The following is a 56,768-nucleotide window of genomic DNA, read 5'->3' on the forward strand; positions in this document are numbered from 1 at the left end:
CGGCAGCTGCTGATCTTTAGCGGCCCTGCCCATGGTCACGAGAGACTGGGTCACCCAACTCGCGACGATCGGATTCTCGACCAGTGTGTCGGTGGAGATGACATGCACCGGCTTGCTGCGCTTGTCGGCAGGTAGCCCTTGGAGGGCAAGCCACACGAGCTGCAGAACGGCCGTCGAGTCCTTGCCTCCGCTGTACCCCACGACCCAAGGCACGGAGTCTGCTTGGTAGAGCTCCCGAATCTCCTCGGTCAGCTCGCTGACGACGACTGCGAGACCACCGCGGTCCTTGAAGGGGATGGCCCGGCGGGTGGGGGCACCCAATGGGATGCTCATCGGTCTCCTCGCAGGTAGGTCGCTTCCACGTGTGCTTCCTCAGGCCCAAGCTCAAGCCCGAGTTTTCCCCTCAGATAGTTCACTGTCAGTACGACATTCGAATGATTCTTCGAAACCCGGCCGCCGACAATCGCCCGGCCCTCCCAGTCGGGACTGATGCGAGACCAATCGACCTGCTTCAGAGGTTCCAGCCGCGGTTGCCACACCTCGGCCGCAACAGACTCGCGGAGCAGGGTGTTCCCCAGCCGACCGAGAGCATGGAGTGCGATCCCGTGGCTGTGGAGATACTGGCGTCGGACGTCTGCAGCGGACATCTTGCGTTGGCGGACGAGCCGCCACTCAGGTATCAGCTGGTCGATGGTCGACCAGAAGGCGTCCGCCAACTCGGCCGCGGCGTCCTCTCTATCGAGCTCAACCCCTTGGAGCAGGGAACGAGTGGCGTAGTAGAGGGCGCTGAGGGTAAACAGCTTGCTGGACCGGGCCGACAGCGTGCTGCTCTCCATCTCGACGAAACCGCGGAAGGCCACCGACTTCAGCGCGAGGAGTCGGGCTACCTTTGCGTGTTGATCGCGGTGGTCGTACAGCACACCGATAGACCGGGCCGGCCGTACGGCGTGGCGGTTGAGGTCGGCGAACATCTGCTGGCAGCGAGCGAGCCCCGAGTCCTGGAAGAAGACAACAGCGATCGTCTCGTCGCCGAGCTCCGGGTTCTCGTTGAGGGCCGCCTCGATCGCTGCACGGCGGTGCTGCCCGTCGTTGATGAGGAACCGAGCCGCCATGGGAATGTGGAGCTGCCCGATCCGCATGCCGGGACCCTCGTCGGAGATCCCGACGAACTTCATCTCGCCGTCGACGGACGCTGTCAGCGCACTGAACACATAGTCATCGGGATTGTCGACGATGTACGAGGCGAGCGCAGGGATGCGGCCCTTGTTGAGGACACGCTGCGCGCGCACCTCAGGTGCTAGCTCGTCCTCGTCAAACAGGAAGATCTTGGGGATGAGCCGTAGAGGGCACATCGACACGTAGAACTCGCGACGAGCCTGTACGCCTCTGATCGCGGGGAAGACGTACTCGAACCCTGCGGTTGTTCCCAAAGTAGACAGCGGTGATGACTGTGAGCCCACCGGCCACAAGGTACCGTATGTACGTCAGTTATTTCACGTGCACACGTGATGATGTGGACAGAGGGGTGCCGCAAGCAGATGGCCGCGTACCTGGACTCAGCAGCGACAACCCGGGTTGACCCCCGGGTCGCAGAGGTCGTCCTCCACTGCATGACCGAGGACTTTGGCAACGCCGGCAGCAGGACCCATGACTGGGGTACCCGTGCCAAACGCGCCGTCCAGCAGGCACGCGAGCAGCTTGCTGCTCAGGTCGGTTCCAGCCCGTCCGAGCTGATCTTCACCTCTGGCGCGACCGAGAGTAACAACATCGCGCTCCTCGGGCTTGCCGCTTACGGGGAGAAGCAGGGGCGTCGGCACATCATTACCTCTGCCATCGAGCACAAAGCTGTGATCGAGCCCTTGGAACACCTTGCGTCTCGGGGCTTCGACGTCGACTTCCTTTCACCTGGTCCTTCCGGGCGGCTCAGCGTGGCAGCCGTCCAAGAGCGGCTCCGCGATGACACGCTGCTTGTGTCTCTCATGCACGTGAACAACGAAACCGGAGTGATCCAACCCGTCGCCGAGCTTGCTGATCATCTGCGCGGCACGTCCACCTACTTCCACGTCGATGCGGCTCAGGGCTTCGGCAAGTTGACGGAGGACCTGAGAGCGCCGATCGATCTCATCAGCATTAGCGGCCACAAGATCGGAGCGCCTAAGGGCGTCGGCACGCTGGTGATCCGCCGGCGTGGGCGCGACACGGTGCCTCTGGTGCCACTCATGTATGGCGGGGGGCAGGAGCGCAAGCTCCGGCCCGGCACTCTGCCTGTACCGTTGATTGCCGGCCTAGCCAAGGCGACAGAGATCTTCGAGCGCGAACGGGATCAGTGGTGGGCCGAGGCAGCCGCATTCCGTTCACGCCTCGTTGACGCGCTGGGAAAGACCAAGCTTCACTTTAACGGGGATCAGGAGCATGCTGTTCCTCATATCCTTAACGTCTCCTTCGACGGCGTGGATGCCGAGGCTTTGATCGTCCAGCTCAAAGAGATCGCCGCTGTCTCGACGGGGTCAGCCTGCACGAGCGCGTCCTACACACCCAGCCATGTGCTCCGAGGGATGGGACTGCCGGACAGCATCGCCGCCAACGGATTGCGCTTGTCGTGGTTCCCCGATCAGATCGCAGAGCTCAACGTCGATGAACTGGCTGCCGAGATAGCGGAGTTCCAGGCCGGGACGGCCTTTCTTGGCTAACTAGCACCACGGCGCCGCACCAGGCGATGGCCGCGAAGCTCCCGCCCGCAACGAGCCAGTTCCGCCTCCCAGCCGTCCTCAGTCCCGATCAGCTGCGGATTTCGGTAGAGGCCCGCTCGCGTCTCGGACTGGGTCAACCGACGGTATTTCGGTACGTCCGGGTCATCGGCGGCGAGGAACTCGTGCTTACGGTGGAGTAGCGGCCGGTTGGCCGAGACTTCGTACGACTTGAACGATGCCTTCAACGTCGTCAGGTCCACCATGTAGGACGAGTGCAGCTTCGGGTGCGGGTCGGTGTCGAACTCCGGATACTCCAGCCAGCTCACCGCCCGACCTTGATGACGCAGTTTGGCGACTGTCCAGGAAGCCGGGCGGCCAGCGGCGATTGAAGCACAGTGTTCGTAGAGCCGTAGCACCGTGGGCGTCTGGTTGATCGCGCGCCTGTGCACGTAAAGCGCCGTGGGCGTCAGTTTCCCGACCTTCGACGCCTGCATGGCCCCTCTGACGTAGGTGTCGTCCCGTAGCTTGAGTAGCAGGCGGTCGGCCCGCATGCAGGCTTCCTTGTAGGAGGAGAAGAAAGCCCTGACGTCCAGTTGTAGGGACATGGGGAGGCTGCTGTAGGGGCCACGTCCGTTGAACAGCTCGACCGTAAGGAACAGTAGTGCGGATAGGGTCGATGCCCTGATACCAGCCTCGATCTTTTCGGGGTCGGCCGACTTTTTCACGATGCGCTGCAGTTCGTTCGGTTGGAGATGTACGAGGAGCTTGGGCATCTCCGTTGGCATCTCTTCCAGCCTTGGTAGGCGACCGCGTCGCTCGGTGTAGTCCACTACGGAGGCGATTGCTGAGCCGGTGTCGTCGGAGGCCAGCCAGTCTGCGTGTGGAACGATCTTCCGGGCCAGATAACGAAGGCGCGCGTCGTCGTTCTTGAACGCGTAGACGATGCCTGGGGCGGCGGAGACGCATCGGACACCGGTCGCCTCCTCGACGTAGGAGCGAAGCTCCGCTGGGCTGAACAGGTGTTGGAATGTCCGTCTGTTCGTCAGGACACCGTCCTCGTACTGCAGTCCTCTCACCTTCGACCGGTCCCAGGTGAGCCGCGTGGTCACCGCAAGCAGATGCTCCGCAAGCCCCCACGCGTGCTTTAGCGCTTCGCGTCGTTCTTCGGGGTCTTCAATGACGTTGAGGACGTAGGTCAGCAGTACGACATCCGCTGGTTGAGGAGCGCCGTCAGCGGCGTAGAAGGGGTCCCACCCATGAGCATGGAACTGCATTTCGCGAAGGCCGCGGACATCGTCACCGCGTCCGCTGCCGTAGTCCAGGACGCTGGTGGCCATGTTCACCTCGCCATCGACAACAGCCTGCCGGGCTGCCACCGACAGTGTGGTGCGGCCGATCGCGGTGAGGCGGCGATCGCTCTCCCAGTGCAACCCGGACATGGAAGCTCCCGTTCGTTCCGTCGGCACCCCACTCATACCGCGATTCATCGGGTGTCGCTCAGCGATTGCCGAGCGAGGCCTACTGCGGAGCAGTCGATCAGGATTCGAAGTCGGGCGTTCCGAAGCCGGTGAGGCGCGGGCCGAGGATATCGTGAACCATGCTTTCGGCGGGTGTCATTCCCCGGCGACAGAGGTTCAGAACGACGTCCATCGGGCGAACATGCGTGCCGCTGTTGAGCTCACCTTGAATGATGGAGAGCCCGCCGTTGGCGTACTCCTCGAACACCTTGATCCGCTCGGGGAGACGGTCGTCGGCCATGATCCCCGCATCGTTCGGGTGTGCAAGGACCCCCATCGAGTCGATCACGGCCGACACAGTCGCGGAACTGTTGAAAAGTCCGTAACGGATCGGCTCGCCTGCCTTCTCGAACGGCTCGTGCCGACCTCGCGACCAGCCGAGCGCCGCCGCGAAGACGAGAACCTGCCAATAGTTGGGGAACGGACCGCCTTCTTTAGAGACCAGCCGGCCAATGAGATCCTCATGCTCCAGGGGGCGCCGGACGCGGACATCGGCGTTGAGGACCATCAGTTCCGAACCTCCGTGAACTCAGCGCCGGTCCGGTCGGAACCGACGACCTGATAGGGGTAGGTGTTTCCGTTCAGCGTAAGTTTCTCGGTCACACTGCTCACATCGGTCTTGGTGGTGTGCGCGGTGATCACGTACTGCCTGCCGAGACGGGGCCGCAACTCCTGCTCGACGATCTCCCCGGCCTGCGCTTTGCTGGTGAGGATCACCACCTGGGAGGCGAGTCTAGGCAGGAAGTCGGCAATAGCCTTGCGGTAGTCGTCGTCCAGGTTGCCGAAGACCGCATCCATCACCACCGGGAAATCGCCACCGATCCCTTGGATGAAGGTACGACCATTCTCCTGTCCCTCTCGTGCCTCACCGATGAGAGAACCGACGAAGGCGAGGGCCAGCAGCATGTTCTCGCCGGTGGACTTGGGCGCCGGGATTCGTTCGCTGCCGCTCGAATCCCACAGCTCCAACTCAAAGTCCGGGGTGAGCTCTGGTTCGTAGCTCTTAAACGACACCTGGCGATAAAGCTCCTGAATACGTGCGTCTAGTCGACGCCGGACTCCCTGAGAAAGGATCTCCAGAATCTTGGCAAGCGCCGTGCTCGCTTCCTCCACAGCCATGATCCGGCTCCTGATCCGGCGGCTGCGAGCATCCTTGACCTCGAGCTTTTCGATCTGATTCTTCAGACCCTCTTTGACGCTTCCTAGCCGCTGGATCTCGGCAATAGCGGCACCGATCGCCGCCACCTTCTCATCCCGGTCGAGCTTAGCCGCATCCAACTTTTCCTCGGTCCGGAGGACCTCCTCGGACGGTAGGCGCTTGAGTTTGTTTCCGATCTCGTCGATACCGTGCTCGAGGCGGCGCTGCTCCTCTTGTGCCTCGGCAATCCGCTCGTCAAGGCTCCTCAGCGCTTCGTGCATTCGCGTTCTCTGCTCGTCGATGCTTTCTACGGTCCCCCGGAGCTGGTTCCAGGCGGCTTCCACTTCCGCGAGTCCGGCACGAGCACGCCAGTGTTCCAGCGCGGTGCGGTGAGGGCTTCCGCCGGTCAGGGGTGTTCCGCAAATACACTGACCGCGCTCAAGCAGGTCGTCAATGAAAGCCCGCTTGAGCGGTGCCGGGAGCTCGCCACGCTCGCGTAGCTCCTCACAGGCGGCCAAAATCTTGCCCGGCAGAGCGGGGAGGAAGCCAAGGAAGCCGCTCGTTCCCACTAGCTTGGCGCGCTCCTCCTCTTGCTCCTGCCGCACTGTACGGATGCGCCTCAATTGGTCTTCCATCCGGTACCGCTCCTTTTGAAGCTCCTTTGCCTCGGTGAGCTGCGTCATCTTGAGGTTCAGCGACTGAATTTCGGAATCGAAGTGCTTCTTCTCCTTCTCGGCGCCGTTTCGGCGCCGCTGCTGCTCCTGGACCATACGTTCGGTGTCCTCCATCTTCCCAAGGAGGTCGTCCAGCATCTGCTGGGACGCGTCCTCGGCTTTAATACCGCGACGCAGCTTCTCTGCGACCTTGGGCAGATGGTCGACCGCACGCTCCATGGCCTCCAGCCCGAGAAGCGTCTTGACGGCTTCACGCACATCTTCGCCGCTATCGTGCCTCACCAAGGCTTCGATGCGCTCACCGTTCACGAAGAAGAAGCGACTCAAGCGCGCGGGCAGCATCTGGTTGAGGATCCCGCTCGGGTTGAGTACTTGTTCGAGATTTCCGCCTCTCTCGCGCCGCCACAGTTGCAGCTCGGGCCTCGGCCGCGGCTGGATCACGCCGCGCTTAGATGCGTAGACGGATCGCTTCAGGATGTAGACGTCGCCGCGGTGCTCGAACTCGACTGTTACCGAGGCGGTCAAAGGCGTACCCTCGTCTGCGCTATTCCAGACGGTCGTATTGATGAGTTGGTCCGGCTTCTCGACGTCTGCACTGAGCTCGCCGTAAAGAGCCCAGGTGAACGCATTCAAGAGGGTCGTCTTGCCGCCGCCGTTGGTGGCCCACAGGACGGTGACGTTGGTCTCCGGATCCCGCGCGAAGCTGATCTTCTGCGTTCCCTGGTAGGGGCGAAAGTTCTCCAGTTCGACCGAGAGGAACTTCATTACGCGATTCCCTCAACCTTCTTCGCCATTTCATCGCGAACCGTGTTTCTGGCCAAAGCCTCGGACTTGTGGAGATTCTCCCATTCCAGAGCGAGAACCATCCTGATGACGTCGTACGCATTCGGGTTAATCTTGGTGAGTATCTGCTGGACTCGCTCGATTTCCTGCTGGTCCATCTTGTTGGTCACTGAAGTTTCTCCCTAAACATCCATGAGCTCGTAGTACTCGCGCAGGTCACGTAGCTCGCTCAGGGCCTCTCCGTAGTTCTCGGAGTGTTTGGCGAACTCGACGAAGCGCTGCATTTCCCGTCGGAACAGGTTCCTCTCCGTCTCGAAGAGCTCTTGGTCCTGCGGTGGCACCGCGACGAAATCGATGACCTCGGCCGCTGTCTTTCCTGAAGCTCTACGCAGAATCCTTCCGCGACGCTGAATGAACTGCCGGGGGTTGCTGCTGCTGGCTAGCATGTAGGCGATCCGGGCGTCCGGAAGGTCGACACCCTCGTCCAGGCAGCGCATCGAGACCAGCGCTTCTAGGTCGCCGGCTCCAAACGATTCGAGGAGATTGCGCCGCTCCTGTTTGGACTCCTGTGAGGTATAGGCATGCACACGCATACCGAGCTGGTTGCCGAGGAGAGCGAGCGCCTGGTCGACCTGGCGCTCGCCGCCCATAGGATCGTCCTCCTTTGGGCGACCTCCCTCGGCGCAGTAGACCAGCTGGAACGGCAGCTCGCGCCGCTTGCTGACCTCATCCCGTAGCGCGGCGATCTTCCCTTCAGCGTGACCGAGCACCTTCGCTCGCTTATTGAGCAGTTGGCCGAGCTGTGCCTCTGCGTCGTCGCGGGCCCTTCCCCTGGCACCTTTAACCTGGCCATAAAGTGCGCCGATCTTGCCGGTGAGGATCGTGTAGTGTGCCGCCTCTTCGTCGGTGAGGGGAACCAGCACCGGGCGGTACTGGTACCGGGTGAGCGCGCCCAGCTCGATCGCGTCCTTGAGCCCGAGGCCGATCAGGGTCTCCCCGAAGTAGCTGCGGAGTGCCTCGGTGCCCTCGTCGTCGAACCAGCGCTCTGGCGTGGCCGAGAGTGCCAGCCGCCACGGCGCGTTATCCGGCAGGCCGGAGCGGTAGTGATCGGCCCCCAGGTGGTGAGCCTCGTCCGCAATGAGCAATAGCTCGTTTCCTACAGACGACAGAACATCCTGGAAGGCGGCCGAGCCGAAGGTCTTGTTGGTGACGACCAGGGTTATTGCTTGTCCCGGTCGCAGGCCCGCGATCGCATTATTCGCTTGAGCTCGCCATGTAGTTACCGAATCCCGGCACTTGACCGGAACGACCCCAAACCGGTTGAGTTCCTGCGACCACTGCTCGACCAGGTCGAGTAGGGGAACCACGATCACGGTTACGAGGGAGCTGCTACGAGCCCGCAACTGGCGGCCGATCTGGTCGAGTGCCGCTAGAGCGGTGATTGTCTTACCCGTGCCGGTCGCCATCTCGAAGATGCCGCATGCCCCCGCTTGGAGCCACTTCGTAATGGCATCCTTCTGGTACTCGCGCAGCTCGATTTCCTCGGGAGTGCTGGCCCAGCCGTACTTGCTGGCCTCTTCACGACGACGTTCGCGATCCTGCCGTGCGGAGGCGTCCGAGTCGGCCTTGGCCATCCGCGCTGCCAGCTCGCGCAGATGCTCCTCCGCCTCGTTTGGAAACTCCAGCACTTCGAGGCGCTGGGTTTTTCCCTCCCACAGTGCGGCGAAGTTTTCCTCGATCCGTCGTACCCGGCGCGCGTCTCCCGGCGTCCAAGAGGTGAACACTTCAATGGATTCGAAGTTGTCCTCCATCGCGGCGCGCGTCTCGTTCAGGGAGCCGGTGAAGGCGACCGTGTTTCCCTCGTAGTCGGTAACGACGCCGATTTTCTCGTGATAGATGCCGAGCCCGTTAGTATTCGCTACGACCGCGATCTTGATCTCGAGAACGCCATCGGCGATCAACTTGCCCAGCGTTCCGAGCTTCTTAGCCGCCCGCGCATCGAGCGTTTCGGGAGCGACCGCTCGGGCAACGGCCCGTGCGACGATCGCGCGGTACTCATAACCTCGGCGGATGTCCTCGACATCGTCGGGTGAGAGCAGCGGGCCGGCTACCAGGCGGATCTTGCCGCCGTTCGTGCGCAACCCGTCGACACCACGCGCCACCAACTCCAGGGAGGTGCTGGTGAAGTAGCCGACGGCTCGGTCATACTGTACGGCCTTCGCGAGCACCGGTATGTAGAAGTCGTTGGCGACGTTACTAATGTCAGTTCTGTAGGAGTCTTCTATCGGGACGCTGGGCAGGCTCATCTCTTGCACCTGTTGATCAACTGAAGGAACCCCATCGCATTGGGCGTGAACGCAGTAGCCCCCTTGCCTGATCTAGAGCCGTCTCTACCTGGATCGTGAGTCCTGCGTCGCAGCTCTTGCCGACGCAATGCTGCGGAGAAAGCGAATCGGGTGGCACCGCGCTCGTCGAGCCGGTGCGCCACGTCGTTCCGCCTCCTGGATCGGGGGAGAAGCAGCCTAGGCCCTTAGCTGAGAACCACGAGCCCAACCGACTCCAGGCGGATGGGGTCGGCAGAGCCACCGGGGTACTTGGCGCACACCCGCCAGGTGTCCTCGACACAGGGACGCGGTCGGTGCGGCCCGGCGAGGAGCTCAGAGACGGCGTGTCTCCATACAAGGGGAAGTTAAGCGATGCGACTGTGAGCCGGGAGAACGGCGGATGGGACGAAGCAGCCAGTCTCCTTCCGCTTCTGCATGCCCCGGGGTCAGCCATTGCGGGACTCGCCGCGTAGAACCTGGAGGAAGTCCTGGAGCTTTGAGTCGGACGTGTCAGCGTCGATGGCGGGGTCGAAGGCCGGAACGTCGTTCCCTTCCTCAGCATCCCAGAGGCCTGGTGAGTTCTGCGGTTCTTGGGCGTGTTCGGTGTGGTACAGATCGACGACCCAGGCCGGAACCCGGCCGCGATCGCCGATCGAGATGCCCTTCTGTTGCGCCCACGCGCGGATGACAGACGCCGGCACGTCATCCGAGCGGTACTTGGAGCCTGGGGCATCACTGACCTGGCTCGCGAAGCTGTTCGACCGGTCGGCCGTTCTTGTGCCCCTCTGGTTTGACGCCGAGGCCTGATCATCTATCAGTGAGAGCAGGACTGCGGCGATCATGTCCCGGTAGGCGGTCCAGATGTAGCGCGGCATCGCATCCATCCCGCGCCGGCTCATGAGCTCATTGGCCCATTGCTTGGCGTAGACATCCCGTACGAGTACGGACATGTCGGAGAGCCTCTCAAGCCGCTCCCACGGCGGAATCTCGACTTCGTCGGTCATGGCCCCTCCATGGTTCAGGTGTAGTTCCTCGAGGACGAAGGGCTTGGGTGGCACCCGTCGGAGCAGACACTGGCGCGAGAAGTCTGCCCCGACGAGCGGTCCGTTCGTGGCTGCGCGAAGGTGAGGTCCTAGACCCTCGACGGGCCCAGGCCGGTTGTCAGCGCCGTCTGTTCTTGGGGCGGCTGCGCTTGGGCGCAGTCGGCCGGGCCGGCGGCCGGCGTTGTGACACGCCGCCTCTGCAACGTGACGCCGCGTTTACCTGCCTTACAGAACTACGACGAGGAGTCGACTGCTCGCCGTTTCCGAGTGGGAACGATGCGTGAGCGGAAGCGACGAGCCAGGCGATGACTACAGAGATCAGCGATCCTGCAAGCAGCCTTGGCAGTCCATGCAGCGACATCTGGAAGTGGCCGGTGATCGTGCAGAGCACCGGGGGGGATCCGTCGGTCGACGTCTCGTGACCTACTACCATGGAGTACGTCGGCAAGCTAACCACCAGGTTGTTGTTGGGATCGCGAGTCGGCGAGAGGGCGGCACCGTCTGGTTTGGCAACTGGGGCGGTGCCGCTCTTTCTGTTTACTCGGTTCTTTTTGTTTACCTTGCCTTGTTTCGGTGGGGGATGCGGTGCCAAAGGGCTCCTCCTGAGCGTGAGTCGCTTCTGGGCTGAGGTCCGCGCAAACGCGCGTCGCCCGCAAAGCCGGGTCTCTTAATCATGCGGGCGCTGGACGCAGAGTACACCTCCTAATTAGCGACATGCTCGGACAATTGCGTCTCCCGCGACAGGAGTTCCAAAGCGCCCTCGTCCGAACAAGTCGACGATACTAGCCCGATCCAAGCAAGTCGTACGAGCCAAACGCAACAGCCCCGCTAGGGGTGTCACTCTCCGTAAGGATGGTGCAGGTGGATGCTGTTCGGTGAGGAAGTCGCACACTCTCGCCAAGACGACGACTCGCCTACTTGGCAAACGGGCGCTATGCACTCGATGGAGCCTCGGCTTGCTCTATCGGAGGACATCTGCGTGCTGAGTCCTGCGTACGTCGTTAAGACAATCTCCGATTTCGGAGAGTAATAGATCTCCGAATCTGATAACTGGCGGTAACATTAACCAAGGAAATGCGGCTTTATAGCCGCTTTGCTTCAGGCGTCGAGGGGTGTCGCGAGGGCGGTGCTTCGGGCGCCGTCGAATGTTGCGTGGCTCTACAGTGAGGCGGGACCGCAGTCATCGTGGATTGTCAACTTGATCGGCGCTGGTAATCCTTGTGAGCGTGTCAAGATCTGACCGTGTGAGACTAATCACAGCCCCCTGGTAACTGTGAGTAGTCGGTGTGGGCCTTGGCGAGCGCGGCGCTCACCGGTCGAGAGACCGCGATCGCTGACCCACCGGGGCTCCGGGTCGACCGCTGGACTCCGCGTGCGGGTCTTCCCTGCTGTCGTTGCGGACGGGTGCGGTTAGGGCAAGGTAACTCGACTGGTACCTGACCCGGTCTACCTAGTCACATTGGCGGACCTCCGGATCTTGACCACGCCCATGAACGCCCACCACGACACGGCGCTGATCGTCCCCTCGCTGTAGATGGCCGTCTACCGCCGCCTGCGGCGGTGTGGGCAGACAGCGTGATCTTTGAGTCGGGCAATGGCAGCGATTACACCGCCGCCAAACGGCGCGGCGCGCCTACATCTCGGGGCGTGCAGCCGACTGGCGGCAGGCCCGGACTCTTGCGCGCTGAAGAACGTTACCGACGAGGCGGAGGGCGGCACCCTGAGGGTCGAGTTCATCCACCCGCAGCGCTTGCCATCCACGTATCGAGACCCCTATCAAGATCGAGATGGGCGCGCCGACTCGTGCGCAGCCAGTCTGGTTGAAGAGCACTCGCGGAGCGCGGGCCAATCCGTGCGGTACCCCCTCTGCCGGCTTGCGACGGGAAGCCCTCTGTCCCTAAAGCCCTCCGGTTAGTCCTGACGGATCGTTAACGTTCCGTCGATGGAGGGCTCGGCAAGGCTCATCTTGGTCACGGTTCTGGGCGGCTCCGCCTCACGATGTTGGCCACTTCACCGCAGTTTGCGTTCGGCTGCGGCGGGGCGGCTTACGCCATTCGATGCTCTTGGTGCTCACGTGGCCTTCCTGACTTGCGGAGGACCTGATCAGTGAGTTGGTTGAGGAACGTCCGCGTCCTGACCTCCGAGAGCGCCGTGTTCCTCACGTACTCGTACCTTCACACAAACGCGCTACTTGGTCAGCCTCGATGTGAACGTGATCCGCCGAGACCGTCTCGGTCAGCGCCATCATCGGATCAGCCGGGCCTGGGAAGGTGTAGAGGAAGAACAACCCTCCGGGAACGAGGCTGGAGACCATGCCGGTGACCAGCGGGAAGACGCGGACGGTAACCTGCGGCTGAGTCTCAGCGATCTTGATGACGTGGTGCAGTTAACCAGCGGCAGCGACGAGCCCGACGTCACCGGCCAGGGCAATGACCAGCCCACTCGGCCTGAGCGTCCGCCGCCCAAGCAGCCAGGAGACTTGGGATATTCCCTTAGCGCCGACTCGCGCCGAGCGTCGACGGAGGCCAACCAGAAGCCCGCTGAGCCCGCCACCGAGGCGACAGTCGAGAGCAGCAGGTTTAAGGACGGACTGAAACCGGTGCAGGAGGCTCCCCAACAGGGCGAGCAAAGCGGCGAGAGCCGCGACAACACTCCCCAGAAGGATCGCAAGGAGTCCGACAGCACGATGGCGGCTACCGCCACGGATGGCGGGCAGGACAGCGAGCACAAGCCATCGGACGCGTACGCGTACGCGTCCCCGCTGGAGCAGAAGCCGTCCCACGGTGGCTTTGCGAGCCTGGCCGAGGAGTTCGATGCCCGTGCCGAAAGCCGGGAAACCGCTCAGCAGTACGACAACGCTGCCAGCAATCGGGCCTCTGAGCCCGGTATCAAGCGTGATCTTGCCTCGTCCAAGCTGGACGAGGAGTCGATCAAGGATCAGGTCGACCCGTTCGTGCCTAACCTCGACAACGCCGAGGGGCCCAAGGAGCCGTTCCGGCGGACCGTCAGAGATACGGATACCGAGTGGACCGATGGCGTGGCCAGCTTCGATGTGCGGCGCCACGGGCCCGGAATAATCGACGAACGGGCGAAGAAGTTCGATTCAAACGAGACGAAGGTCGCAGAGCTCCTCGCCAGCGAAGGGAAGAAGATAGAGGCAAGGGCGGAAGGTGAGATGCGCACTTCCGACGCCTATGTCGATGGAGCTCCCACTGAGTTCAAGGCGATCGAGGGTGCAAGAATTCCAGGATCGGCGGAGCATGAGTTGCCGACCGACAGGACCGTCAAGGCCGCGCTCAACTCCGCAAAGGGTCAGCTCAAGAACGATCAGGCTGGCGCACGGGCCGCCATACTCGATGGACGCGAGCATGGTCTGACTCGCGATGCGGCGGAGCAAGGCATGAGGGCGTATCTCGGGCAGCCACACGCGAAAGGAAAGATCGATTACATCCAGCATCCTCGGGAATGACTTGTCCTGAGGGTGGGGTCCTTACTATTCTGATCGCGAGTAGGAAAGAGGATCAATGTCTATGCATGCGCATGTCTTCGTTGGTGGCGTGTCGTCGATTGACGATGCCGCGTCGGTCGTGGGGCATCAACTGGGTGGCGAATTCTCAGTCGGCCCTGAAGGCGATCTCCTTCTCATGCTTGATTCGGCGGCCGTCAACCTCGGCCCACATGAGTTCGATGATGGGGACTTGGCCTACGATGATGGTCGAGCCATTCCGCTGGCTACGGACTTCCCCGGCTGGTTCGAAGTGCGCGACCTTGATAAGGATTATGTTCGACAGAACTCGATAGCAGTCCAGATCTTTGAGGCCGCGAAATCTGCTGGCTGGCGAGCTGTCGCCACCGATGATCTCCAAACGATTCTGGCTGTCCAGGAATAGCACTTCATCGGTCGAAGTCATGACGTCGGGTGGGAAGCTGAAGCGGCGGAGGCCGACCTCGTCGAGGATCACCTCGTACTCCGGGGCGGAGGACGGTGCGCTGGCGTTGGAGTCCTGCCTCGATGAGGATTTCGGGCATACCGCTCTGCTGTCGCAGCAGTCGGAGTGGACGTCAAGTTCATATCTCCAGTGTCGGATTGGGATTTGATCTAGTCCGCACCGTCGGATCTGTTGCAACTGTTACTGATGGCAGGGATGCCACGCGGCCGTCTTCCTTGTAGACGACAGGGATGCCACCAATAGCTTCGTACGACTCATCGCCATCCACCAAGAATTCCCGTGCGCCGATCGTAAATACGTAGACGTCATCAGTCTCGGTTATTGTCCGGTCGTCGAGGCAAAAAGTGCCGTGTGTCCAGCGCGCCTCGTGGAACTCGCGGATGATCGATCGCGCTTCTTCGTATGTGACTGCCATTTGCGGTATCCGATCTCTGTGTGCGGTGATCAAGGTTCGAGGTACGGTTTGGTGGTGCGGGGATCTGGTGTCTTTATGTCGTCAACACGAAGATATTTCGTGTTGCTCCCTAGATTGAAGTAGTGGGAAGCGTCCCTTGCTGAAGGCGTTGGTTGTCCGTCCACGAAGCGAACCTTGCCGCCGACGTTCTCCGCGCTGAACACATGCGCACCCATGCCGCCATGCCATCTAATGTAGACGATCCCTCTCGATCCTGGCTCACGAAAGGCGTTCTCGATGTCTGTCTTCGTGCCATCTGTGAACTTACGGCCCCACGACCGCTCGATGGCGTCCAGCGATCGACCTCCAGGGCCGCCTTCATCGGTCCTAAGATGCTTCTCGAGGGGGCCGGCTTGGACATCCAGCCCACGTCGCCGCAGTTCGTTCGCTTGAACCACGCCAGTACAGTTCTCGGAGTATGCGGACTTTGTTTTGTCGAATTTAGGGTTGACTTCGTCTAGGGTTTGATCGATCTTCTTGTTTATGTCCTTCTCGATAGCGTTTGTCATCTTCTCGCCTACGGTGCGCTGCCTAAATTCTTTTCTGCTCTTGTCTTTATGCCCGCTTATGGCTGTGGGATTGGCATATTCGGAGGCGGCCTGCCCTGATTCCGTGTTGCCCTCGTCTGTCCGTTCACTCTGACGATTGGCTTCAGCTGCATGGGTGCGAGACTCGGCGCGTGACGGAAATCCAGGCGTACCAGGTCGGTCGGGCGGAGGAGGCGGCGGCCGTCGATCGGCTGCAGATTTTTCAACCGTCTCGACGTCAGTGTCATGGCTACTGCGATCAGCCGCCACTGCTGACTCCTTAGCTTCATGGCGAACGGTGATGCTCGGCACGGCGACTGCGGCTCGAGCCGCGGCCCACGCGCCCGCTACGGAAGACGGCGGTAACGTTCAGTAGCTATCCCAGGTTGGAAGCTGCGGCTGTGCTCATCGGCCAAGGTCGATCTGTGTGGCATGATCGGCAAACGGAGGACCTGGTGAGCCGGCATCCGCGGCGTCAAGCCTGATGACGGTCGTCGCCTCGACGCAAGATTCGTTCGGCTCGCTGTGCCGGGACTTGCGCCAACTGATGGCTGAATCGGTCATCTGTTGGGGCCTATGGAGCCGAAGGTGTCAGAGTGCTCGTCAGCGCTCCGCGGCGGTCGGCACTTTGGTCACCGATCTTTGCGACCTCAACGCATGATGAGTTCGGCTCACTGTGGGATGACTTGCGCCAACCTGCGCGGTTCGTAGTCATGTAACGAATCTCATCTCCGTATCTAGTTCGCTCGCGAGGCCGCTCAGGAAGCTGAGGCTGCTTACCTCCGATAGCGACGTCCTCCGCACATTGTCATATCTACGGGCGTATCTCGCCACCTCGCCTGGCTCTGTATAGAAGAGCTCGGTTGAGATGGTCTGAACGGCGGCCATGGGCGGATCGTTTGGATCCGGGAAGGTGAAAAGAGCGAATGACCCGCCGGGGGTGAGCGATTCGGTCACACCCGTGACGAGGGGATACACGAGTACAGTGACGCGAGCGTGGGTTTCGGCGATCTTGATGACGTGGTGGAGCTGGGCGTACATGACGTCGGGTGGGACGCTGAAGCGGCGGAGGCCGACCTCGTCGAGGATGACCTCGTACTCCGGGCCGCCGGGGCGGAGGACGGTGCGCTGGCGTTGGAGTCTGGCCTCGACGAGGCGTTCGGGGATGTAGGTGATCGGGCCTTCGGCCTTGGCGTGTTCGATCAGCGCCCAGGTGTAGTCCGGGGTCTGGAGGATGCCGGGCATGGCACCAGGCTGATACTCGCGGATCGTCTTCGCGCCGGACTCGATGTCGGCGTACAGCCGCTGGCGGTCGCCCATCGCGTCGCCGTAGGCGTCCCACCAGCCGCGTTCGGCGGCGTCGCGGGCGATGCGGACGATGTCGTGCCACCTCTCGCCCGTCACGCCCAGGACATCGAGGATCTTCATGACGTCGGCGAGGTCCGGGCGGACGTGAGCGTTCTCCAGCTTCGAGATCTTCATCCTGGACTGGTGGATTAAACAGGCGAGCCGGTCGGCGGTCATGTCGCGCTCCTCGCGGAGCGTGCGTAGCTCCGCGGCGAGCCGCCGGCGGCGGACGAAGGGGCTGGTCATCGTCGACCTCCCGAGGCCGTCGATCACATGGGGGACTGGCTTCCGATTACAGCACGTGCTGTTCGAACACGCTCCGGAATCATCGGACATCGCCGCTGGTCGAGGCATCGATCCGTTCTCGACGCGAACGTTCGGATCCGGGACGCTCCACTCCGGATCGCGTCCGGGTGAGGTGTTCGCGAGTCAGGCGTGCGAATCGCGGTTTCCGGCGGGTGCGGCGCGCGACTGCCTGTGACCACCGATGCGTCCGATGTGAGCTGAGGAGCATTCCGGCGGCCCTCTGGAACGGTTCGCCGCCGACGACTTCTCGTGAGGTGTCCATGCTTCTCGCACTCTCCCGGCCGGACGCGACCGTGCCGGCCATGTACTGGCGCCGGTCCTTTCCCGGCCGCCCGGATCAGGCTCACGCGGCCCGCGAATTCGTCACCGCCCTGCTGCCCGACCGGCCGCGTCTCGATGAGGTGCTGCTCGCGGTGGGCGAGCTGGTCGCGAACGCGCTGCGGCACAGCGCGTCGGGCCGGGGCGGGTCGTTCACCGTGGACGTCCGCCACGCCGCGGACTGTACGGCCGTCTCGGTCACCGACGAAGGCGGCCCGGTCGACCCTGTCGTCACCGACGCCGACGACCTCGCCGAATCCGGGCGCGGCCTGCGTACGGTATCCCTCCTCGCCGACAGCTGGGGCTGGCACGGCGACGACACCGGCCGTACGGTCACCGTCATCTTCGCGGGGGAGGCGCCCGGCACAACCCCGGGCAGTGAGCCCGCGTCGGCGGACGAGGACGACGAGCCGACACTCCCGCTGAATGCCGCCGTCGACGAGCCGGCTCGGGCGCACGCCGACGGTCTGGCGGCCGGGCAGCCGTGACCAGCGAGTACGAGCGGGAGCTCGCCGAACTCCGCAAGGCACTCGAGCTGCCGGTCGTCGGTCACCCGCGCCGCGACGCCGAGCTTGCCGAGCTGCGGCGGCTGGTCGGAAAGTACGTCGACGACGCACGGCGGATGGTCGGCGAGGTCGACGACGAGAACTCGTGACGACGCGCGGCTTCCTGGGGCGCTGAATAGAGGGGATCCGATCTCGGATGAGGTCTGTCCGTCAGTGGTGCTAGCGGACAGTGAAACGTGAAACGTGCAGGTAGACGGACAGAGAAGGGCTGGCAGGTGGACGCTGGTTGTGCCGGTGTGGCGGACAAACCAGGTGCCGTCTCACGGACAGCCTCTGTTGTCTGGCGGACATCCGGGTGCTGGTACACGGACAACGAAACGTGCCGTGATCGGTGGAAGCGGGAAAGACCAGGTCACCAGGCGAGAAGGGGTGCAGCCGGACCTGCCTGGCGCTGCTGCACCAGACGATCCCCTGGCACCTGCGCATACATCTGATCATGGACAACGGCTCCAGGTGGTGTCCGAACGCCAGGCCGGCGCGTCCGCGAGCCGCCCTGCGGGCTAAGGCGGGGCTCGGATAGGTGACTGCTAGGTCTCAGGCCTAGGCACGTGACCAAAAGGTCTCGTATCCTAGGGGTGTGACCGAAGACGACGACCCGGTGTTCAAAGCGCTCGCCGACCCGACCCGACGGGCGCTGCTGGACCGGCTGCTGATCCGCGACGGCCAGAGCCTGACCGACCTGGAATCCCAGACGCAGATGAGCAGGTTCGGCGTCGCCAAGCATCTGAAAGTCCTCGAAGAGGCAGGGATCGTGGTCACTCACCGACAAGGCCGGGAGAAGCTGCACTTCCTCAACCCGATCCCGATCCAGCTCCTCTACGACCGCTGGATCGACAAGTACACCCGGCAGCGCGCCACCGCCCTCGCCGATCTGAAGACCGCTCTGGAAAGGACCACCATGACCGCCACCAACCCCGATGCCGCCGGGACCACCCAGGTCTTCCGCATCCACATCAAGGCGACACCGCAGGCGATCTGGGAAGCGATCACCACTCCCGAATGGACCGCCCGCTACGGCTATCACATTCCCGCCACCTACGAACTGCACCCCGGCGGCCGCTACATCGCCCACGCCAACGAGGGTATGAAAGCGATGGGAACCCCCGACGTCGTCAGCGACGGTGAAGTGACCGAGGCGCAACCACCCCACCGGCTCGTGCAGACCTTCAAAATGCACTTCGAGGACTCCCAGACCGCCGAGCCCTACACCACCCTCACCTGGCAGATCGAAGCCATCGACGAACACGTGTCCCGGCTCACGGTGATCCACGACGTGGCCGGAGCGCCCATCCACGCCGCGCTCCTCTCCGGTGACCAACTGGAGGGCGCCGGCGGCGGCTGGCCGTTCATCCTGTCAGACCTGAAGACCCTGCTGGAAACCAGCACCGCCCTGTCGGCCGGGCAGCCATGACCGGCGCCTCCACCCCCGGCTGGTCTGGGTGACCTGCGTGCTCTCCTGCCTGGCCGCCTCAGCCGCCGTCGAGGTCTACGGCCTGGCCTGCCGATTCGCCGGAGTGCCGATGAAGGCCGCCGCCGTCGGCGACTGCCTACCGGCCCACCTGCATGTCCGCCAGCAAGTGGTGCCACCGCGTATGTCATTCGCCATGCATCGAGGTTGCTGCAGAGCCTGCCGACGCGAAGCCTCCCAGCAGTCAGGAGCAGCCGTGGCGACTCCGGTAGAGCAGTGCGGAGGCCGCGCCGCGTCCTGCCCATAGCAGGCGCTCTTTCTTGCCGAGCGGGTGCTTCGCGTCGGTCGTTCGAACAGGCGGGCTGGGCGTTGCCAGTAGTCGTGCTCGCTCGTACTCCTCGTCGAGGATCTCGTGGAAGCGTCGCTCGCGGCTGTTCGCCGACGTGGAGAGGCGGGCTTCTCGTGCGCTCTTCCAGTGGTCGCGTCCGACGCGGCCCCGGAACATCTCGTTCGCGATGGCGCGGAGGCGCACTTCGGGAAGCGCTCCCTGCCCTCAGTTGGTGGAAGCCGTGGACTCCTGCGGTTCGGTCGCCGGGCGTGGCGGGGATCCTGGGTGGGTGACGGGGTGGCCGTAAAGGATTGAAGTCCACGCATTGGTGAGGGCGTCGACGAGGATTTCCTCGTTGTCGAAGGGGGGGACTGCGCCTGCGGCGAGGTAATAGAGCCGTTCCCCGAGCCAGGTCAGCGAGGCGGCGACGGCGCGTATGTCCACGTTGCCGAGTCGTTGGCAGGCGTGCGGGTCGGATCGGATGCGTGCCGCGGCGGCGTCGGTGAACAGGTCCATCTGTTCGAGCCATAGGGCTCGTAGGCCCTCGTCCGCGCCCCAGTTCTCCACGATCGCCATGAGAACGCCTGCGTTGGCCTGCCACAGACGGGCACCGTCCCGCACGCCTGCCCGGAGCGCGGCGACCGGGTCCTGCTGTCCGTCGATCCAGGGTTGTGCCGCCTGTTGCCCCTGCGTCACGGCCTCGCGTACAAGCTCGCCGAGCACGGCCTGTTTGCTGGGGAAGTAGAAGTAGAAGCTGGCCCGGGAGACCTCGGCGGCGGTCAGAATGTCGGCCACGCTGAGGGTGTCGAACCGGCGCTGCCGCAGCAGCTCGCGCGTTGCGGACAAGATCCGCTCCCGTAGCTCGGCGGAACCCGGCGCCGGTCCGGATCGACGGGCAGAGCGGGCGGTGCGCTTGGGAGGCATGCAACTCAGCATATGACGGCATGTACAGACACACCGTATGGACGAGTCGTCCATACGGTGTGTATGGTTCGGATCATGACGCACATAGCGGTCCATTTGGTCGTCACCGACCCGGACCAGGCCGCAACCTGGTACGCCGAAGCCCTGGGTGCGCAGGAGACGAACCGCATCACGCTTCCCGACGGCCGTACGCTGACCGTGGAGCTCCTGCTCGGCGACACGGTCCTGGCGGTAGCCGGTGAAATGCCCGCGCGGGGCATGCGTTCACCCGCCGGCCTCGGTGGCACCTCCGCCGCCCTGCACCTGCAGGTCCCGGACGTCGACGCGGCCTGGGCACGGGCGCTGCAGGCAGGAGCCACGGCCTTCGAGCCGGTCCGCGATGCCTTCTGGGGTGACCGCACCGGTCAGCTGCTGGATCCGTTCGGGCACCGCTGGGCGCTGGACGAGCATGTGCGGGACGTGCCGCACGATGAGATCGTCTCCCGGGCCGCGGAACTGTTCAGCGGATCGGCGACGGCATGAGGTACCGCACCTTGGGTACGAGCGGGCTGCGAGTCTCCGACCTGATCCTGGGCGCGATGACTTTCGGCGAGCAGGGCGGGGTCGGTGCGCCGCTGCCGGAGTGCCGGCGGATGCTGGACATGTACGCCGAGGCCGGCGGCAACATGATCGACACCGCGATCAACTACCGTGACGGAGCCAGCGAGCAGATCCTCGGCGAGCTGCTGAAAGGCCGGCGAGAGTCGTTCGTGCTCGGCACGAAGTACACCGTGTCCCGCGACCGCGCCGACCCCAACGCCGCCGGGAACCACCGGAAGAACCTGCGGGCGTCGTTGGAGACCAGCCTGCGTCGGCTGCGCACGGACTACGTGGACCTGTACTGGGTGCACATGTGGGACCGTGACACGCCGATCGAGGAGACCATGCGCGCGCTGGATGACGCGGTCCAGGCAGGCAAGGTGCTGTACGTGGGGATCTCCGACGCCCCCGCATGGATCGTGGCCCGCGCCAACACGCTGGCGCAGTGGCATGGCTGGAGTCCGTTCATCGGCCTTCAGGTCCCCTACAGCCTGCTGCAGCGCGACATCGAGCGCGAGCTGCTGCCGATGGCCGAGTCCCTCGGGCTGGGCGTCACCGCGTGGAGCCCGCTGGCCGGCGGGGTGTTGTCCGGCAAATACACCCGCCCAGACGGGCCCACAGCCGGTACCCGGCTAACCGCCGAGTCTGTCTCGGCTCGGGACCACGCCGTCGCCCGAGTCGTGCAGGAGGTCGCTGACGACCTCGGTGCCACGCCCTCACAGGTAGCGATCGCCTGGACGATGAGCCGCTCCCGCACCGTCCACCCCATCATCGGGGCACGCCGTGTCGACCAGCTCCGTGACAACCTCGCCGCCATCGACCTCACCCTGCCACCAGAAAGCGTCGCTCGCCTGGAACAGGCCACCGACTTCACGCTCGGATTCCCGGGTGACTTCATCACCCAGACCTCCCCATGGGTCTTCGGCTCGGCGCTCATCGCCCCACGTTCCGCCACGACCACGCAATGACCACACGAGCAGCGGGCGTAGCCGACACGGGTCCCGTTCAAGCCCTCCAGTGTTCCGGATAAGGCCCTGTCACCGGAACAGTTCGCGGAACAGCCTTACGGAACACCCCGACTTGGGTGCGTTGCCTTCACTCGGGCAGGAAGTTAGACTGACCGACTGGTCGGTCAGTCAGTGGAGGGATTCGCGATGCCTTTTGTCCAGACCAGAGCGGGGCAGGTGTTCTATGCCGAGCAGGGAAGTGGCCGGCCGGTCGTGCTGCTGCACGCCACCCTGCACGACCACACCGACTTCGACGCCGTGGCCGGACCGCTGGCGGCCGCCGGCTATCGCGTACTGGCCGTGGACTGGCCGGGCCACGGCCGTTCCGAGATGCCGGCCGGGCCGCGGCCAGTGACCGCGCCGCTGCTGGCCGGCGTTCTCGCCGATTTCGCCGCCGAGCTCGATCTCGCGCCAGCCGTGTTCATCGGCAATTCGGTCGGCGGGTACGCCGCGGCCAGGATCGCGATGGAACACCCGGACCGGGTCGCCGGGCTCATCCTGGTCAATGCCGGCGGGTTCGTTAAGGTCCCCCGCCTCGCGGCCCGCGTCCTGGGCGTCCCGGCCGTCAACCGTGCGGTGTTCCCCCGGCTCGTTCCCCGGTATATGAAACCGGACAGCGACCGGCTCCGAGCCATCACCCGCCGGGTCCAGGACCGGGCGCGCAGCAGGACAGGCGCCGCTGTCTCCGCCGCGCTGTGGCGGAGCTTCGCCGATCCGGCTTACGACCTGCGGGCCGACGGGCCCCGGCTCGGCGTGCCCGTGCTGCTGGCATGGGGGGCGCGGGACATCATCCTCCCCCTGTCCGCCGCACGCCAGACGCAGGCGGCGATACCCGGCGCGGACCTGCGGACGCTGAAGACCGGGCACGTGGCCTTCGCCTCCGATCCGGATGGATTCCTGGGCCTGGTACTGCCCTTCCTCGAATCGGTGGCGACTGCCGGGAGCGCGCAGTGAGTAGCGGCGTCCGGGAGCAGCGCGCGGCGGCCACCCGCAAGCAGCTCATCGCCGCGGGCCTGTCCCTGGCGGAGCGGACGGGCCTGGCCGGCATGAGCGTCAACCTCATCGTCACCGAGGCAGGCGTGGCCAAGGGCACCTTCTTCCACCACTTCCGCGACCGGTCGGAATTCCTGCTGGCGCTGCACACCGAGTTCCACGACCGCACGTTCGCGGAGATAGAGGAGACGATTGCGGGGATGACACCGGGCCGAGGCAGGCTGCTCGCGGCCGCGAACGCCTACCTGGATGAATGCCTGAGCCATCGCGGCGTCCGGGCACTGCTGCTGGAGGCCCGTGTTGACCCCGCGATCATCGAGGCGATCGCGTCCCGGAACAAGCTGGTCATCCAGCTGAGCAGCCCCGACTTCGCCGCCATGGGCTGGGCGCACCCGGGGCCGAGCGCGGCCATGTGGAACAGCGCCGTCGTGGAGGCCGCCATCCTTGAGCTGGACGGAGGCGGCTACCAGCCGGAAATCCGGGCGGCGCTGGCGCAGTTCCTCCGGGAATAGCGGATCCCCCGGGTAAGGCCTCGACCACGACAGCGTGGCGGTACGTCGAAGAGGTCCTCGCGCTGCTGTCCGCTCGGTCGCCGAAGCTCACCCCAGGCGTTGCGGGCCGCGAAGCGGGACGCACTGGCCTATCTCGTGCCCCGCTCAGTGAGACGTTCACCGGACGGCCTCTCTGAGACGGCGTCTTCGCAGGTCACGGCGGCCACGCCGTCGGCACTCCGGGTGTGGCCTCCGGCACGCCATCGCGATCCACCAGACGTGGACGGAGTTCGCCGCGCGGTGCCATTTCGCGGACCCTGAGCCGAAACTGGCTGCCATGCCTTCGCCCCGGACGATCTTCGTTGAACCGGTTCATTGGCGACCGGCACAAAGCAGAGGAGTTGACAGTGCGAGGAGACCGCAAGGGAAACCGCGATCAGGCCGGGGTTCCTGCCACCGGCGAGGTCCAACACCGTTCTCTCAAGAGGGCCGCCCAGAGTCGGCTCGAAGAGGCCCACCCGGACTGGGAGTTCAGGAGGGACGGCGTGTTGCGCCCGGCTTCGGGTTCTCAGCCGCAGGGTGAGCAGGGCTAGGACCCCTTCGGCCAACAGCCCGCGCTAGCGGGCAGGGAATCGGTGTCCCGGTGGGGGCGTGTGGCTGACAGCCGCGCAGCCCTCACCGGGACATTTTGGGTTTCCCGGATCTCAGCGGACACCCGGAGTGTCGACGGTGTGGCCGCCGTGACCTGCGAAGCGCTTGTTGCAGCCGCTACGCCGCAGTGGCCGGCTTCCTGATTCCGACGAGAACAAGAGCGGCAACGTCTGGCCCGACGTATTCGTGCATGCGCGCGACCAGGTGAGGGCTGGTCAAGGGCGCCCGCCGAACGTCAGGCAGCCGTATCCGGCTCTGCGAGCGGTTGTTGACGTCGACGGTGTCCCCGGAACGATCGCTTATAGGGGTGGCAGCACGGAGGCCACCCGATGAAACAAACGAGAGGAACCTGATATGTCCGGTAACCCGAAGCGCTTCGACCAGCCGCACAGGGGCGACGACGAGAACGCGTCGGTCCTTTGGAAGGCTGCACAGGAGTCGCCGACTCGGCAGGTCGATGTCCAGCGCGGCTCCAACGGCAGCGGCCAGACGTTCACGACGGTGAACGGAGGACAGAGCGCCGCCGAGATCGAGGCGCAGGTGAGGGACGCGCGCGGACAGTAGCCAGCTGACGCTCAGCTAGCCTCGGCTACCTGGCGCTCTGACGAGCTGATACCGAGAGGCCCCGGGGAGCACTATCCGTCCCCGGGGCCTCTTCCTGTCTTCGAGCTCGTCATCGAGGGCGACCCAGCCCGCCGAGATCGACGTCTTGGTCGCCAAGATCCAAGTCCGGCTGAAGGCCGGGGTCGCTGTCAGTAGGGAACCGGCCGGTTCTCGCGCACCCAGAGCTGTTCGGCTTCGCTGCCTGTGGGGGGAGGCCATAGCCCGTCGATCATCCATAGATCCCGGGGGGTCTCGTCGATGTGGAACTCGCAGTGCAGGCCGCGGTCCTCGATGTGGGGAGCCAGTAGGCGGCTCAGGATCTCGGCGGTTTGCCTTCCTGCGGGCGCCGACGGCGTTTCGCCGCGCGCCGTGCCGAAGAGGCGAGGCCGGCCCTCCGCTGCAGGTTAAGAATCGACGGCGGAGGGTCGACGGCGATGGCGGTCAACGGCGCTGTGGTCAACAAGCCGTCCGACGCGACCGGCGAACGCCCTGTCGGCGACACCGTGCAGGTTCTCCCGCGGTGATCCGGCAGAGCGCGCCGCGCTGACGGAAGAACAGCGGCGGTCACCTCGACCGAGGTCGAGGCGACCGCCGCGTTTTTCACGAGGCCGGCGTGGTCACGGCTTCAGTCGTACGACCTGGGGGTCGTGGTCGCTCGTCTGGTTCGTGTACTCGGCGTTGACGTGGACCACCTGGTATTGCACGCCGTGCGTGCTCGGGGTCACCAGGATGTGGTCCCTCGGTCGCCTGGGCCGCGCGCTGCACCGCCGACGACTGCGCCGGGTACTGGTAGCGGCCGTCCGCGTTCTGGTCGCCGAGCTTGGAGTCGAAGTGGTTCGCGACGACGAACACCGGCTTGTTCCGGAACCGGAACTCGCCCGCGAGCGGCTTGCGGCTGGAGTCCCAGGCCGTGAGCTCGTGGCGAACGCGTTGCGGCACACCCGCTCCGGGCGGGGCGGCTCGTTCACCGTCGACGTCTACCACGACCCCTGCGTTCTTCACCTGGTCGGTGAACCGGCGGAGCACCGGGCTGCACCGAGCGTTGGTGGCGGTGCCGTACTGGAAATCGCCGCCTGCCGCGCGCCAGTGATCGATCAGGCGCGCGACGGCTTGCAACAGTGCTGATCACCGCGGTCCGGCTCTCCCACCCCGTCGCAGCGGAGCCGGGCGAGGGAGGTGCCACCCGACTCCTTGGCGAGCAGTCGTTTGAGTTGTTTGGATTCCGGTGGCCTTCGGCCTGGTCAGCGGCCGGCGGCATCCCCGCGAAACGCCCCGGCCACCACGGGGAATAGCTGCCGCTCGATCTGCTCGGCGGACATGGCGGCCAGCTCGGTGCCGATGGGTGCCAGCGCGAGCCAGTTCAGCATGCCGGCTGCGCATCGCGTACGGAAGATCAGTTCCTCCTCGTCGACTCCGGGCAGGTTCGGTGCCAGCGCCCGGACCGCCCCCCGGCGACTCCGGTCGAACTTGCCGTCCAGCCGGTCCCATCCCTGGGGCGGATCGATGCCGACACGCGCCACAGTCCGCATAATGGCCAGGTCCTGTCCGCCGGCCGCCAGTGCGCGCACCATCGGCCGGGCGAACGCTGCCGCCACGTCATGGAGTGTCGCGGTGGAGGGGAGGGAATCGAGTTCCCGGATCTTCTCGTCCAGATACCGTTCCAACGCGTGCTCGATCGCCGAGGCGCACAGCGCCTTCAGTGACCCGAAGTGGTAACTCACCGCGGCGACGTTGGCTCCGGCGAGATCTGTGATCTCGCGGAGTGTCACGCCCTCCTGGCCTCGTTGCGCGAGCAACTCCAGGGCGGCCGTCTGCAGGCCGTCCCGCGTGCGCTGACCAGTCTCCCGGCGCAGGTCCGTCTTCTCCGCACGCATCATGCCATGTATTCAATCATCTGATTGAGTATATTGTCAATGGTCGCCTCGCGGATCGAGGCCGAACTCGAGCGGATCCGGTCCCGCGAGGAGCGGACGCCGCCGCCTGGGCCGCCGCCCCGGATCACTGTCGCAGACCCGACCTGACCAGCCGCAGCGCGGCCGCGCGACCACAGAATTCAAACAGTTGCTTGACGGCCCGCGCCGCCGTCCATAAGGTAAAGCGAGCGTTTGAATTACTAACGGCGCACGACGACGGATCTCGGATCCTGAGAACCAACCTGGAGGAACACGACATGAAGCTGCTCAGCTGGAAGTCGATCACCGCCGCGACCGCGGTTGCTGTCGTGGGTGGTCTTTCCATCGCCGCTGTGCCGTCACAGGCCGCAAGCCCCGTCCACAGGAGCGCGGCGGTCCACAGCAGTACGGCGGTCCCGGACCTGACTCCTCGCCAGCTGGCGGAGCTGCCGCTCACGAACCGCCACCTCACCAAGCACGAGAAGCGCAATCTCGCGGTCGTCCTGCGCGATTACTACGTGGCGGAGGGTAGCCACATCGACGTCCCGACGTTCGTCAACAGCTTCACCAAGGACGGCGTCTTCAACGACATGGTCGGCGGCCAGGCCTATCGGGGGAAGGCGCTTGGCACCGTTCTGCCCTACATGAAGGGCCTCTTCTCCAATGTTCACCGTGACCTCAAGCGCATCACCGTGAACGGCGACGTGGTCAGCATCGAGCTGTCGATCCAGGGCACGTTCGATGGGGAACTCCAGTCGCCGGCGGGCGTCATCAAGGGGAACGGCCACAAGGTCGACGCGCCGACTGCCGACTTCTGGTACCTGCACAACGGCAAGGTCGAGAAGTTCGACTGCTTCGTCGGGTACTCGAAGATGTACTCCGACATGGGCGTGAACTTCGACTGGGCCTCCGCGGTCAACAAGCACTGAGCCTTTCCCCGGCGGGTGATGCCCGGCACTACCGGCCGCGCATCACCCGCCAAGGCGTGGCTGCCGGCACGCCGGCGTACACCGGGCCGTGCCGGGCGCGGTGGGCGCTAGAGAACGTTGACTTGATTGCGCAACCAACCACTGAGGAGCGCACGGGCATGACGACCCGCCTCGGAATCGGTCTCCCGCAGAATCGGCAGTACAACCTCGGCAAGGACGTGCCCGATGTGGCACGCGCCGCCGAGGACATCGGATACGACAGCCTCTGGGTGTACGAACGGGCCCTGTTCCCGGAACCCCAGACCCAGCCCCCGTACGGCGTCCCGGGCCTGCCCTGGCCCGACGCCTACCGGGGCGTGGCCGAGCCGCTGGTCACACTGACGCTCGCGGCGGCGGCCACCGAGCGGGTCGAGCTGGGCACCGCCGTACTGGTGGCGCCGCTGCACATCCCCTTCCAGCTGGCCAAGTCCCTGGCGACTCTGGACGCGGCGAGCGGCGGCCGGGTGGTCGCGGGCCTCGGCACCGGCTGGTCCCTCGACGAGTACGCGGCCCAAGGGGTCCGCCCGTTCGAGGAGCGCGGCAAAGTCATGGACGAGGTGTTCGAGGTGTGCCGGGCGGTGTGGGGCCCGGACCCGGTGGTCTACGAGGATGGCCGGATCACGAGGATCGCCTCGGCCGTGGTCGGGCCGAAGCCGGTCCGGCCGATCCCGATCCTGGTGCCGGCCAACACCCCGCGGGCGATGCGCCGGCTCGTCGACCACGCCGACGGCTGGCTGCCGTACGCCGACGGTTCCGATCAGGTGGCCGCTCGCTGGCGCCAGTTGCAGGATCTCGCCGCCGAGCGGGGCCGCACCCGGCCGCTGCGGACGGTGGTGCGCGTGAACCCGGACTACACCGCCAAACGGTACGAGGGGCCGGACCGCCGGCCCTTCCAGGGTGACGTCGAGCAGATCGTCACCGATCTGATGGCGTACGCCGAGATCGGTCTCGACGAGTTCCTGGTCGACCTCTCGTGGGCCGCGCGGGATGCGCGGGAACTGAAGGACGTGGCCGCCGAGGTGTACTCGGCGGCCCGTGCGGCCGGTTTCTGATTTACGAGGCCGGCGTGGTCACGGCTTCAGTCGTACGACCTGGGGGTCGTGGTCGCTCGTCTGGTTCGTGTACTCGGCGTTGACGTGGACCACCTGGTACTGCACGCCGTGGGTACGCGGGGTCACCAGGATGTGGTCGAGTACCTCCGAGATGCCGTCGTAGACGTAGGTGTACCGCTGGTTCTTCGGAAGTGTGCCGATCAGATCGGTCAGGATCGGCCTGTCGTGTCCGCTGGTGGATCCCGTCTTCAGCGCTGCGAGCGCGGGGCTGAACTGGTAGTCGTTCAGGTCACCGAGCACGACCACGTCGGCCTTCTTGTCCACCTTCAGGATCCGCTGGACGAAGGCGTGGACCTCCGTCGCCTGCGCCGCGCGCTGCACCGCCGACGACTGCGCCGGGTGCTGGTAGCGGCCGTCCGCGTTCTGGTCGCCGAGCTTGGAGGCGAAGTGATTCGCGACGACGAACACCGGCTTGTTCCGGAACCGGAACTCGCCTGCGAGCGGCTTGCGGCTGGAGTCCCAGGCCGTATTGGCCGGGTCGATCCGGCCCGGCGACAGGGTGAGGGCCGGCTTGCCCTTGAGCTTCTCGACGGACGTCGGGGTGGTCGAGCGGTCGACCGACGAGGCGCCCCGGTCGACGAAGGACACGCGCGCCGGGTTGAACAGGAACACCACCCGGATGTTGCCGCCCGGCTGACCGCCGTCCTTGTCGTTGACCGGGTCGATCTCGCGCCAGTCGTACTTCGGGCCGCCCGCCGCGACGATCGCCGCGGTCAGCTTGGTCAGCGTCTGGTCGGCCGCGACCACGCCGTCGTCGGTGGCGCCGGTGTTGTCCTGTACTTCCTCGAGCGCGACGATGTCGGGCTTGGCGAGGTTGGTCACGACTCCCTGGGCGAGCCGCGTGTACTTCGTGGCGGAGTCGCCGGGCGCGAGGTTCTCGACGTTGTACGTCGCGACCGCGAGCTGCCTGCGGCTCTGCGGCGTGGCGACGACGGGCGGCAGGTTCTTGTGCTGCACCGCGCCGACCTGCGTCGCGGCGATCGTGTAGCCGCCGAACTGGGAGTAGTCGACCGGGCCCGCCGTCGCGCCCTGGAGGACGTCGCCGACCGAGACGCCGGGGTTGCTGCCGTCCGCTGGCACGACCTCGATACGGCCGGAGGGCACGGCGTTCTCGGCGAGGAGTTCCGTGCCACCGCGGTACGTCGTCGTCTGCGCCGGCTTGGTGGTGACGAACTGCTCACCGTAGCTGTTGGACGGGCCGACTACCCGGGCGTCGTCGACCTCCACCCGCATGCCCTCGCGCGACTCCCAGAAGTCGAGGGCCGAGCGGGCCGGGTCGATCGGCGTCGCCTCGATGTTGGCCCCGCCGAGGTCCGGGGCGTACGTGCCGGGGACCGTGTCCGGCGTGATGACCTCGGCCGCCGGCAACGCGTTGCCGTGGGAGAGCACGGACGCGGTGGAGCCGCTGATCTCGGTCACCGACAGGTTGGAGGTCTTCTGGACCGTGTCGCCGCTGGACAGCGGGTAGTAGTCCTTGACGGTGCCCGACACGAGCACGGAGTCGCCCACCGCCACGCCCGGCGAGGAACTGTAGACGAAGACGCCCTCGCTGGTGGCCGGGCTCGCGTCCGGCGCCGGGTCCTGGATCCAGTAGCCCTTGCTGCTGCCCGCCGACCGGATCGCGGTGACGATGCCGGGCACGTTGGTGACGTGCTCGCTGTCGTGCGGCGAGAGCCAGTCGGCACCCTGGATGTCGTGGATGCGGAGCGGACCGGGCTCACCGCCCCCGCCACCGCCGCCTCCGCTCCCCGCGTTCGCGGCGCCGGGCGTCGGGTCGCCGGCGCCGAAGTCGGCGGAGTTGTCGTCGCTGTCCGGCTTGCCGCTTCGTTGTACGGAGGCGGTGTTGGACGCACCCGCCGCCGGTGCCGTTTCGTTGAACGCCGCGGTGCCGAAGCCGACGAGGTCGACCGAGGAGCTCTGGCACGCCGCCGAGTCCGCGCACGTCAGCGCCGCGGTGCCGTGGACCAGGGCGATCGTGCCGGCGGTGGCGGACATCGGGATGTTCCCGGTGGCCTGCGTCGCCGGCAGCGCCTGCGTACCGCCCGCGCCCTTCGCCTCACCGACGAGGTAAAAGCCGCCCGGCGCGATCGAGCCGCTCAGTGGGGTGACCTGCCAGGTGCCGGTCGCGCCACCGGAGTGGTACTGGACCGACCAGCCGTCCAGGCTGACGGCCGCGTCGCTCCGGTTGGCGAGCTCGACGAAGTCGTTGGTGTAGGTGGCGCCGGAGTTCCCCCCGCCGCCGTACACCTCATTGACCACTACGGATGTCGCCGGTGTGGCGGACGCCGGTGAGTCGCCGCCGGCGACCAGGGTGGCGAGCGCCAGGCCGCAGACGGCGACCCCCGCGGTCGCCCTCGTAAGCCCGGACAAGACGTGGGCGCGCAATAGATCCTCCGATGACCGTTTTGTGTCGGCCACCATAATGGGGGTGAGACGGCCGCGATGAAATGGCGGGCGAGGGTATTTTTCGCGAACTAATCGTCGACTCTTGTCGGTGCGCACGAGCGTAGAGTCTCCGGCCGGAGAATCAGTCCGGAAATCGCCGAACACAAAGCGATCAGACGGTCACGGAAACGTTCGGTGGTGACTGATTCCACCAAATCGACGTCACGGGAATCGGTAGGTTCTGCCAGCTCGGCCACGGACCCGACGGTGTTCCTCCAGCAGCGGCGCCAGGGCGGCGACGGTGTCGGCCCGGCCGAGGCGCGGTAGATGGTCGCCGACGATGAGCGGGCTCGGGACCGGTCCCGCAACGGAGACTCGAGTCGCCGTATCGACGTGGCGGTCGCATGTGATCATCATCACGGCGCGCCGCCGCGTGACACGGCGTTCGCCGTGGCGAGGGCCGGGTGGCCGTCCTGTGCGTGGGCCCGCAGACGCACGGCGATACCGGCCTTCCGGGGAGCGATGGCCGCCCGTCATCGTTGGTCGGCCCGGCTCGCGGCAGCAAGGCGAGGGGTCAGGAACCAGCCCTGGAGATGGCTCCGGTAAACCGGGAGGTCGCTGGTCGAATGGGGCTTTTGACTGCTAAATTCCGTTTGGAACGTGCCAATCAACGTTTGGGAAGATGCATGAACAAGTACGGAAAGAGCGCCGTGACGGCGGTCGTCGCCGGCATGGTCGCTCTCGGTGGAGTGGTTGCCACAGCCTCCGCCGCAAGCGCTGCGGGATCCTCTGCCTGCACCGTCAACATCCGCAACGCCACGTACAAGACGACCACCGCGGTCCGCCTGCGCAAGGGACCCAGCACCTCCTACACCTCCCTGGGTCTCCTCTCCACCGGGACCAGGTTCTACGGCACGTGCAATTACGACCCGTCGTACGGCATCGGTGTCAGCGACAAGGTCTGGACCTACGGGAAGGTGACCAGTGGGGCCAACTCCGGTAAGTGGGGGTGGGTCTTCTCCTCTTACCTGAGAAAGGTCTGATCCGCTCATCGTCTCTCAAGGGACCCCGGCAGTCGGCGATTCGTCTGACTGCCGGGGTCGCCTTTGTTCGAAGAGTCGCCCGAGCGGCTCTGCCTGTTCGCCGAACGGGTCATGGCCGCTCCGGAGAGTTTGGCCTCCGGCCGGGTCCTGCCGGGCGGGCTCGACCCGATCGCGCTCCACCCGCCCAAGGCGTTGTTCAGCGCCGCCAGGAACATCGAGGACGGCGGCTCACTGACCATCATGGCCACCGCGTTGGTCGAGACGGGCTCCCGCATGGACGAGACCATCGCCGAGGAACTCGGCCGGCTCGCCGGCATGCGGCTCCGGCTGGACCGCGACCTGGCCCACCACCGGATCTTCCCCGCGGCGGACGTGAACGCCTCCGGTACCCAGCAGGAGCAGATCCTGCTGGGTACCGAGGAGTACGCCATCGTCTCGCGCCTTCGCGAGATCCTCAGGAGGATGGACCGGCGGCAGGCCATCGAGGTACTGCTCGGCAAGTTGGCGGAGACCAAGACCAACAGCGAGTTCCTGCTGCAGGTGTCCAAGACGACCTCCGGTGGATGACCGGCTCGAAGAGGCAGGTCCCTCGGCGTCTCAGGCGAAGAGCGGAATCCGGAAGCGAAGCCTCAGGCGGTCGGGACGCCGCAGATGCGTATGAGCTCTCCTGCTGCCCATCGGATGGACGGGTGCTCGTCATCCTGCAGGTGAAGCAGGGAGGGGACTGCGGCTATGACGGCCTCGCGTTCCTCGCCGGGGCCGTCGGCGATGTCGGCGATGAGGAGCAGCAGGGTGTTGCGCGCCCGGTTGGTGGGGATGAGCATCCGCTCGACCAGGAACGGCACTGCGGGGGCGGCCGCTTTGACGGAATCGTGTTTGGAGACCAGGAGCTCGTAGAGCCTCTTGACCGCAGCCTGAGCCGCGTCCTCGTCGTCGCCGGCCACCTTGGCGATCAGGCCCGGGACCTCGTATGCGGGGCCGCGATTCGACCATAGGGACGCCCAGTCGATCTCGTCGAGCCGCAGCCGTAGCCTGCGGGTCGGCCACAGTCGGTCCAGGTCGAGCCGGAGTGTCGCGGTGCCCTGGCCGGTGGTCACGAACAGCACACCGTCGGAGGCCAGGGTGACGGCCTCGATGCCGGTCCCGATCGGCAGGTCCGCGACGTCCATGGTGCGCAGGTCCCAGACTCGCGTCAGCCCGTCCGCCCAGGCGGCGGCCAGGGCCGGGCCGGTCTCCAGGCGCGCGGACGTGAGCGCGGCGACCGGTGACCTTCGCCGGGCGAATGGCCCCCGCAACGGTTCGCCGGCGGTCGCCCAATACCGGAGCACCCCATGGGCGTCGCCGCTCACGACCGCGCGGCCGCCGTCTTCTGGCTGATAGCAGGTGACGGCCGTCACCGGCGCGCGATGCAGCGCCCGGGTCTCCGGGCCGTCTGTCGCCCAGACGTGGACACGGCCGGTGGAGTCTCCCGCGACGGCCGTCGTCCCGTCCTGGCCGGCGGCGGCCACGGTACGTCCTGGCAGTTCGGCGAGGCCGGGGATGTCGGAAATGGCCGGAACCGGCGGTGTGGCCGCCGTCGAGATGGCCGTCCAGCGGAGCCGGTATTCGGTACTGCCCTCCCTGAAGGACGCGGGGCCGAGGTCCTCGACGGGGGACGGCACCTCGCTCGGTGCCCCGAGCTCCTTGTCCGTCCAGGTGAGGCCCAGGGTCTCCGCGACCTGGACGACGGCCTCGCGGGTCCGGCCCTGGATCACGATCGCGAAGTCGGCGCCCGGGCCCCGGCCGTGGCGGATGAGGGCGTCCGGAGCCCCGTACGACAGGGCGTCGGTGCCCATCTCCTGCCAGGGCGGCAGGCCCAGCTCCCGGTACGACGCCTGGAGCCGCTCGACGATCGCGGGGTCGCCGTCCACGACGGTTCGGCGGACCCGCAGGGTCCAGCCGAAGTGCGCGGGGAGCCGTTCCATGGCGAGTTGCAGGAAGAACTCCGAGATGGACCGGCTCTGTACCACCCAGCCGTCATGGGTGTTGACCATGACCTTCGGGTCGGGAAGGTGCGCCTCGGAAGCGAGGTAACCCCACTGGTTGACGTACTGGTACTCGGCCATGATGACGCGGATCTCGTCACCCGGCGGATCCGCGACCGTGTCGGTCGCGGACGGCGGCCACTGGGAGTGCGTCCAGTACAGGCGCGGCCGGAAGGCGAAGGAGTTGACGGGGGAGTCCCACCATTCCACGAGCGCCGCCGGGATGGGATGGGACTCGTCGAGCTCGTACCCCGGCGCCTCGCCTTCTCGCGTCACGAGGGGCTCGCCGCCGGGATCCTCGTATCCCCACTCGCGCTGCACCTCGTCCAGCAACTCCCAGCGCGGGCGTTCCTGGGCGAGCCGTTCGGCGAACCGTCCGTAGTCGATGATCTCCGCCATGCGAGCATCCTAAGAACGTTCCATAGTAAAGATCGTAAAATCGCGAACCTTCCCGGCGAGACGTTGCCCACTTGATGCGAGCCGTTCGCCTGGAGGGCAGCGGCTCCTCACCTGCGACGCGAGACCCGTTCGGGCGCCGAAGGCTAACCGCGCCAGGGCGGTGCCGCGTGGAAATCCGGGTGTACCTCGATCGTCGGGGCCATGGTCTGGAGGAGCCGGCGGGCGCGGGACAGCGGATGCTGGGGGAAGTGCTGGTCCCACCACGGATCCTCAGACCAGTTGCGCGGGAGGCCGCCCTGGACCTCGGGCGCGTACGGGTGCTGGGCCCAGTACCGCATCATCTCGTCAGGGGTGCGGCCCTTTCCGTGCTCGGCCATGAAGCGGTCGAACGCCGTCGAGTCCCGCATCCCGGTCACGCCCTGTTCGACGCACAGGAACTTGAAGACCAGGCTGCGGTCGGCCCGTGGCAGGGTGAAGGACGCGATGTAGGCCACGCCGGGCCGGTCGGGCAGAGGCAGCTTGACGATCTCCTGGAACGCGGGGAGGCCGTGCAGGGTGACCGGGTCGAGTTCGATCAGGCCTCCGCCGGAGGCGGCCGTGCGTGCCACCGTGTCGCGCCGGAGCGCGTCCAGGTCCTCCAGTGGCGCTGCGAGGTTGGGAGGGATGTCGAAGCCGTGCAGCTCGGCGATGTCGCCGTCGGAGTTCCGGTAGGCGCCGGGCTTCAGTTGCTCCCAGCCGGTCTGGTTAAAGCGAATGGACATGAGGCGGGAGCTTAGCCACAAAGGGACATCCGACCCTGGTCCGGACCGCCCGCCCCACGTCGGGCGGCCACCGCCGGCGCGCGACCCGACCGACCGCAATCGCCGGCTCGCGACCTGACCGATCGGTCCCACGACACACCGTGGGACGCCCACCGCCTTCTACTCTGGTCGGCGTGCTGATCAGGAATGCCACCGTGGCTGACTGGCATGCCATCTGGCCGTTCTTCACCAGATCGTCGCGGCGGGTGAGACCGTTCCCCTACCCACTCGACCTCAACGAGGAGAAGGGCCGCGACATGTGGCTTGTGCCGGCACCGGGCCGTACGGTCCTCGCTGTCGACGACACGGGCATCGTGCTCCGGACGGCGAACGTGTACGCCAACCGCTCGGGCAATGGCGCGGCGTCGTACACGATCAACGGCATCAACCGGGTGCCGGGCAAGATCCGTGACTGGCCCGCATGTCCGGTGGTGTGAGTAGGAGGGTCGGTCGACCCGACCCCCCTACTCGCTCGCCGATGCCGTCGCCAGGAGCGGCCGTCTCCTGATGACAACAGGCGGTCTCATACGGTCTTACTTGGCCAGCTTCCAGTTGGTGCAGCTGTTGGGAACGTAACCGATCCGCACCCACTTGCCGTGGCTCTTCTTGTAGAGCGCGTTCCAGTAGTGGTCGGTGCCGTACGTCTTGCAGGTGCCCGAGAACCTGTACCCGCCGCCCTTGATGGCGTGGGGCGAGCAGGAGTGGTGCCCCTTGAGGAACATGCCGAGGATGGGGTTGCCCTTCTTCGACATGCTCGGCTTCTTGTGGATCCTGACGTTGGTCTTCGCCGTGATCGTCAGGTGGCAGTAGCTGGTCCCCGCCGTGGTGACCGGCGCGGCCGACGCGGAGCCCGCCAGCCCGAGACCGGAAATCGCGAACGCGGTGACCGCCGCGCCCGTCAACAGAACCTTCTTCATTTGTGAGACATCCTCTCAGTAAAGAGCAGCACTGATTAGCCGAGTGTCGAAAGAACGCGCGTTGGGTCGTTCACGACCCGACACGGGCGTCCTTATGGCACCGACGGGGAATGGAGTTCTTGTGCCGGGCTATTGCCTTAGGCAGGGCATTCCAGCGATCTCACGATGTGGACATCGCGAGCGGGAAAAGTTGCCTTGTTGATCGGAGCGAGATCCCGGCGGAGATGACCATACCTCCACGGCGGCTATCCGCGCCAGTATTCCACCTTCCGACTTAATTGAGTTGATGTGTTCTCGCTCACTTCACCGGAAGCGATCCACGCCGAACGCTCGCGAAAGAGCAGCTTGAACCGGAGTCGACAGCCCATCAGACGCGGGCCAGAGGAGCACGGTTCCACGGAATCGCGATTGGTCCTGTGGTTTCTGGGTTCAGCAGGACCTGAGAACCAATGCGGCATCCATCTCGACGCCCCTATTTTGCGGTCTGCATTTTCCGGCTGAGAATCGACGACCCGCAGTCCGGCAATCCGCCGACGAGGCGACACCCGATGGAGGGCTCGTGCCGTAGTCGCTCGTCCGTGCACCACACGTGGATGACGTCACTGCCGAGGACGACGAAGGAGCCGAGCTTGGCCAGGGGCAGGCCGTTCTCCCCGAACGCGCGGGCGGGCAGGAGGAGCTGCCACGTCCCGTCGGCGCGCCGCTTGGCGTGAGCAGTCGGTTGTCAGGCGATCACATCTCGGCGGTGTTCCACCGGTCATGCAGCTCGCGCGCTGTCCGCGCCAGCAGGGGGTGAGTCGGTGGCGAGTGCGGCCTCGTGTCTTGACCGCATGGCAGTCGGGGCATAGTGCGATCATCTGGATCGGATGGTCGCGGCCGCCGTCGGCGAGCTGGTCGATGTGGTCGACCTCCAGGATCGGCTCTCCGCGATCGTTGACGTCCGGAGCCGGGCGACCGCATTCCGGGTTCTCACAGCGCAGGACCGCGCGGCGAGCGGTGGCGAGCCGGATCGGATCTTCGGCGCTCCTTGAGTGTCGCCGCCCGCGCGTACGCGCCTCCGAGTGGGCGACCAGCGCGCACAGTCGGGTGTAGTCGGCTTTGGGATCTGCGGTGCTGCGGATGGACACCGTCTCCTGGCCGGAGGCTCCGGCGCGCGCGGGCCCGTCGGCCGCGACGGAACGGTCAAGTGGTCAGATGATCGACGAAGATTCCGATCAGGATCCGGTCACCGAACTCGTCGCCAAAGGCGAAATGGATGCGATTACGGTGGCCCTCGATCTTAGAGTGCCACTCACAACAGACCTCTCGACCCTCGTGCCAGACGTAGCGCTCGCGCATGGCCTTCGCGTTTTGATGTGTCTTAGGGCTCTCAGGCGATACCCGGGTGGACCCGCGGGACATTAGTATTGCATTGACTTCATTTGCCCTGCCTAATGCGGCCGTGTGTGCAGCGAGAAAGTGGTCATTGAGATCTGCGAGTTGCCTGACGATTTGCGATCGGAGGTCTCGATAGGAGCCCTCGAACCTCTTGAACGTAAGATCTTCGTGGAAGATCAGTTTCGGAAAAGCGCGGACGGTAAGCTCGAAGAACTTGCCTTCCGGGACGTTTTCCAGTTCGTAGAGGAACCTCCAGAAGGGGGGGAGTTTTGAATTATCTGCGAAGAAGTACAGCTGGGCTTCTTCGGCCAAAGTGGTCGCCGTGACGAAACTGCGATGCCGTGAGGAGGCCAAGACCAGGCAAGCGACCCCCTGACCCCTCAGTGTTGAGGTGAGAGCGTACGCGACAGACCATGCTGTGATCGGTGGCCCATCACCCAGTGCTACTTCATCGCAAGTAGGGGCAGAAGCGTCCCACTCTGGGCATTTTTGTATGAGACTGTAGAACCGATTGCGGACGTCGCGGTCGACTCCTGATCCGGGTTCCGAGGTCAGGTAGTCGTACAGCTCATGCTCGTCATGGCAGGATGCGTTTTCGAACATCGGCGGCTTCCAGGCGGGGCAGCCCATCGCCTTGAGTTCGGTCAGCTCGTCGTTGAACCGGTCTAAGAGAGCGGAGAGCTGATCTGGCGACAGCCTCCTGAAATCGAAGGTGCTCTCATCAATGACGACGCGCGGGGGGTCAGCGTCGTTGGGCACGGGCGAGACCTCCGAGGTCATTTTCCAGTTGGTCGAAGAAGCCGTCGGGCCATTCCGTCAATCCGCCGCGCTCGGTCATCTCGATCGCGACCGGTTCGGTGCCATTGAAGAAGTGAAAGATGGTATCTGTGGTGGCAATGCTCTCGTCAGCCACCGCGGCAAGCCGAATCCCGTTGAGCACGTGGTCGCTATGTGTCTCTACGATGACTTGAACGCCGGCGCCCGCCATCAGGCCAAGAAAACGTCCTATCCGCGACTGGCCGGCCGGGTGCAGGTGCGCCTCCGGGTTTTCCGCGATGAACAACCCGCCAATGGGTGCCAACAGCCCGGCCACGATGATTGGCAGCGCGTACGAGACACCAAACCCCATGTTGGGTGGGCGGATGCCATCAAGCAGGGAGCCGGGCTCCTGATACCGAATCACGCTGGCCGCGATGCCCACCGGCCATTGCGCGGTCACCCGGATCGGCCGGATGATGTCTGTCGCCCAGTCCTCGACCTGGGCCCGCAGGGTCGTAACACCATGCTCTTCAGTGCGCGGATGCAGCAGATCCGCGCGAACGGGGTCGTTCTCATGGACTGCGAGTACTTGGCCGGTGTACTGTCCCTGCTCGCCAACCCCAAGGTGGGCGACATCCTCTGCCGTGACCTGTAGTTGGTCCCGGGGGCCCAGCCGCTCTGCGGACAGATAGGTGAACGCGGCTCCATGCCCGCCCAAAATGGTTGGAGTCGACGGCCGTGGATCGACGACGGCGAGGTTGAGAGAGCGGCCACCGGGTGCCGCGAACCTGAACTCCACCGGGAGCCCGTCATCGATATCAAGCCGTATAGAGATCTCGGCCGTCTCGTCCGCTTCGGGGTGCTGAACATCCGAGGCCTCGCCGAGCGCGAGCCCGAGAAACCCGTTGAGGGCCACCACCTGAGCGTCTGGCTGGTATGCGACTTGGCGGGCAAGCAGCAACGACTGGATCAGTGTGCTTTTACCGGAACCGTTTAGTCCGGTGAGAACGGTCAGGGGGCGCAGCGGCAAGGATAGGTCGAGAAACCTCTTGAAGTTCTGGACGCTCAGCCGCTTGATCATTCTCCCATCACCAGAGCCTTGGCCTTGGCCAGGCGGTACTTGACCTTTGCGGTGCTACCGGTCGAGGTACTGATCGCGTCGACGTACTCCTGGTCGTCCGTCATTAGTGCCCGGGCTCCATCAACGACTCGCTGAGCATCGATCGCGATTCCAGCTTGGTCGGCCTCCGCGAACGCCACCGCCCAGCTTTCGAACAGCGGACGGTTCAACGGGAACAGCCGGTCCTTGTCGATGGGCCACTTGCGGAAGGCGTGCTCCCCGAACACCGCATAGGCCCCCGTCATCGCCCTCTTGAAGTCCGCTGCCAGTCGGTCAAGATCCTCCGAGGTCGTTCGGCCTGGATCGTCGATCCACGCTGCGGCTTCATCGAGATAAGGATCCATGGCGCCGCGATAGGCATCCGGGCCGAGCAGCCGGAATGCGCAGAATCGCAACACCAGTTCGCGATCTACCATCCGTACGTGATCCCGGAAGTTCTCGCCCACAGTCGACAGGAACGTTCTGGTGCTGGCACAGCGCTTCAGGAAGTCTCGGCAGCGATCGCTTGTTAGGCAGTGTCTGATTTCCTGCGCGTTCAGCGGCGTGCCGCCTGTATTGATCCGTTTGAAGATGTCGTACTTGACCTGCGAAGGTGTCTGCGGGTCGATGACATGGACTACGAGTTGGGTCTGGTTGAAACGACGCCGCCATACTGGGGACAGCTCGTCGAAGTGCTTGCCCTCTTCGGCGGTAAGATATTCAAGGTGGCCAAGCGCGTAGGCGTTCCTCCGCGCGAAGTCGAAAGCCGTCGACAGTCGCTGGAGCCCGTCAATGACCTTCATGGTGCCGTCCTTGTCCCGCGCGAAGTAGAACGCGGGCAAAGGAATCTGTAGCAGGATCGACTCGATGAGCCCACACTTCTGGGGGAGCTTCCATACCTGGTTGCGCTGGAAGTCAGGTGCAAGCTCCAGCTCTTTCTCCTCGATCATGTCGAGGACGTTTCGGAGCGAGAAGTTGCGGGAGCTCACCCGGATGGCGTCAGGCTCCCAAGGCAGGCCACGCTCCTCGTCCTCGCCGTCGGTCTCGGCCTCGACGTCCAGCGGCATGTTCTGGAAGTGTTCCTCGAGAACCTCGCGCTGTGGGGCGTCCGCCATTGGTTCTGTCCTCCAACTGTTAACCTGGCCCATCCTAGTGATCGTCTTACCTTCTCACAGTCGATTCAGCGAGGTGAAGGTACAACTCGGACGCGTGGTCATCATGGTTCACTAGCCTTCATATGGCGGCGAGCTGGCTTCAAAGAAGCAACTCTCTCAGATAGCCGCTGATCATCCGCATCGATGCGGGCTGTAGGCACTGACATTATGACCGTTTCGGGCGCGCTGCTGCCTGACCGGAAACGGCCAGAACGGCGTTGATGCCCATGAGGGATCCTCGTCCGAGATCCGGCGACGAATCACACCGCCAGAAATATGCCGATATCTGGCGGCTTGCGTCACCTTGGTGCTCGAAACCTCCGCACCGCCGGGGAAGTCCTTCGCCTTCAGAGGAGGTCGGCCAGGCAGGTGGCCATGGGCGGCTGCCGCGATGGCCTTGGAGCCGTACCGCCGTCGTCCTGTCGTCTTGACCGGGGGCAGGGCGGCATGTAGAGGTGCTCACCTACATCATCTCTGTCAGTAGGGAAACGGCCGGTTCTCGCGCACCCAGAGCTGTTCGGCTTCGCTGCCTGTGGGGGGAGGCCATAGCCCGTCGATCATCCATAGATCCCGGGGGGTCTCGTCGATGTGGAACTCGCAGTGCAGGCCGCGGTCCAGGGTGTGGGGAGCCAGTAGGCGGTTCAGGATCTCGGCGGTTTGCTTTCGTGCGGCGGGATCCTTCGCGTGGCGAGCGATGTGCTCGATCACGATGCGGACGGTGGTGGTCGACGGTTCTGCGCCGACCAGGAACGAGGATTCGGGGATCTCGTGGAAGAGGGTGACGACGTAGAACTTCGGCAGACCGCGCTGGACGTAGAATTCCGTGACCTCTGCGGCGAATTCAAGCTTCTGCCGGGCGGTATAGGTGCCGACTGGATGGTAGATGTTCCATAGGGGCATTGCTGTGTCCTTTGCGGGCGACGGCGGTCAGGAGCGGGTGTTGGCCATGCTCAGCGCCCGGTGGGAACGGTGAGGCCCTCCGCCGGCCCGGCGAGCGCCGCCTTCATCTGCCTGGTCAGGGCGTCGACGAGGACCTCGTTGCTGCCGTCCTCGATGCCGTCCATGACCGCTTCGGCAACCTCGGCTGGGGAGATCTTGTGGGTCGGGATTCCCGCGACCATGTCGGTGTCGGCGAAACCGAGGTGCACGCCGACGACCTGGGTCTTCTGCGGGGCCAGTTCGATCCGGAGGGAGTTCGTGATCGACCACAACGCGGCCTTCGAGGCGCCGTAGGCGCCCGAGCCGGCACTCCAGGAGAACACCGAGTGCATGTCGACCAGCGCGCCGCCACCGTTCGCCGCCAGGACCGGGGCGAAGCCGCGTGCAACCCGCAATGCCCCGAACACGTTGGTCTCGAACGTCGCCACCACGTCGGCCATGTCCGCCTTCAGCAGCGGCGACGGGAACAGGACTCCCGCGTTGTTGACAACAATGTTCACGTCACGGGCACGGTCGGCCAGAGCCGAGATCGCGTCCGGATCGGTGACATCGAGAGGAACGGCATCCACGCGCGGGTCCGGGCTGGGGTTGGGCTTGCGCGCGGTCGCGTAGACCTTTTTCGCACCGCGTCGCAGCAGCGCCTCGACGAATGCCTTGCCGATGCCGCGTTGACCGCCGGTCACCAACGCCACGGAACCATCGATCGCAACCATCGCGGATCTCCTTCACTCCGCACGACGCGACCCCCCGTCGAGCGCAGGCCGGCACTGCCCCAAGATCGTGGGCGTTTGCACCCCGGGCGGCCCTTCTCCGCCGTGACCTACCCCACTCTGTGGCCTCCACCTACCCGCAACGGCCCTCAAAAAGCCATCGTTTCTTGACGATCGCCGCCTTCGGTGAGCCGACCAGGAGAGAGACGCTGGTAGGTTGTGTCAAGATCTGTCCATACATGTCCTGATGATGCAAGTTTTTGCCATCACGGAGAGTCGCCGCTCCTGAACGGCCGCGCCGCCGGGCGCCGTCGATGAGACGGGCGTGCTCCACAAGATCCCCCGAGGAGCATCCTCATGCCATGGCCCCCGTCGCATGAATCATCGCGACACAAGACCGGTCGCGACCGCCTGCTCGCGGCAGTGGGCGTTCCGATCATCGGCGCGGCCGCTCTGGTGACGCTCCCTGCGACCGCCGCGGTCGCGAGGCCGCACTATCGCGCCACCGGCATCACCTGGCAGACCTGCCCGCGCTACGACCTCGATGCACTCCGCGTGCGGGACGATCAGATCCCTCGTTTCCGGAGCCTGATGGCCCGCATGGAGTGCGGGACCCTGCGCGTTCCGCTGAGCTATGACCAGCCGACCGGGCGGAAGATCAGCATCGCGGTGACCAGGCTGCGGGCCACCGACCCGGCGCACCGGCTGGGCAGCCTGGCGGTCAATCCCGGCGGTCCCGGCGCCAGCGGCTACCTGATGCCGGTCAAGTTGATCACGCGGAGCCCCACGAACATGCGGCTGAACGCGCGGTACGACATGATCGGTTTCGATCCCCGCGGGGTCGGCCGCAGCAGCAAGGTCGACTGCCCGGAACTGAGAGATGCGGTCACACCGCCGCACGGGCCACTGACCGAGCGGGCCGCCCGGCAGGCGTACGCACGGCAGGTCGCGGCCAACCAGGCGTGCGCGAAACACGACCCCGCCTTCCTTTCCCAGCTGACCACCGCCGACGTGGCGCGCGACCTCGATCAGATCCGCGCCGCGCTGGGGGAGACCACGATCAGCTATCTCGGCACCTCGTGGGGGACCGCGCTCGGCGCGCACTACCGCAGCCTGTTCCCCCACAACGTGGCCCGGATGTGGCTGGACAGCGTGATGGGACCGGACTTCCGGCTGGACGCCTACGCGGACACCACCGCTCAGGTTACGGAGCAGAACTTCTCCCGGCAGGCCGCGTGGATCGCGAAGCGGAACGCCAGGTACGGGCTCGGCACCACGCCCGAGGCGGTCAAGGCCGCCGTGCTGCGTCTCGAGCGCGCCTATGACGCCGATCCCAAGAGGAACGCTCACGCCTTCGTCGACGGTGGGGTGATCGCCGGCCTGGCATCCCAGGCGAGCGGGCACTGGGAACTGGCCGCAGAGGCGCTCAAGGCGCTGACGGATGAGCCCGGCCCCGTCGCGTCGCCCGTGGTTGAAATGATCTTTCGGACGTTGAACCCGCCGCTCGGTGCGTCGGAAGCGGATGCGAACGCCATGTACCGGGCGACGGTCTGTAACGAGGAAGCGGGGCGGCGTGACTTCGCCTCCGCGTGGACCGCCTACCGGCGGCGCCTGGCCCGCTACCCGGTCACCAGCCGGAACGCCGACTTCGTACCGACCTGCGCTGGATGGCCTCTTCCCGTACGGCCGTGGCGGCTGACGGCCGGGGGCGGCTCGCTCGAACTGTCCGCACATCAGTACGAGACGACCACGCCGTACGGATGGGCGAAGCAGATGCAAGCCGTGATCGGCGGGACCGTGCTGACCGTCGACGACGACGTCCACGCCTCGGCCGTCAGTGTCCCCGAGTGCGCCGCTCACATCGTGGCCTACTTCGACACCGGACGCCCCGACGCCGGACAGTGCCACGGAGCCGCCCCCGACGGCGCCGGCCACGCGGCACAGACGTAGGTGCGCCGTGCACGGCGATCGATCGCTCAGGATGAGCGGCCGAGTCTGCGGTTGATCTCCTCGGCGGAGAACTGCTTGGGGTCGAAGTCGTCGCCCGAGGCCAGGCCCAGCCACTCGAGCCTGTTCTGGTGCTCCTCGGCATCCGGATCGGCCAGCGTGGCCTTCAGCTCCTCATACCCCCAGACACCGCCGCAGTCTTCGGGCGGGCAGGCTCCCTTGCCCGCCGCGCAGACAGGACCGGTCACCCCGGCGTCGGCCGCCAGGACCTTCTCCAGCACGACATCATGCTCCCAGCCGTCGCCGAAGTCGTAGGTGTAGCGGATCTTGTCGCCGACACTGGTGAGCAGCTGGGACAGGCTTACTTTCCGCTCGTCTCGATGGTCGAGCTCGCGGTCGGGGAGCCCGTAGGTACTCCGGCCGTCTGAGAACATGTGCAGGTGGCTGTTCTCCCAGCCCATGGCGGCCTGGATCACTTCGTGGAGCCGGTCGAGGCTGACATCGGCGGGTACCTGGAGGCGCCGCCACACCGGTGGTTTCGTCACCCCGAGCAGCTGAACCTTGATCTGGTACCCGGCGGCGGAACGATCTGGGCGACGGGGCGGGACCGGACCGGCGTCCCCCGGGTCGGCCCGGACCAGGCGAAGCACCGGAGCCTGTGCTGACGCGCCCACTCCCGTGTCGACCGGTGGCCTGGCCGGGTTCGTCGGGCCGCCGCTCAGCAGTTTGACGAGCCGGGGCGCGTCCGGATGGCCGCAGTCGCCCAGCAGCGGCAGGACCTCTGCCACCTCGTCACCGACCTGGGACTGCAACAGGGCGGGGAGCAGATCCACGGGCAGCTCGGGCGGCAGGGCGTCCAGCGCGGTGACCAGCGTGTCCACGGTGATCCATGCCGCATCGGCATCGGCCGGCTCGCTATCGTCCTGCTCGGCCAGCCAGACCCGGGCGTAGGCGCCGAACCCGTCCTTGGCCGCCCACTCTCGCCATGCGGGTGCCGCCTGCGGGCCGCACTCGCGGGCCAGGTCGAGGGCGGTGAGGCGTTCCTGCCCGGACGTGGATTCACCGGCGGTGAGCAGTTCGCGGGCGGCTGCGGCAGGGGTCCGGGCCGACAGCCACGGGCGGGCCATCAGCACGGCCACCATGGCGGGAAGCTGAGCCAGCGCACCGACCAGAGCCGCGGCATCGATATCCGCCGGCGGGGCGCTCTTGCGGAAGATCACATCGGTGAGCCAGCGGCCGAGCGGTGTCAACTCGGCGACGTCGCCCCGCAAGGCGGCGATACCGAACTCGCCCAGGGCTTGCACCGTGTCCTCGGCATCCACCTCGATGCCGAGGTCGCCGGGAAACCCAAGAAATATCCCATCCGGGTACCCGGGCTGCGGCGTGCAATCCGGGCACGGGCAGCCGGGCGAGGCGTCGCCGATCAGTTCTGTGATGCTCGCGCCCAGGTCGGCGAGTGAGGCCACGCCACCACCCTCGTGGAGAGTGGCCAAGGCGACCAGGTAGTCGAGATCCGCCTCCTCCGTCTCGCCCACCAGCCCGAGGGACTCCAGCACACACCTGCTCCAGACGGCCAGCACGGTGTCCGACGCCCCGTCCAGCCACGCCTGAAGGGCCGCCCCAGCCCTCACCCGGCCGCCGGTCACCTCGATGAACCCGGCCGCGGACGCCGCCGCCCACGCCATCATCAGCTCGTCGATGTCCAAAGCGCTGCGCGGCTTACGCGACGGCACCTCGATACCGAGCAGGTCACACGCCTCGACGGCGGCGGCCGGCCGGAGCACCCCACGCGCGGTGACCTCTCGGCCGGCACCGACCCACTCGGCCAGCGTCTGGGCGGTGGCCAGCACGGGGCAGGCCCGGGCCGCCGAGGCCAGCTGTTCGGACGAAAGGTCCGGTGTGTGGACGACAGCGCGGCGTGGCATGCGTGCAGCCTATGGGAGGCATGGCCGGGAAGATGCCGGGTCCGCAACGCAGCGGGTTACCGTCAATGCCGTACGGGCAGTCGCACTCCTCGGACAGTTCCCCGTCGCCGTCGACTGGCGTGATCAACTCAGTCGGGTGCGACCATCCGGATGCGATCGGGGAGGCATTCGATCAGGCCACGTCCACACCCAATTCGCGGGCGAGTACGTACACCGACACCGTGAACAGCCCTGCGGTACGGGTCGGGGTTGCCCTCGAATAACCGGGGTGCGGCTGACAAGCAACGACAGCAACCGACGCCTGCCGCAGGCACCGCTAGCGCGGCCATGCTGTGGTGCGCGGTACGCCGCCGATCGACCACCCCACGAGGTGTCCATGCTTCTCGCGTTCTCGGAGCCGGCCGGCGTCGCGCCGGTCATGTACTGGCGGGCGGTGTTCCCCGGCCGTCCCGACCAGGACCACGCCGTACGGGCGTTCGTCGCCGGTACTCCGGTGCTGTCCTTGGTGGGATTCTCGGTGTCGGTAGGCGGTGCTTTGGGCACCGATGGGATCCGGCGCGGCCCACCGCGGCCGCGCCTCGGCCGTCTCGTTCCGGCGTTTCTACTGAGGCGATAAATATCTTGCCTCAGTAGAAACCTCAGAGAAGACACCCACGCCTCCCTCGCGCGATTCGCCCGGAATGCAGGGTTTCTGCCAAGGATGCCGCGACGCCGATTCACGGCCGGGAAACATCCACTTCGCCGTTGCCGTGCGCCGGCCCAGTGCAGGGTTGACCAAAACGGCGGGAAGGGGTGGTCCCTTCCCGCCGAAAATTGGGTCAGTCAGAGTCGGAGTTCCTTCGACTCTGATATTTGGCCGCCCCGTAGGAGGCGACGACAATGAGGATGATTCCCAGCCACCCGAGAGGGCCGGGGACCGTCATTTCGACGAGCATCCCCATGAGGATGCTGGCCAGCGTCATGAGGGGCGATAGCATGGCGTTCGCCGACGCTCGAAGGTTCCCTTCATACGCCTTGATCACCAGCACACTGCTCAGTGTTGCGACCACCCCGGCGCCCGCGCAGAGCAGAAGGTCTGACCAGTTGCTCGTCAGGACCTTCCAACCACCGTCCATGGACGATGCGCCCACCGCGAGGATGGCGAGCGCGGGAATCGCCGCGAGGGTGCTGATCTTTCCCTTGAGATCCCGGTCGAGAGCCTCCATCTGCCTATTGCCGACGGCGTACGTTGCCGACGTAATGATCACGGCGCCGACGCCCAGGATCCAACCGGGGACCTCATGGCCCAGAATGGGGAGCCCTGGACCAGGAGAGAAGTGCGCTCCGTTCCGGCGGGCCGGATCGTTCATCAGGGCCACGATTCCGGGCACGGCCAGGATCGGCCATACGGCGGTTGAATACCGTCCTTTCCTGGCGTCCTTAAGGACGTCGCCGCCGAGCGTGAACACCGCTGTGCAAAAAAAACCCAGCGGCGCCAGCGTCTGCGGCGCTATCCACCGGAACGTGTAAAGGGCGGCCACGTTGTTCGCTCCCAGGATGATGCCCCGGACAAGGACCGACCTCCATACCGGCCAGCTGCATCGAAGCGACGGCCGGTATAACCGGAATTGGATGGAAAAGCTGATCACCATGATAATGATGGCCGTCATGAACGGCCCCATGTTGGTGATCACTCCTGTCGCCGCCAAGAAATAATTCTTGGCGATGGCCACCAACCCGCCGAGCGCGGCTATTGCGAGAATTTTAAGATCCTCGGGGTCACTGAACAGCGGCCCCGATAACCTCCTTATTGCTGCGGGTGGCACCCGCAGCAGCCTTTTAGTTTTCATGGGACTCCTCTTGATTGCGAGGGCGCACAAAGAAGTCCCGAGAACATCTGTCCCGGCTCCTTCGATGCGCCCGTTTTCACGGAACAATTAGAGAGCCGGGACGGCTCTTAATTTTCGGTTGTGATTGCCAGTTTGCCAGACCGGCGGCGACCTTGACCAGGCTTGCCGCGGTCGGGGCCGAGATCGACGGCTATGCCGGCGGGTCTTCAGGGGAGAGCAGGTCGGCGAGGAGCAGTTCGAGGGCCGACTCCTCCTGGACGGCGACGCCCAGGGCGGTCATGGCGGGTGTCAGTTCCGGGTCCCAGACCGCGTCGACGGGTGCGCCGGTCAGCGGCGGTAGCGGCGTGCCCCGGTCGCGGGCCGTGGCGACGTGCTGTTCGTAGTCGGTCGCCCGCATGCGCCACGGACGGGCGGCGTACCGGCCGATCATGCGGTTGGCGATGGCGATCCCCGGCCAGTCGAAGTCGCCCCGGTAGGCGAGGCGCGCCCCCGCGGCGTGCAGGGCGTCGAGCAGGGTGAGCGCGGTGGTCGTCGGGTTGCCAGAGACACAGACCAGCGGCCGGGTGCACCCGCGGTCGGCGGCGGCCTCGACGACGCGGGGATTCTCGCAGACGAAGACCTCGGTGTCCGGTGGGAGACGCCAGGTCATGCGGTTCAGGTCGCGCAGCGTCAGATGGGTCTCGAAGCCGGCCCGCGTGCGGTCGCGGAGCAGCCGTACGGTGGGTTCGTCGCCGAGGGGCGCGAGCCCGTGCGTGAGCACCGTGGTGGACACGCGGTCGACGGCCACGCCGGCCGCCTCCCACAGTTCGCGCCGGGAGCGTGCGTCCTGAGGCGGCGCCACGTCCAGAGAACGGGCGACGGCGCGCAGGACGATCCGGGCCAGCAGGGTGCCGTCGTCCAGGCCGTGCGCGGTACCGGTCACGCGTTCGGCGAGTTCGCCGCGGCCCGGCAGGCCCGCCGCCCCAGGGGACCCTGAAGCCAGGCCTGCACCCGAGGAGGCCGGACCGGCCAGCAAGGCCATGACGTCGATGGCCTGGACGATCAGCCGTCTGGCGTTCTCCGGGGCGAGCCGGGCCAGGGTGCCGGCCCGCCGTACCTCTTCCAGCCACGGTCCGGACCAGGCCGCGTCGGCCAGGCCGTGGGACCGTAGCGCGTGATCCGCGGCGGCCCACACCGCCTCGGCCGCGGCCCTGCGGGCGTCGCGGGCGGCGGGCCGGTCGGTGAGCGGGCCGCGGAGTTCCGCGACGACCTCGACGAGGCCGCGCTCGGCCGCGCCGGTGCGCAGCTGCGCGTCGAGGTCGGGGAGCGCGATCGAGACCGCGTCTCCGGTGTACGGGCGGCCGGTGAGCAGGGCGAGGGCCTCGCGTTCGGCGGCCGTGACGCCGTCGAGGCGCAGTCTGCCGCGCACCTGCAGGCCGCCCCGTTCGAGGCGGTCGCGCAGCCGGTCCCACAGCCGGGCGAGAGCGGGCTGGTCGAGCCACGCACGTGTCTGCGGCGTCATCTCAGCGGCGCTCACGTGCTCACGAGTCGCTTGTGGCGGCCGTCCCAGGTGAAGTGGACGGTGGCGACGCCTCGGACGTGCGGGTCGCGCAGGCACTCGTAGATGTGCAGGCTCGGCACGGTCGCGAAGCAGCCGAACAGGCGTTCGCTGGTGATGACGAAGTCCAGGTCCAGTTCGACCAGCAGGCCCAGCAGCCGCCCGTGCGTCGGCTCGTCGACCTTGGCGAACGCGTCGTCCAGCAGGATGAGTCGCGGTGCGGCCGGGGCGGCGCCGCTGAGCGAGGAGAAGTGCGCGGCGGCGGTCGCGAACAGCACGAGGTACGACACGACACGCTGTTCGCCCTGGCTCAGCGCAGTCCGGTGACTGAGCACGCGCTCGCGGTCGGGGTTGGCGGCGTCGGTCACCTTCACCCGGAACGCGTACCAGGCCCGGTAGTCCAGCGCCGCGCGCAGGTGCAGGGCGTATCCGGCGGACGGGTCGGCGCGCCGGGCGTCCTCGATGCGGCGGCGGAGGGCGTCCCGGAGCCGGGCGGACTGGTCGCGGGTGCGCAGCGCCGAGGGACTGCGGAGCAGTTCGACGGCCGCCCGGATGTCGGCGTCGCTGCCGGCGGGCAGCTCCCACACGAGGCGGGTGCCGATGCCGTGCGACGAGCGGACCTCCTCGAGGGTCTCGTTCATCGCCGCGACGAGGTTGTGCGCCGCCAGCACCTGCCGGGACAGGTGGTCGCCGAGCTCGCCCAGCAGGTACCGCTCGAACACCTCCTGCTCCCGGGTGGACAACCGCAGCCGGGCCTCGGCGAGGGCCGCGCCGATGCGCGTGCCGACGACCGCGACGTCGTGCGCCCCGGTGTCGTCGTGCAGGGCGAACCGTTTCACACCGTCCACCTCGTCGACGCCCGCGTCGTACCCGCCCGCGAGGTTGTCCCGCAGCTCCTCTCCCCGGCGGAGGATCAGCGAGTCGCTGACGTCGGCGGACGCCGGGCCGAGCCGGGCGCCGATGTCGTCGGCGAGGGCGTTCAGCGCCTTGATCCGCGCGCGTACGTCGCCGTCCTGCGCGGCGTCGTAGGCGCGCAGCGGCTCCTCGACGTCGCCCAGCGCGGCGGCGAGCGACAGGCCGGGCAGGCCGAGCGGGCGCCGCAGGCCGGCACCGCCGTCGACGACGATCTGTTCCTGTTCGCCGCGCGCGGTGACGGCGTTCTCGCGCCGTACGCCGGCGACGATCCGGTCCTGGCGGAGCTCGTCGTGGCGGGCCCGGAGCGGTGGCAGCCCGCGTACCGCCGTGTCGAGTCGTTCCTGGGCTTCGCGTTCGCGCGCGAGGATCTCCTGCTCGCTCGCGCCGACGGACTCCTCCAGCAGTGCCAGCTCACGCCGCGCGGCGGTCAGCGCCGCCCGCGCGGTCGCGTACCCGTCCTCGGCGAGCGTACGGTCGGCGCGCGTCTTCTCCCAGCCGCCGCGTACCGCGCCGTGCGCCGACAGCCGGTCCAGCACGCGTGCGGCGTCGCGGCCGAGTGTGCCGATCCGTGCCTGCAGGGTGCCGAGCTCGGCGCGGATCCGGGCGAGGTCGTCCGGGTCGGCGGGCAGGCCCTCGGCGCCGGCCTGCGCCTCGGCGCGGGTACGCAGTCGCACCGCGGCCGCACGGGCCTCCTCGGCCTCGCCGCGGGCACTCGCCAGCGCGGCGGTGAGCCGTCCCGTCTCGGCGATCGCCTCCTCGTACGTCGTCCACGCGTCGGTGAAGGCGCGCGGCCGTGGAACGTCGCGCAGCACCCGGCGGAGCGCGTCGCGCCGCTCCTCGATCCGCACGCGTGCGGCCCGCGCGGTCTCCAGCGCGGCCTCCAGCTCGTCGATCCGCTCGGTCAGGGCCGCGATGCGGCGCCGCCGGGTCGCCGCCCGGACGCCCGCGCCGACGTACTCCGGGTGGTCTTTTCCGTACGCGCCGTGGGTCACGCCGAGCCGCCATCGGCCGTCCGTGGCCGCCCAGCTGGACGCCGTCTCCGTCTCGCCCAGCCCGATCGAGCGCAGCAGCCGGTCGAGGCCCTCCGCGCTCACCCCCTCGGCGGGTACGGGCCGGAGCACGTCGGCCAGGCTCGGGCCCGCGACGGGCGTTCCCGGGCGCGCCAAGACGTCGCGCGTGCCGGCGGCCAGCGCGGTGCCGTCGGCGCACACCCAGGCGCCGAGCAGCCCGCTCGCCTCCAGCGCGGCCTCCAGGCCGGTGCGGTCGGCGTCGGGCAGCCCGTCCGCGAAGTCCAGCAGGCGGAACAGCGGAGCGCCGCCGCGCGGTGGCCGGTCGGCGGTCGCGTACGGGGAGCGGGGCGGTTCGGGGTCGGACTGCCGCTCCCAGCGGCTCCGCTCGGCGCGCGACTCGGAGAGGTCGGCGCCGATGGAACGTTCGCGGGCGACCGCGTCGTCGCGTTCGACGTCGCAGGCCGCGAGCACCGGGTCGGTCACCTCGTGCGCGGCCTGAGCGACGGCCTCGGCGACGTCCCGGTCGAGGCAGCGATCGGTGACCGGGAGGTCGTCGTCCTCGTCGGGGAGCGCGACGAGCGTTCGCACCACGGCCGGGTCCGGCAGCCGGTCCGCCCATTCACGTACGAGCCGGGCGTAATCGGCGGACGCCTCGACCAGCCGGGTACCGCGCTGCCGCTCGCGTTCCTGTGCCCCGCTCAGCTGCGCTTCCAGCCGCTCGGCCTCCTGGCGCAGGGCCGCCGCGCGGCTCTCCGCGACCGCGACCTCCTTCAACCGTTCGGTGAGCGCGTCCGCGGCGCGCTGGCGCGCCTTGGCCACCCGGGCGGCCTCGGCCAGACCGTCCCGCCAGGTCGCCAGCTCCGCGGCCGTCCGTTCACCGAGCGTCTCGGCACCGGGGCGTACGGCCTCGTGGTCGCGGCCGTCCGGATCAGTGATCGTCTCGGTGGCCGCCGTGGCCAGTGTCGCGGTCGTCGCGGTGGGCGGCTCTCCCAGCAGCGCCTCGTCGATCCCGCACGCGCGGCTGCTGCTGCGGGCGTCGCGCAGTGAACCGCGCAGGTCGGTCAGGTCACGGGCGATCTCGGTGGTCTGCGTACGGAGCCGATCCGCCGCGGTCGCCTCACCCTTACGGGCCAGCTCGGCAGCGGTCCAGGCGCTGCGCGCGGCATCCTCCACGGCGCGTACGGTGTTGCGTTTTTCCCGCAGGTCGTTCAGCGCGCCGTACGCCGCGCTCTCCCGCAGCGCCCGCAGGTCGGCGTCGGCCGCGTCGCGGATCTGTTCCAGGCTCGCCACCCGACCCTCCGCCTCGGCCTCCTGCTTCGTGAGCTCGGCGAGGGTGCGTTCCGCGTCGCCGGCCGCGCGCCGCCGTTCGCGCAGGAGCCCCAGCGCGTCGTTCACCTGGGCGACCCGGCCACGGAGCACGCCGCGCAGGTAGCCGCGATAGGCGGTCAGGAACGTCGTCAGCGCGGCGTCGGTCCGCTCGAGTCGCGCCAGTTCGTCGCGTACGGTGTCGAGGTCGTCGAGGTTGCGGGCGACCTTGTCGATGACCTCGTCGTCGAGGGGCGGAAGGGCGTCGCTGAGCACCTTCACCAGCTCACCGGACTCGATCCGGTCGCCGATCGTCGGCCGGCGCAGCCCGTACAGCAGGTGCACGAGGTTCCGGTACCGCGCCAGGTCGGTGAGGCCGAACAGGTCCCGGGCCACGCGGGCGCGGTAGTCGGCCGCGCGGTCTGAAGCAGTTCTCCGGGCCGACCAGTTCCCGCAGCTCGGCGGGCGTGGGACGGCGGGCCGGATCGTGCAGCGGCAGGTCGTCGCCGACGGCGAGCGAGGTCACGAAGAACATCGGTTTCGCCTCGCCCGTCGACCTCGACGCCCGGACCGCGACGCCGAGCGTGAGGCGTTCGTCGGCGCCGTCGTCCTCGGTCGTCCGGGCGAACTCGACCCACAGGTAGCCCAGCCGGTTGGTGCCGGTCGTCCAGCCGTCCAGCATGAGCCACTTCAGCGTCGTCTTGCCGCCGCCGGCGGCGTCGAGCCTGCGGGTGTCGCCGTCCAGCAGGAACGGCAGCAGCATCTCCAGCGCCTTGGACTTGCCGGCGCCGTTCTTGCCGCGCAGCAGCAGCCGCCCGCCGCCGAACAGGAACTCCTCGTCGTACTGCCACACCTGGTGGATCCCGGCGCGACTCAGCCGGAACCGGTGCGGGTTCCTCGGCAACGCGATCACGTGGTGACCTCCGGGGAGTAGCGGGCGGCCGCGGGCAGCAGCCGCAGGCTCCCGTCGCCGGACCGGTCGATCAGGCGCATGCGCCGCAGGAGGTCGGTGACGGCCTGGTACAGCAGCTCGGGGGAGTCGGTGTACCGCTCCGCCCACGCCTTACGGTGCCGTTCGACCAGTTCGGCGAGCACGGACTCGATCCGCCCGTCGGGAATGTCGGCGGAGCCGCCGTCCGGGGTGAGCTCGGCGACCAGGCGTTCGAGCACCAGCAGCGCGGCCCAGGGCACGGTGCCGGATCCGGGGAACTCGATGTCGCTCAGCTCCCCGCCCGGATCGAGCAGGGCGACGCCCTCCGCCCGGATCTCGGCGTCCAGGCCCAGGAACTCCTCGAACGTGCGCTGCTCGCGACGCTGGTTGCGGCGCAGCCAGTCGCGTTCCTCGTCGGTCAGCTCCCCGACGTACACGACCGGGGTCTCCACCAGCCGCCGTCGTACGGCGTGCCGCGGACCGGCGTGCTCGGGTGCGGCCGCCAGCTCGATCAGCTCACCGGGCGACGAGGCCCGGCCGATCGGCCCGCTCACCAAGCGCCGCGCGACCTCCCGGTCGACGGTCAGCAGCGCCTCGGCCATGCCGTCGCCGGAGTAGGACTCCACCGATCCCTCATCCTCCGCCAGCACGTGCCAGGTCATCAGCTGCTTGAGTGCCGCGACCAGCGCACGGCGTTCGACGATGCGGTTCGGCTCGCCCAGGTCGATGCCCGCCTCGGCGGCGGCCGCACGCGTACGGGTGACGATCTCCGACAACAGCAGCTGCTCGGGCGCCGTGACCAGAACCGACAGCGCCAACGCGAGATAGGCGTACGTACGAGGGGTGAAGGGCGCCCCCGACGTGCGCTCGAGCCACCGGCCGGAGTCATGGCCGAGGCCCGCCTTGAGCAGCCGCGCGAAACCCGGCTCGACGATGAGGCGGTACCCCAGCAGCTGTCCGAACTGCCGGGCCAGCTCGTCGGCATGCCGCCGGATCAGCGGGAACTCCTCGGGATGCGTCTCCGGGGTGACCAGGGGCTCCCGCAGCAGCAGCCGGGCCGCGGTGCGCCGCTCGGCCGCCAGCTCGTCGGCGAAGTCGTTCATGCGGCCTCCTTCGTCGGAGGAGTGACCAGGCGTGCCATGCTTACGATTCGCTCGCTCCGCTCACTCATGCGGCCTCCTTCGTCGGAGGAGTGACCAGGCGTGCCATGCTTACGATTCGCTCGCTCCGCTCACTCATGCGGCCTCCTTCGTCGGAGGAGTGACCAGGCGTGCCATGCTTACGATTCGCTCGCTCCGCTCACTCATCCGGCCGCTTCCATGTCCGGACGCGCGGCGGCACCGAGGTCGACGCGCAGCCCGTCGAGGACGAGGTCGCCGTCCACTCCGTGGATGACGGCCGCGGCGCCGGCCGTACGGATCAGGCTGAGCCGGACGTCCAGGTCGTCGTCGGAGGCCTCCGCGTCGTCGAACCTCGGCGGCGCCGCCGCCAGGGAGCGCGCGAGCAGGTCGAGGAACAGCCGGGTGGCCGAGCCCGACAGCCGTACGTCGCCGAGTCGCGGGCCCGCCGCGCGGAGCTCGGCGGCCGCGGCACGCTGCCGGTGGGCCTCCTCCTCCGCCTGTTCGCGCAGCCGCGCCCGCTGGTCCCCGTAGTCCTCCGGCCCGGCGGTACGGCCCCGGGGTGCGCGCGAACCGCGTTCCTTCAGCGCCACGGGGACGCGGGCGGCCGGCCCGTCCCACCAGCTCGTCGTCGCCGGTACGTCCTGGTCGGTGTCCGGGGCGACGCCGAGGTGACGCGCCCCGTACAGCCCGAACGCCGCGACGAACAGGTCATGGGCCGTCGCGTCGTCGGCGCGGTCGAACCACTGCGCGAGCCGGATCAGGTCGCGCCGCCGGGACAGCCCGCCGCCCGCCGACCGGATCATGCGCTTGGCGTTGGCCAGCAGCGCCTGCAAGGCCCGCAACGTCGCGTCGCGCAGCTGGTCGACCTGACTGCCCTGGCCGGTGTCGTCGAAGAACCACGCCCGCAGCCCCGCCCAGTCGTCGAGCTCGCGGCCGCGGCTCCGCTGAATCCGCACGTCGGCGTCCTGGAGGGCCGCGAGGCCCTGGTCCGTCGCGTCGATGCTCCGCAGGAGGGCCGGCAGGCGCGGCCACAGCCCCTGGATGCTCGCCTCGATCTGCGGTGCGAACAGCGCCACCTCATCGGTGATCGTCTCCGCGTAGTCGAGCAGCAGCTCCTTGAACCCGGTGAACTCCGCGCCGTCCAGGTCGTACCGGAAGATCACCTGGCCGAGGTAGGCGTAGAAGTCGCGTACCGAGTCGGCGAACTGGCCGAACTGCGCGAAGAGCGTCGAGACGCGGTCCAGCGCCTCGCGCGGATCGATCCCGCCCGGCCGCCCGCTCGACTCCTCCAGCTCGGCCAGGCCCCGGGCCACGAGGGCGAGCAGCTCCCGGCTCACCTCGCGCGCGGCGTCGGCGTTGACGAGGATCTCGTCCGCCTGCCGCTGGATCCGCTCCCCGAGGGCGGACAACTGATAGCGGGACCGGACCCGGTGGTACTCCCGGATGCTGCCCGCCTTCACCGGCCGGGAGCTGGGGATGAGATTCCCCCAGGTCGTCAACGCGTCCAGCTTCGCGGCGACCGTCTCGACCGGGAATCGATCGTCGAGACGGTCGGCCAGGTCATGCGCTGAGAGATCCGCCAGCAGCGTCGAGGTGAACACCCGCATGATCGCGATGTACGCCGCGCGGTCCGGCACGGTCAGGTAGGTGTACGCGGTCAGCCGCTCCAGGTCTCCCTCCACGGTCAGCCACCGTACGCGTCGAACCGCACCGGAACGGACGACTCGCCCTGTCCGCGGCCCGATGTGGCCTGCGACCGCCGCCGCCCCGCTCGGGGATCAGGGTGTCAGGTCGACGAGGCGATGCCGGTGAGGATGTCGGCGAGGGTGTCGGGCATCGACAGGAACGGGGAGTGACTCGAGGCGATCTCGACGGTGTTGGACGCCCGCTGACTCTGTCCCCGCTGAACCTCCGGGGAGAGGACCTGATCCTCCGTGGCGAGGACGTAGGTCGTCGGGATCGGTCCCCACCCGGAGCATGTGCTCGGCGTGGCGGCGGATGCGAGCGACTGGTACACCAGTCGCTCGGCAGCCTCCTTCCCGATCGCCG

54 protein-coding genes and 2 pseudogenes (2 of these 56 cut by a window edge) are annotated in these 56,768 nt (G+C 66.8%); 20 read left to right on the forward strand and 36 right to left on the reverse strand.

The window, feature by feature from the left end; all coding sequences use genetic code 11:
• Both dndC and dndB read right to left on the reverse strand, forming a co-directional pair.
• On the reverse strand, positions 1-333 hold the 5' end (the start) of the coding sequence (gene dndC / locus NE236_RS25185; RefSeq protein WP_252844595.1) for a DNA phosphorothioation system sulfurtransferase DndC. 1,191 nt of this gene lie to the left of the window's left edge; 333 of the gene's 1,524 nt are visible here — the first part of the coding sequence; its start codon is at positions 331-333; the stop codon falls past the left edge of the window.
• Positions 330-1,460 carry a DNA sulfur modification protein DndB gene (gene dndB, locus NE236_RS25190; RefSeq protein WP_252844596.1) on the reverse strand — a complete coding sequence of 377 codons (1,131 nt, stop codon included), beginning with the start codon at positions 1,458-1,460 and terminating at the stop codon, positions 330-332. Before dndB ends, dndC begins: the two co-directional genes overlap by 4 nt.
• A gap of 78 nt (positions 1,461-1,538) precedes the next feature.
• Here dndB and dndA point away from each other — a divergent pair, with 78 nt between their 5' ends.
• Positions 1,539-2,690 (forward strand): cysteine desulfurase DndA, encoded by a 1,152-nt coding sequence (gene dndA, locus NE236_RS25195; RefSeq protein ID WP_252844604.1) that lies wholly within the window; start codon positions 1,539-1,541, stop codon positions 2,688-2,690.
• On the opposite strand, the gene NE236_RS25200 is transcribed toward dndA, so the two are convergent.
• The 7 genes from NE236_RS25200 to NE236_RS45190 form a co-directional block, all read right to left on the reverse strand.
• Positions 2,687-4,129, reverse strand: a complete 1,443-nt coding sequence (locus tag NE236_RS25200) for a DNA phosphorothioation-associated putative methyltransferase (RefSeq protein ID WP_252844605.1) — start codon at positions 4,127-4,129, stop codon at positions 2,687-2,689. The two genes, dndA and NE236_RS25200, sit on opposite strands and share 4 nt — an antisense overlap.
• Before the next feature lie 97 nt (positions 4,130-4,226).
• On the reverse strand, positions 4,227-4,715 hold the full coding sequence (locus NE236_RS25205; RefSeq protein ID WP_252844607.1) for a DNA phosphorothioation-associated protein 4: 489 nt from the start codon (positions 4,713-4,715) through the stop codon (positions 4,227-4,229).
• Positions 4,715-6,784 (reverse strand): AAA family ATPase, encoded by a 2,070-nt coding sequence (locus NE236_RS25210; protein ID WP_252844609.1) that lies wholly within the window; start codon positions 6,782-6,784, stop codon positions 4,715-4,717. The genes NE236_RS25205 and NE236_RS25210 overlap by 1 nt, the downstream gene beginning before the upstream one ends.
• Positions 6,784-6,972, reverse strand: coding sequence for a hypothetical protein (locus NE236_RS25215; RefSeq protein WP_252844610.1), 189 nt, complete (start codon positions 6,970-6,972; stop codon positions 6,784-6,786). Before NE236_RS25215 ends, NE236_RS25210 begins: the two co-directional genes overlap by 1 nt.
• A gap of 12 nt (positions 6,973-6,984) precedes the next feature.
• Positions 6,985-9,108, reverse strand: a complete 2,124-nt coding sequence (locus NE236_RS25220; protein WP_252844611.1) for a DEAD/DEAH box helicase family protein — start codon at positions 9,106-9,108, stop codon at positions 6,985-6,987.
• Between the two features lie 464 nt (positions 9,109-9,572).
• On the reverse strand, positions 9,573-10,130 hold the full coding sequence (locus NE236_RS25225; protein ID WP_252844612.1) for an Lsr2 family DNA-binding protein: 558 nt from the start codon (positions 10,128-10,130) through the stop codon (positions 9,573-9,575).
• 2,197 nt (positions 10,131-12,327) lie between these two features.
• Complete coding sequence (locus NE236_RS45190) at positions 12,328-12,555, reverse strand: Scr1 family TA system antitoxin-like transcriptional regulator (protein WP_372494439.1); 228 nt, start codon at positions 12,553-12,555, stop codon at positions 12,328-12,330.
• A gap of 1,144 nt (positions 12,556-13,699) precedes the next feature.
• Here NE236_RS45190 and NE236_RS25235 point away from each other — a divergent pair.
• Entirely contained in the window at positions 13,700-14,059 is a 360-nt protein-coding gene (locus tag NE236_RS25235) for a hypothetical protein (RefSeq protein ID WP_252844614.1), read from the forward strand.
• Positions 14,060-14,237: 178 nt separating this feature from the next.
• Here NE236_RS25235 and NE236_RS25240 read toward each other — a convergent pair whose 3' ends face one another.
• From NE236_RS25240 to NE236_RS25250, 4 genes are all read right to left on the reverse strand, one after another.
• Positions 14,238-14,534, reverse strand: coding sequence for a hypothetical protein (locus NE236_RS25240; protein ID WP_252844615.1), 297 nt, complete (start codon positions 14,532-14,534; stop codon positions 14,238-14,240).
• Between the two features lie 29 nt (positions 14,535-14,563).
• A complete protein-coding gene (locus NE236_RS44640; RefSeq protein WP_252844616.1) occupies positions 14,564-15,370 on the reverse strand; it encodes a toxin glutamine deamidase domain-containing protein in 807 nt (268 codons plus the stop codon).
• Between the two features lie 304 nt (positions 15,371-15,674).
• The gene (locus tag NE236_RS45195) at positions 15,675-15,815 is read right to left on the reverse strand and encodes a DUF397 domain-containing protein (RefSeq protein WP_372494434.1); all 141 of its coding nucleotides are present in this window, start codon (positions 15,813-15,815) and stop codon (positions 15,675-15,677) included.
• Entirely contained in the window at positions 15,812-16,693 is an 882-nt protein-coding gene (locus NE236_RS25250) for a helix-turn-helix domain-containing protein (protein WP_289850853.1), read from the reverse strand. The genes NE236_RS45195 and NE236_RS25250 overlap by 4 nt, the downstream gene beginning before the upstream one ends.
• A gap of 320 nt (positions 16,694-17,013) precedes the next feature.
• Between NE236_RS25250 and NE236_RS25255 the strand changes: the two genes are divergently transcribed.
• The 3 genes from NE236_RS25255 (at position 17,014) to NE236_RS44645 (ending at position 19,048) form a co-directional block, all read left to right on the forward strand.
• Positions 17,014-17,559 carry an ATP-binding protein gene (locus NE236_RS25255; RefSeq protein WP_252844618.1) on the forward strand — a complete coding sequence of 182 codons (546 nt, stop codon included), beginning with the start codon at positions 17,014-17,016 and terminating at the stop codon, positions 17,557-17,559.
• Positions 17,556-17,726 (forward strand): hypothetical protein, encoded by a 171-nt coding sequence (locus NE236_RS25260; RefSeq protein ID WP_252844619.1) that lies wholly within the window; start codon positions 17,556-17,558, stop codon positions 17,724-17,726. The genes NE236_RS25255 and NE236_RS25260 overlap by 4 nt, the downstream gene beginning before the upstream one ends.
• Before the next feature lie 488 nt (positions 17,727-18,214).
• A complete protein-coding gene (locus NE236_RS44645; protein ID WP_252844620.1) occupies positions 18,215-19,048 on the forward strand; it encodes an ArsR/SmtB family transcription factor in 834 nt (277 codons plus the stop codon).
• A 241-nt stretch (positions 19,049-19,289) separates the two neighbouring features.
• Here the strand turns inward: NE236_RS44645 and NE236_RS25270 are convergent.
• Both NE236_RS25270 and NE236_RS25275 read right to left on the reverse strand, forming a co-directional pair.
• Positions 19,290-19,580, reverse strand: a pseudogene (locus NE236_RS25270) (DUF6082 family protein); the annotation flags it as partial.
• An 18-nt stretch (positions 19,581-19,598) separates the two neighbouring features.
• On the reverse strand, positions 19,599-20,219 hold the full coding sequence (locus NE236_RS25275) for a TetR/AcrR family transcriptional regulator (protein ID WP_252844622.1): 621 nt from the start codon (positions 20,217-20,219) through the stop codon (positions 19,599-19,601).
• A 153-nt stretch (positions 20,220-20,372) separates the two neighbouring features.
• Between NE236_RS25275 and NE236_RS25280 the strand changes: the two genes are divergently transcribed.
• From NE236_RS25280 to NE236_RS25300, 5 genes are all read left to right on the forward strand, one after another.
• Entirely contained in the window at positions 20,373-20,819 is a 447-nt protein-coding gene (locus NE236_RS25280; RefSeq protein WP_252844623.1) for a VOC family protein, read from the forward strand.
• Complete coding sequence (locus NE236_RS25285) at positions 20,816-21,844, forward strand: aldo/keto reductase (protein ID WP_252844624.1); 1,029 nt, start codon at positions 20,816-20,818, stop codon at positions 21,842-21,844. The genes NE236_RS25280 and NE236_RS25285 overlap by 4 nt, the downstream gene beginning before the upstream one ends.
• Before the next feature lie 186 nt (positions 21,845-22,030).
• A complete protein-coding gene (locus NE236_RS25290) occupies positions 22,031-22,837 on the forward strand; it encodes an alpha/beta fold hydrolase (RefSeq protein ID WP_252844625.1) in 807 nt (268 codons plus the stop codon).
• Positions 22,834-23,388, forward strand: a complete 555-nt coding sequence (locus NE236_RS25295; protein WP_252844626.1) for a TetR/AcrR family transcriptional regulator — start codon at positions 22,834-22,836, stop codon at positions 23,386-23,388. The genes NE236_RS25290 and NE236_RS25295 overlap by 4 nt, the downstream gene beginning before the upstream one ends.
• A gap of 984 nt (positions 23,389-24,372) precedes the next feature.
• Positions 24,373-24,582: a hypothetical protein gene (locus NE236_RS25300; protein WP_252844627.1), complete on the forward strand. Its 210-nt coding sequence runs from the start codon at positions 24,373-24,375 to the stop codon at positions 24,580-24,582.
• 188 nt (positions 24,583-24,770) lie between these two features.
• Here the strand turns inward: NE236_RS25300 and NE236_RS45200 are convergent.
• A pseudogene (locus NE236_RS45200) lies at positions 24,771-24,953 on the reverse strand (tautomerase family protein); the annotation flags it as partial.
• Between NE236_RS45200 and NE236_RS45205 the strand changes: the two are divergent.
• Both NE236_RS45205 and NE236_RS25305 read left to right on the forward strand, forming a co-directional pair.
• The gene (locus NE236_RS45205) at positions 24,951-25,145 is read left to right on the forward strand and encodes a phosphodiester glycosidase family protein (protein ID WP_372494435.1); all 195 of its coding nucleotides are present in this window, start codon (positions 24,951-24,953) and stop codon (positions 25,143-25,145) included. The pseudogene NE236_RS45200 and the gene NE236_RS45205 overlap by 3 nt on opposite strands.
• Before the next feature lie 205 nt (positions 25,146-25,350).
• Complete coding sequence (locus NE236_RS25305) at positions 25,351-25,746, forward strand: hypothetical protein (protein ID WP_252844628.1); 396 nt, start codon at positions 25,351-25,353, stop codon at positions 25,744-25,746.
• 116 nt (positions 25,747-25,862) lie between these two features.
• On the opposite strand, the gene NE236_RS25310 is transcribed toward NE236_RS25305, so the two are convergent.
• The gene (locus NE236_RS25310; protein WP_252844629.1) at positions 25,863-26,498 is read right to left on the reverse strand and encodes a TetR/AcrR family transcriptional regulator; all 636 of its coding nucleotides are present in this window, start codon (positions 26,496-26,498) and stop codon (positions 25,863-25,865) included.
• Between the two features lie 293 nt (positions 26,499-26,791).
• On the opposite strand from NE236_RS25310, the gene NE236_RS25315 reads away from it, so the two are divergent.
• Together NE236_RS25315 and NE236_RS25320 are read left to right on the forward strand one after the other, a co-directional pair.
• On the forward strand, positions 26,792-27,442 hold the full coding sequence (locus NE236_RS25315; RefSeq protein WP_252844630.1) for a nuclear transport factor 2 family protein: 651 nt from the start codon (positions 26,792-26,794) through the stop codon (positions 27,440-27,442).
• Positions 27,443-27,600: 158 nt separating this feature from the next.
• Positions 27,601-28,533: an LLM class F420-dependent oxidoreductase gene (locus NE236_RS25320; RefSeq protein WP_252844631.1), complete on the forward strand. Its 933-nt coding sequence runs from the start codon at positions 27,601-27,603 to the stop codon at positions 28,531-28,533.
• Positions 28,534-28,551: 18 nt separating this feature from the next.
• Here the strand turns inward: NE236_RS25320 and NE236_RS25325 are convergent, their stop codons facing one another.
• Positions 28,552-30,978, reverse strand: a complete 2,427-nt coding sequence (locus tag NE236_RS25325) for a DUF8508 domain-containing protein (protein ID WP_252844632.1) — start codon at positions 30,976-30,978, stop codon at positions 28,552-28,554.
• Between the two features lie 686 nt (positions 30,979-31,664).
• Between NE236_RS25325 and NE236_RS25330 the strand changes: the two genes are divergently transcribed.
• Positions 31,665-32,021, forward strand: a complete 357-nt coding sequence (locus NE236_RS25330) for an SH3 domain-containing protein (RefSeq protein ID WP_252844633.1) — start codon at positions 31,665-31,667, stop codon at positions 32,019-32,021.
• Positions 32,022-32,084: 63 nt separating this feature from the next.
• The gene (locus NE236_RS25335) at positions 32,085-32,588 is read left to right on the forward strand and encodes a hypothetical protein (protein WP_308209155.1); all 504 of its coding nucleotides are present in this window, start codon (positions 32,085-32,087) and stop codon (positions 32,586-32,588) included.
• Between the two features lie 62 nt (positions 32,589-32,650).
• Here NE236_RS25335 and NE236_RS25340 read toward each other — a convergent pair whose 3' ends face one another.
• Together NE236_RS25340 and NE236_RS25345 are read right to left on the reverse strand one after the other, a co-directional pair.
• Positions 32,651-34,444, reverse strand: a complete 1,794-nt coding sequence (locus tag NE236_RS25340; RefSeq protein ID WP_252844634.1) for a WD40 repeat domain-containing protein — start codon at positions 34,442-34,444, stop codon at positions 32,651-32,653.
• Between the two features lie 143 nt (positions 34,445-34,587).
• The gene (locus NE236_RS25345; protein ID WP_252844635.1) at positions 34,588-35,205 is read right to left on the reverse strand and encodes a hypothetical protein; all 618 of its coding nucleotides are present in this window, start codon (positions 35,203-35,205) and stop codon (positions 34,588-34,590) included.
• Between the two features lie 194 nt (positions 35,206-35,399).
• On the opposite strand from NE236_RS25345, the gene NE236_RS25350 reads away from it, so the two are divergent.
• The gene (locus NE236_RS25350; protein WP_252844636.1) at positions 35,400-35,681 is read left to right on the forward strand and encodes a hypothetical protein; all 282 of its coding nucleotides are present in this window, start codon (positions 35,400-35,402) and stop codon (positions 35,679-35,681) included.
• 96 nt (positions 35,682-35,777) lie between these two features.
• On the opposite strand, the gene NE236_RS25355 is transcribed toward NE236_RS25350, so the two are convergent.
• Both NE236_RS25355 and NE236_RS45210 read right to left on the reverse strand, forming a co-directional pair.
• Positions 35,778-36,161 (reverse strand): hypothetical protein, encoded by a 384-nt coding sequence (locus NE236_RS25355; protein WP_252844637.1) that lies wholly within the window; start codon positions 36,159-36,161, stop codon positions 35,778-35,780.
• A 599-nt stretch (positions 36,162-36,760) separates the two neighbouring features.
• Entirely contained in the window at positions 36,761-37,078 is a 318-nt protein-coding gene (locus NE236_RS45210; protein WP_372494440.1) for an HNH endonuclease signature motif containing protein, read from the reverse strand.
• On the opposite strand from NE236_RS45210, the gene NE236_RS25360 reads away from it, so the two are divergent.
• The gene (locus NE236_RS25360) at positions 37,028-37,192 is read left to right on the forward strand and encodes a hypothetical protein (RefSeq protein WP_252844638.1); all 165 of its coding nucleotides are present in this window, start codon (positions 37,028-37,030) and stop codon (positions 37,190-37,192) included. The two genes, NE236_RS45210 and NE236_RS25360, sit on opposite strands and share 51 nt — an antisense overlap.
• A 151-nt stretch (positions 37,193-37,343) precedes the next feature.
• Here NE236_RS25360 and NE236_RS25365 read toward each other — a convergent pair whose 3' ends face one another.
• The 6 genes from NE236_RS25365 to NE236_RS25385 form a co-directional block, all read right to left on the reverse strand.
• Positions 37,344-38,318 carry a hypothetical protein gene (locus tag NE236_RS25365; protein ID WP_252844639.1) on the reverse strand — a complete coding sequence of 325 codons (975 nt, stop codon included), beginning with the start codon at positions 38,316-38,318 and terminating at the stop codon, positions 37,344-37,346.
• On the reverse strand, positions 38,281-39,378 hold the full coding sequence (locus NE236_RS25370) for a DUF3696 domain-containing protein (RefSeq protein ID WP_252844640.1): 1,098 nt from the start codon (positions 39,376-39,378) through the stop codon (positions 38,281-38,283). The genes NE236_RS25365 and NE236_RS25370 overlap by 38 nt, the downstream gene beginning before the upstream one ends.
• Positions 39,375-40,511 (reverse strand): DUF262 domain-containing protein, encoded by a 1,137-nt coding sequence (locus tag NE236_RS25375; RefSeq protein WP_252844641.1) that lies wholly within the window; start codon positions 40,509-40,511, stop codon positions 39,375-39,377. Before NE236_RS25375 ends, NE236_RS25370 begins: the two co-directional genes overlap by 4 nt.
• 171 nt (positions 40,512-40,682) lie before the next feature.
• Entirely contained in the window at positions 40,683-40,991 is a 309-nt protein-coding gene (locus NE236_RS45555; protein WP_504915089.1) for a ScoMcrA-related endonuclease, read from the reverse strand.
• A 36-nt stretch (positions 40,992-41,027) separates the two neighbouring features.
• The gene (locus NE236_RS25380) at positions 41,028-41,450 is read right to left on the reverse strand and encodes a tautomerase family protein (RefSeq protein ID WP_252844642.1); all 423 of its coding nucleotides are present in this window, start codon (positions 41,448-41,450) and stop codon (positions 41,028-41,030) included.
• Positions 41,451-41,500: 50 nt separating this feature from the next.
• Entirely contained in the window at positions 41,501-42,202 is a 702-nt protein-coding gene (locus tag NE236_RS25385; RefSeq protein ID WP_252844643.1) for an SDR family oxidoreductase, read from the reverse strand.
• A 420-nt stretch (positions 42,203-42,622) separates the two neighbouring features.
• Between NE236_RS25385 and NE236_RS25390 the strand changes: the two genes are divergently transcribed.
• Positions 42,623-44,149, forward strand: a complete 1,527-nt coding sequence (locus tag NE236_RS25390; RefSeq protein ID WP_252844644.1) for an alpha/beta fold hydrolase — start codon at positions 42,623-42,625, stop codon at positions 44,147-44,149.
• Between the two features lie 26 nt (positions 44,150-44,175).
• Here NE236_RS25390 and NE236_RS25395 read toward each other — a convergent pair whose 3' ends face one another.
• The gene (locus NE236_RS25395; protein ID WP_252844645.1) at positions 44,176-46,071 is read right to left on the reverse strand and encodes a plasmid pRiA4b ORF-3 family protein; all 1,896 of its coding nucleotides are present in this window, start codon (positions 46,069-46,071) and stop codon (positions 44,176-44,178) included.
• A 376-nt stretch (positions 46,072-46,447) separates the two neighbouring features.
• On the opposite strand from NE236_RS25395, the gene NE236_RS25400 reads away from it, so the two are divergent.
• Positions 46,448-46,687 carry a hypothetical protein gene (locus NE236_RS25400; RefSeq protein ID WP_252844646.1) on the forward strand — a complete coding sequence of 80 codons (240 nt, stop codon included), beginning with the start codon at positions 46,448-46,450 and terminating at the stop codon, positions 46,685-46,687.
• Positions 46,688-46,889: 202 nt separating this feature from the next.
• Here NE236_RS25400 and NE236_RS25405 read toward each other — a convergent pair whose 3' ends face one another.
• The 7 genes from NE236_RS25405 to NE236_RS25435 all read right to left on the reverse strand — a co-directional run.
• On the reverse strand, positions 46,890-47,900 hold the full coding sequence (locus tag NE236_RS25405) for a DMT family transporter (protein ID WP_252844647.1): 1,011 nt from the start codon (positions 47,898-47,900) through the stop codon (positions 46,890-46,892).
• 190 nt (positions 47,901-48,090) lie between these two features.
• A complete protein-coding gene (locus NE236_RS25410; RefSeq protein ID WP_252844648.1) occupies positions 48,091-49,416 on the reverse strand; it encodes a TIGR02679 family protein in 1,326 nt (441 codons plus the stop codon).
• Complete coding sequence (locus NE236_RS25415; RefSeq protein ID WP_252844649.1) at positions 49,413-53,063, reverse strand: TIGR02680 family protein; 3,651 nt, start codon at positions 53,061-53,063, stop codon at positions 49,413-49,415. Before NE236_RS25415 ends, NE236_RS25410 begins: the two co-directional genes overlap by 4 nt.
• Positions 52,954-53,580 (reverse strand): hypothetical protein, encoded by a 627-nt coding sequence (locus tag NE236_RS25420; RefSeq protein WP_252844650.1) that lies wholly within the window; start codon positions 53,578-53,580, stop codon positions 52,954-52,956. Before NE236_RS25420 ends, NE236_RS25415 begins: the two co-directional genes overlap by 110 nt.
• The gene (locus NE236_RS25425; RefSeq protein WP_252844651.1) at positions 53,577-54,701 is read right to left on the reverse strand and encodes a TIGR02678 family protein; all 1,125 of its coding nucleotides are present in this window, start codon (positions 54,699-54,701) and stop codon (positions 53,577-53,579) included. Before NE236_RS25425 ends, NE236_RS25420 begins: the two co-directional genes overlap by 4 nt.
• A gap of 200 nt (positions 54,702-54,901) precedes the next feature.
• Positions 54,902-56,401: a TIGR02677 family protein gene (locus NE236_RS25430; RefSeq protein WP_252844652.1), complete on the reverse strand. Its 1,500-nt coding sequence runs from the start codon at positions 56,399-56,401 to the stop codon at positions 54,902-54,904.
• A 104-nt stretch (positions 56,402-56,505) separates the two neighbouring features.
• On the reverse strand, positions 56,506-56,768 hold the final stretch of the coding sequence (locus NE236_RS25435; RefSeq protein WP_252844653.1) for an alpha/beta hydrolase. 439 nt of this gene lie beyond the right edge of the window; the window shows 263 of its 702 coding nt (coding positions 440-702); its start codon lies beyond the right edge, outside the window; its stop codon occupies positions 56,506-56,508.

Source organism: Actinoallomurus purpureus (assembly GCF_024055795.1).
Classification (GTDB): Bacteria; Actinomycetota; Actinomycetes; order Streptosporangiales; family Streptosporangiaceae; genus Actinoallomurus; species Actinoallomurus purpureus.

Bases quoted from the DNA above. Each gene is read 5' to 3' on its own strand.
- NE236_RS25355 (WP_252844637.1), bottom strand. From the start codon at position 36,161: ATGAAGAAGGTTCTGTTGACGGGCGCGGCGGTCACCGCGTTCGCGATT.
- NE236_RS25235 (WP_252844614.1), top strand. From the start codon at position 13,700: ATGCATGCGCATGTCTTCGTTGGTGGCGTGTCGTCGATTGACGATGCC.
- NE236_RS25305 (WP_252844628.1), top strand. From the start codon at position 25,351: ATGTGGTCCCTCGGTCGCCTGGGCCGCGCGCTGCACCGCCGACGACTG.
- NE236_RS25205 (WP_252844607.1), bottom strand. From the start codon at position 4,715: ATGGTCCTCAACGCCGATGTCCGCGTCCGGCGCCCCCTGGAGCATGAG.
- NE236_RS25300 (WP_252844627.1), top strand. From the start codon at position 24,373: ATGTCCGGTAACCCGAAGCGCTTCGACCAGCCGCACAGGGGCGACGAC.
- NE236_RS25375 (WP_252844641.1), bottom strand. From the start codon at position 40,511: ATGGCGGACGCCCCACAGCGCGAGGTTCTCGAGGAACACTTCCAGAAC.
- NE236_RS25395 (WP_252844645.1), bottom strand. From the start codon at position 46,071: ATGCCACGCCGCGCTGTCGTCCACACACCGGACCTTTCGTCCGAACAG.
- NE236_RS25345 (WP_252844635.1), bottom strand. From the start codon at position 35,205: ATGTCCATTCGCTTTAACCAGACCGGCTGGGAGCAACTGAAGCCCGGC.
- NE236_RS25240 (WP_252844615.1), bottom strand. From the start codon at position 14,534: ATGGCAGTCACATACGAAGAAGCGCGATCGATCATCCGCGAGTTCCAC.
- NE236_RS25255 (WP_252844618.1), top strand. From the start codon at position 17,014: ATGCTTCTCGCACTCTCCCGGCCGGACGCGACCGTGCCGGCCATGTAC.
- NE236_RS25405 (WP_252844647.1), bottom strand. From the start codon at position 47,900: ATGAAAACTAAAAGGCTGCTGCGGGTGCCACCCGCAGCAATAAGGAGG.
- NE236_RS25360 (WP_252844638.1), top strand. From the start codon at position 37,028: ATGGTCGCGGCCGCCGTCGGCGAGCTGGTCGATGTGGTCGACCTCCAG.
- NE236_RS25285 (WP_252844624.1), top strand. From the start codon at position 20,816: ATGAGGTACCGCACCTTGGGTACGAGCGGGCTGCGAGTCTCCGACCTG.
- NE236_RS25400 (WP_252844646.1), top strand. From the start codon at position 46,448: ATGCTTCTCGCGTTCTCGGAGCCGGCCGGCGTCGCGCCGGTCATGTAC.
- NE236_RS25200 (WP_252844605.1), bottom strand. From the start codon at position 4,129: ATGTCCGGGTTGCACTGGGAGAGCGATCGCCGCCTCACCGCGATCGGC.
- NE236_RS25340 (WP_252844634.1), bottom strand. From the start codon at position 34,444: ATGGCGGAGATCATCGACTACGGACGGTTCGCCGAACGGCTCGCCCAG.
- NE236_RS25385 (WP_252844643.1), bottom strand. From the start codon at position 42,202: ATGGTTGCGATCGATGGTTCCGTGGCGTTGGTGACCGGCGGTCAACGC.
- NE236_RS25250 (WP_289850853.1), bottom strand. From the start codon at position 16,693: ATGACCAGCCCCTTCGTCCGCCGCCGGCGGCTCGCCGCGGAGCTACGC.
- NE236_RS25210 (WP_252844609.1), bottom strand. From the start codon at position 6,784: ATGAAGTTCCTCTCGGTCGAACTGGAGAACTTTCGCCCCTACCAGGGA.
- NE236_RS25330 (WP_252844633.1), top strand. From the start codon at position 31,665: ATGAACAAGTACGGAAAGAGCGCCGTGACGGCGGTCGTCGCCGGCATG.
- NE236_RS25280 (WP_252844623.1), top strand. From the start codon at position 20,373: ATGACGCACATAGCGGTCCATTTGGTCGTCACCGACCCGGACCAGGCC.
- NE236_RS25380 (WP_252844642.1), bottom strand. From the start codon at position 41,450: ATGCCCCTATGGAACATCTACCATCCAGTCGGCACCTATACCGCCCGG.
- NE236_RS45195 (WP_372494434.1), bottom strand. From the start codon at position 15,815: ATGACTACGAACCGCGCAGGTTGGCGCAAGTCATCCCACAGTGAGCCG.
- NE236_RS25365 (WP_252844639.1), bottom strand. From the start codon at position 38,318: ATGACCTCGGAGGTCTCGCCCGTGCCCAACGACGCTGACCCCCCGCGC.
- NE236_RS25220 (WP_252844611.1), bottom strand. From the start codon at position 9,108: ATGAGCCTGCCCAGCGTCCCGATAGAAGACTCCTACAGAACTGACATT.
- NE236_RS25290 (WP_252844625.1), top strand. From the start codon at position 22,031: ATGCCTTTTGTCCAGACCAGAGCGGGGCAGGTGTTCTATGCCGAGCAG.
- NE236_RS25320 (WP_252844631.1), top strand. From the start codon at position 27,601: ATGACGACCCGCCTCGGAATCGGTCTCCCGCAGAATCGGCAGTACAAC.
- NE236_RS25370 (WP_252844640.1), bottom strand. From the start codon at position 39,378: ATGATCAAGCGGCTGAGCGTCCAGAACTTCAAGAGGTTTCTCGACCTA.
- NE236_RS25315 (WP_252844630.1), top strand. From the start codon at position 26,792: ATGAAGCTGCTCAGCTGGAAGTCGATCACCGCCGCGACCGCGGTTGCT.
- NE236_RS25225 (WP_252844612.1), bottom strand. From the start codon at position 10,130: ATGACCGACGAAGTCGAGATTCCGCCGTGGGAGCGGCTTGAGAGGCTC.
- NE236_RS25425 (WP_252844651.1), bottom strand. From the start codon at position 54,701: ATGAACGACTTCGCCGACGAGCTGGCGGCCGAGCGGCGCACCGCGGCC.
- NE236_RS25310 (WP_252844629.1), bottom strand. From the start codon at position 26,498: ATGATGCGTGCGGAGAAGACGGACCTGCGCCGGGAGACTGGTCAGCGC.
- dndA (WP_252844604.1), top strand. From the start codon at position 1,539: ATGGCCGCGTACCTGGACTCAGCAGCGACAACCCGGGTTGACCCCCGG.